44 protein-coding genes and 1 pseudogene (1 of these 45 only partly in view) are annotated in these 57,671 nt (G+C 57.7%); 17 read left to right on the top strand and 28 right to left on the bottom strand.

Annotated elements, in window-relative coordinates:
• Nucleotides 1-276: 276 nt before the first annotated feature.
• From RGV06_RS00930 to RGV06_RS00945, 4 genes are all read right to left on the bottom strand, one after another.
• The gene (locus tag RGV06_RS00930; protein WP_322149099.1) at nucleotides 277-1,686 is read right to left on the bottom strand and encodes a TolC family protein; all 1,410 of its coding nucleotides are present in this window, start codon (nucleotides 1,684-1,686) and stop codon (nucleotides 277-279) included.
• On the bottom strand, nucleotides 1,683-4,862 hold the full coding sequence (locus RGV06_RS00935; protein ID WP_019827266.1) for an efflux RND transporter permease subunit: 3,180 nt from the start codon (nucleotides 4,860-4,862) through the stop codon (nucleotides 1,683-1,685). Before RGV06_RS00935 ends, RGV06_RS00930 begins: the two co-directional genes overlap by 4 nt.
• Before the next feature lie 15 nt (nucleotides 4,863-4,877).
• Entirely contained in the window at nucleotides 4,878-6,122 is a 1,245-nt protein-coding gene (gene mexE, locus RGV06_RS00940) for a multidrug efflux RND transporter periplasmic adaptor subunit MexE (RefSeq protein WP_322149100.1), read from the bottom strand.
• 366 nt (nucleotides 6,123-6,488) lie between these two features.
• Entirely contained in the window at nucleotides 6,489-8,678 is a 2,190-nt protein-coding gene (locus RGV06_RS00945) for a TonB-dependent siderophore receptor (protein ID WP_322149101.1), read from the bottom strand.
• Between the two features lie 398 nt (nucleotides 8,679-9,076).
• On the opposite strand from RGV06_RS00945, the gene RGV06_RS00950 reads away from it, so the two are divergent.
• The 3 genes from RGV06_RS00950 (at nucleotide 9,077) to RGV06_RS00960 (ending at nucleotide 14,172) form a co-directional block, all read left to right on the top strand.
• A complete protein-coding gene (locus RGV06_RS00950) occupies nucleotides 9,077-10,351 on the top strand; it encodes a hypothetical protein (protein WP_322149102.1) in 1,275 nt (424 codons plus the stop codon).
• A 625-nt stretch (nucleotides 10,352-10,976) separates the two neighbouring features.
• Nucleotides 10,977-13,103: a bifunctional mannitol-1-phosphate dehydrogenase/phosphatase gene (mtlD, locus tag RGV06_RS00955; RefSeq protein ID WP_322149103.1), complete on the top strand. Its 2,127-nt coding sequence runs from the start codon at nucleotides 10,977-10,979 to the stop codon at nucleotides 13,101-13,103.
• 61 nt (nucleotides 13,104-13,164) lie between these two features.
• Complete coding sequence (locus tag RGV06_RS00960) at nucleotides 13,165-14,172, top strand: Ldh family oxidoreductase (RefSeq protein ID WP_046809020.1); 1,008 nt, start codon at nucleotides 13,165-13,167, stop codon at nucleotides 14,170-14,172.
• Between the two features lie 195 nt (nucleotides 14,173-14,367).
• Here RGV06_RS00960 and RGV06_RS00965 read toward each other — a convergent pair whose 3' ends face one another.
• The 9 genes from RGV06_RS00965 to RGV06_RS01005 form a co-directional block, all read right to left on the bottom strand.
• Complete coding sequence (locus tag RGV06_RS00965; RefSeq protein WP_019827259.1) at nucleotides 14,368-15,285, bottom strand: dihydrodipicolinate synthase family protein; 918 nt, start codon at nucleotides 15,283-15,285, stop codon at nucleotides 14,368-14,370.
• 106 nt (nucleotides 15,286-15,391) lie between these two features.
• On the bottom strand, nucleotides 15,392-16,420 hold the full coding sequence (locus tag RGV06_RS00970) for a trans-3-hydroxy-L-proline dehydratase (RefSeq protein ID WP_019827258.1): 1,029 nt from the start codon (nucleotides 16,418-16,420) through the stop codon (nucleotides 15,392-15,394).
• 65 nt (nucleotides 16,421-16,485) lie between these two features.
• Nucleotides 16,486-17,208, bottom strand: coding sequence for an amino acid ABC transporter ATP-binding protein (locus RGV06_RS00975; RefSeq protein ID WP_019827257.1), 723 nt, complete (start codon nucleotides 17,206-17,208; stop codon nucleotides 16,486-16,488).
• Complete coding sequence (locus RGV06_RS00980; protein ID WP_019827256.1) at nucleotides 17,201-17,851, bottom strand: amino acid ABC transporter permease; 651 nt, start codon at nucleotides 17,849-17,851, stop codon at nucleotides 17,201-17,203. The genes RGV06_RS00975 and RGV06_RS00980 overlap by 8 nt, the downstream gene beginning before the upstream one ends.
• Nucleotides 17,852-17,861: 10 nt before the next feature.
• A complete protein-coding gene (locus RGV06_RS00985; protein ID WP_019827255.1) occupies nucleotides 17,862-18,527 on the bottom strand; it encodes an amino acid ABC transporter permease in 666 nt (221 codons plus the stop codon).
• Nucleotides 18,520-20,292, bottom strand: coding sequence for an aconitase family protein (locus RGV06_RS00990; RefSeq protein WP_322149104.1), 1,773 nt, complete (start codon nucleotides 20,290-20,292; stop codon nucleotides 18,520-18,522). Before RGV06_RS00990 ends, RGV06_RS00985 begins: the two co-directional genes overlap by 8 nt.
• 10 nt (nucleotides 20,293-20,302) lie before the next feature.
• Entirely contained in the window at nucleotides 20,303-21,121 is an 819-nt protein-coding gene (locus tag RGV06_RS00995; RefSeq protein WP_019827253.1) for a transporter substrate-binding domain-containing protein, read from the bottom strand.
• A gap of 491 nt (nucleotides 21,122-21,612) precedes the next feature.
• Complete coding sequence (locus tag RGV06_RS01000) at nucleotides 21,613-22,257, bottom strand: T3SS effector cysteine hydrolase SpvD family protein (protein ID WP_322149105.1); 645 nt, start codon at nucleotides 22,255-22,257, stop codon at nucleotides 21,613-21,615.
• A gap of 148 nt (nucleotides 22,258-22,405) precedes the next feature.
• Nucleotides 22,406-23,338 carry a helix-turn-helix transcriptional regulator gene (locus RGV06_RS01005; protein ID WP_037032591.1) on the bottom strand — a complete coding sequence of 311 codons (933 nt, stop codon included), beginning with the start codon at nucleotides 23,336-23,338 and terminating at the stop codon, nucleotides 22,406-22,408.
• 146 nt (nucleotides 23,339-23,484) lie between these two features.
• Between RGV06_RS01005 and RGV06_RS01010 the strand changes: the two genes are divergently transcribed.
• Nucleotides 23,485-24,810, top strand: coding sequence for an alpha-glucosidase/alpha-galactosidase (locus RGV06_RS01010; protein ID WP_322149106.1), 1,326 nt, complete (start codon nucleotides 23,485-23,487; stop codon nucleotides 24,808-24,810).
• Nucleotides 24,811-24,986: 176 nt separating this feature from the next.
• A complete protein-coding gene (locus tag RGV06_RS01015; protein ID WP_322149108.1) occupies nucleotides 24,987-26,297 on the top strand; it encodes an oligosaccharide MFS transporter in 1,311 nt (436 codons plus the stop codon).
• Nucleotides 26,298-26,360: 63 nt separating this feature from the next.
• On the opposite strand, the gene RGV06_RS01020 is transcribed toward RGV06_RS01015, so the two are convergent.
• A complete protein-coding gene (locus tag RGV06_RS01020; protein WP_019827248.1) occupies nucleotides 26,361-27,032 on the bottom strand; it encodes a GntR family transcriptional regulator in 672 nt (223 codons plus the stop codon).
• A gap of 469 nt (nucleotides 27,033-27,501) precedes the next feature.
• Here RGV06_RS01020 and RGV06_RS01025 point away from each other — a divergent pair, with 469 nt between their 5' ends.
• The 5 genes from RGV06_RS01025 to RGV06_RS01045 all read left to right on the top strand — a co-directional run bounded on the left by RGV06_RS01025 (nucleotide 27,502) and on the right by RGV06_RS01045 (nucleotide 33,597).
• Nucleotides 27,502-28,512: a zinc-binding alcohol dehydrogenase family protein gene (locus tag RGV06_RS01025; protein ID WP_019827247.1), complete on the top strand. Its 1,011-nt coding sequence runs from the start codon at nucleotides 27,502-27,504 to the stop codon at nucleotides 28,510-28,512.
• 10 nt (nucleotides 28,513-28,522) lie between these two features.
• Nucleotides 28,523-29,662: a mannitol dehydrogenase family protein gene (locus RGV06_RS01030; RefSeq protein WP_322149109.1), complete on the top strand. Its 1,140-nt coding sequence runs from the start codon at nucleotides 28,523-28,525 to the stop codon at nucleotides 29,660-29,662.
• A gap of 30 nt (nucleotides 29,663-29,692) precedes the next feature.
• Nucleotides 29,693-31,222, top strand: a complete 1,530-nt coding sequence (locus RGV06_RS01035; protein ID WP_198821949.1) for a UxaA family hydrolase — start codon at nucleotides 29,693-29,695, stop codon at nucleotides 31,220-31,222.
• 1 nt (nucleotide 31,223) lies between these two features.
• Nucleotides 31,224-32,183 carry a sugar kinase gene (locus tag RGV06_RS01040; RefSeq protein ID WP_046809303.1) on the top strand — a complete coding sequence of 320 codons (960 nt, stop codon included), beginning with the start codon at nucleotides 31,224-31,226 and terminating at the stop codon, nucleotides 32,181-32,183.
• A 70-nt stretch (nucleotides 32,184-32,253) separates the two neighbouring features.
• Nucleotides 32,254-33,597, top strand: coding sequence for an MFS transporter (locus RGV06_RS01045; RefSeq protein WP_019827242.1), 1,344 nt, complete (start codon nucleotides 32,254-32,256; stop codon nucleotides 33,595-33,597).
• On the opposite strand, the gene RGV06_RS01050 is transcribed toward RGV06_RS01045, so the two are convergent.
• Nucleotides 33,584-34,540 carry a LysR family transcriptional regulator gene (locus RGV06_RS01050; RefSeq protein ID WP_046809304.1) on the bottom strand — a complete coding sequence of 319 codons (957 nt, stop codon included), beginning with the start codon at nucleotides 34,538-34,540 and terminating at the stop codon, nucleotides 33,584-33,586. The genes RGV06_RS01045 and RGV06_RS01050 overlap by 14 nt on opposite strands.
• A gap of 152 nt (nucleotides 34,541-34,692) precedes the next feature.
• Here RGV06_RS01050 and RGV06_RS01055 point away from each other — a divergent pair, with 152 nt between their 5' ends.
• From RGV06_RS01055 to RGV06_RS25715, 3 genes are all read left to right on the top strand, one after another.
• Nucleotides 34,693-36,006 (top strand): L-fuconate dehydratase, encoded by a 1,314-nt coding sequence (locus RGV06_RS01055; RefSeq protein ID WP_037032588.1) that lies wholly within the window; start codon nucleotides 34,693-34,695, stop codon nucleotides 36,004-36,006.
• A gap of 111 nt (nucleotides 36,007-36,117) precedes the next feature.
• Entirely contained in the window at nucleotides 36,118-36,819 is a 702-nt protein-coding gene (locus RGV06_RS01060; protein ID WP_019827238.1) for a FadR/GntR family transcriptional regulator, read from the top strand.
• A 1,704-nt stretch (nucleotides 36,820-38,523) separates the two neighbouring features.
• Complete coding sequence (locus RGV06_RS25715) at nucleotides 38,524-39,165, top strand: methyl-accepting chemotaxis protein (protein ID WP_404688847.1); 642 nt, start codon at nucleotides 38,524-38,526, stop codon at nucleotides 39,163-39,165.
• A 277-nt stretch (nucleotides 39,166-39,442) separates the two neighbouring features.
• On the opposite strand, the gene RGV06_RS01070 is transcribed toward RGV06_RS25715, so the two are convergent.
• The 13 genes from RGV06_RS01070 to RGV06_RS01130 form a co-directional block, all read right to left on the bottom strand.
• Complete coding sequence (locus tag RGV06_RS01070) at nucleotides 39,443-40,414, bottom strand: ABC transporter ATP-binding protein (protein WP_322149111.1); 972 nt, start codon at nucleotides 40,412-40,414, stop codon at nucleotides 39,443-39,445.
• Nucleotides 40,414-41,409: an ABC transporter ATP-binding protein gene (locus RGV06_RS01075; RefSeq protein ID WP_173667395.1), complete on the bottom strand. Its 996-nt coding sequence runs from the start codon at nucleotides 41,407-41,409 to the stop codon at nucleotides 40,414-40,416. Before RGV06_RS01075 ends, RGV06_RS01070 begins: the two co-directional genes overlap by 1 nt.
• Nucleotides 41,406-42,287, bottom strand: coding sequence for a D,D-dipeptide ABC transporter permease (ddpC, locus tag RGV06_RS01080; protein WP_019827234.1), 882 nt, complete (start codon nucleotides 42,285-42,287; stop codon nucleotides 41,406-41,408). The genes RGV06_RS01075 and ddpC overlap by 4 nt, the downstream gene beginning before the upstream one ends.
• 1 nt (nucleotide 42,288) lies before the next feature.
• Entirely contained in the window at nucleotides 42,289-43,305 is a 1,017-nt protein-coding gene (locus RGV06_RS01085) for an ABC transporter permease (RefSeq protein ID WP_019827233.1), read from the bottom strand.
• 75 nt (nucleotides 43,306-43,380) lie between these two features.
• On the bottom strand, nucleotides 43,381-44,961 hold the full coding sequence (locus tag RGV06_RS01090; RefSeq protein ID WP_019827232.1) for an ABC transporter substrate-binding protein: 1,581 nt from the start codon (nucleotides 44,959-44,961) through the stop codon (nucleotides 43,381-43,383).
• A 150-nt stretch (nucleotides 44,962-45,111) separates the two neighbouring features.
• Nucleotides 45,112-45,663 carry a D-alanyl-D-alanine dipeptidase gene (gene ddpX, locus RGV06_RS01095; RefSeq protein WP_019827231.1) on the bottom strand — a complete coding sequence of 184 codons (552 nt, stop codon included), beginning with the start codon at nucleotides 45,661-45,663 and terminating at the stop codon, nucleotides 45,112-45,114.
• Between the two features lie 38 nt (nucleotides 45,664-45,701).
• Nucleotides 45,702-46,562: a MurR/RpiR family transcriptional regulator gene (locus RGV06_RS01100; protein WP_019827230.1), complete on the bottom strand. Its 861-nt coding sequence runs from the start codon at nucleotides 46,560-46,562 to the stop codon at nucleotides 45,702-45,704.
• Nucleotides 46,563-46,724: 162 nt separating this feature from the next.
• A complete protein-coding gene (locus RGV06_RS01105) occupies nucleotides 46,725-47,222 on the bottom strand; it encodes a GNAT family N-acetyltransferase (RefSeq protein ID WP_046810118.1) in 498 nt (165 codons plus the stop codon).
• Nucleotides 47,223-47,292: 70 nt separating this feature from the next.
• Complete coding sequence (locus RGV06_RS01110) at nucleotides 47,293-48,117, bottom strand: fimbrial protein (protein ID WP_322149113.1); 825 nt, start codon at nucleotides 48,115-48,117, stop codon at nucleotides 47,293-47,295.
• A gap of 297 nt (nucleotides 48,118-48,414) precedes the next feature.
• Entirely contained in the window at nucleotides 48,415-49,389 is a 975-nt protein-coding gene (locus RGV06_RS01115) for a fimbrial protein (protein WP_322149115.1), read from the bottom strand.
• A gap of 64 nt (nucleotides 49,390-49,453) precedes the next feature.
• Nucleotides 49,454-52,033, bottom strand: coding sequence for a fimbria/pilus outer membrane usher protein (locus tag RGV06_RS01120; protein WP_082113445.1), 2,580 nt, complete (start codon nucleotides 52,031-52,033; stop codon nucleotides 49,454-49,456).
• A 93-nt stretch (nucleotides 52,034-52,126) separates the two neighbouring features.
• Nucleotides 52,127-52,867: a molecular chaperone gene (locus tag RGV06_RS01125; protein WP_322149116.1), complete on the bottom strand. Its 741-nt coding sequence runs from the start codon at nucleotides 52,865-52,867 to the stop codon at nucleotides 52,127-52,129.
• A gap of 66 nt (nucleotides 52,868-52,933) precedes the next feature.
• Nucleotides 52,934-53,545 (bottom strand): fimbrial protein, encoded by a 612-nt coding sequence (locus tag RGV06_RS01130; protein ID WP_322149117.1) that lies wholly within the window; start codon nucleotides 53,543-53,545, stop codon nucleotides 52,934-52,936.
• 340 nt (nucleotides 53,546-53,885) lie between these two features.
• On the opposite strand from RGV06_RS01130, the gene RGV06_RS01135 reads away from it, so the two are divergent.
• From RGV06_RS01135 to RGV06_RS01150, 4 genes and pseudogenes are all read left to right on the top strand, one after another.
• Nucleotides 53,886-54,551: a response regulator transcription factor gene (locus RGV06_RS01135; protein WP_322149118.1), complete on the top strand. Its 666-nt coding sequence runs from the start codon at nucleotides 53,886-53,888 to the stop codon at nucleotides 54,549-54,551.
• Between the two features lie 8 nt (nucleotides 54,552-54,559).
• Entirely contained in the window at nucleotides 54,560-55,798 is a 1,239-nt protein-coding gene (locus RGV06_RS01140) for an EAL domain-containing response regulator (RefSeq protein ID WP_322149119.1), read from the top strand.
• Nucleotides 55,799-55,920: 122 nt separating this feature from the next.
• A pseudogene (locus RGV06_RS01145) lies at nucleotides 55,921-56,617 on the top strand (response regulator transcription factor).
• Nucleotides 56,618-56,790: 173 nt separating this feature from the next.
• Nucleotides 56,791-57,671: the 5' portion of a transporter substrate-binding domain-containing protein gene (locus RGV06_RS01150; RefSeq protein ID WP_322149121.1), read on the top strand. It continues 2,641 nt past the right edge of the window; only the first 881 of its 3,522 coding nucleotides appear in the window; it begins with the start codon at nucleotides 56,791-56,793; the stop codon falls past the right edge of the window.

Raw genomic sequence — 57,671 nt, forward strand, 5'->3', positions numbered from 1 at the left:
TGCGTGCGTATGGAGTGCAAGATTGGGTGAGTCGGGGGCTTGAGTCAAACGCAGACCCTTGTAGATACTCTATTGTAGGTCAAGCCCTGTTGTGGGAGCGAGCCTGCTCGCGAACAACCTTCGCGAGCAGGCTCGCTCCCACAGTTGCCGTTTTCCAAGCAGCTGCCGAAGGCTGCTACAGGATGCAGGCGAATCCGCGGCAAAAAAAAGCCCCGCGACCGAATGAACGCGGGGCTAAAAAATGGTTGGTTGCGGCCAACCAAAGGAGCTCTTGAATCAGCGTGCGCTTGCGACGGTCTCGGCTTGCCAGCCACCACCCAGCGCTTTGTAAATGGCGACTACGCCGCGATACAGCTCAACCTCGGCCTGAGCCTGGCTGTCTTCTGCAGCCAGACGCTCGCGTTGGGCGTCGAGCAGAACCAGAAAGTCCACCGTGCCTTCGCGATAGCGAATAGCAGCCAGATCCGCTGCGGTTCGGCTGGATTCGCTTTGACGAATCAACGAGACCAGGCGCTGCTGACGTTTACCGTAATCGCTAAAGGCGTTTTCGGACTCTTCCAGCGCTAACAGCACTTGCTGCTCGTAGCTGGCCAGTGCCCCATCGGCCTCTGCACCGGCACCGCGCAGTCGTGCGCGCACGCTGCCCAGATCAAACGCTGGCCAGGTAATGCGCGGACCCAGCGCCCAGGCATTGGCTGCTGCCGAGCCTATCTGCGAACCGCGTCCGGCGGTAAAGCCGAGAAACCCGCTCAGGCTGACCCGGGGGAACAAATCGGCCTTGGCCACGCCGATCCGGGCGGTGGCCGCTGCCAGCTTGCGCTCGGCGCTCATGATGTCGGGCCGGCGCTGCAGCAAGTCGCCGGGGTTGCCGATGTTCAGTGCCTTGGCAATGGCCGGCAACTGCGCCGGGCTCAAGTCAACGCTGAGCTGCTCAGGACGCTGGCCCAGCAGAGTGGCGATGCGATTGCGCTCACGCACCTGCTCGGCCTGCAGTTGCGGCACGCTGGCCTCAACCGCGGCCAAGCGGGCGTCGGCACGCATGACGTCCAGTTGATCGCCAACACCTGCGTCACGCAAGCTTTCGGTAATGGCCTTGGAGTCCTGCTGGTTCTTCAAGTTGGCCAGGGCAATCCGCTCACGCAGTTGGGCGCCGCGCAATTCACCGTAGGCATCCACCAGTTCGGCAATCATGGTCACTTGCAGCTGGTACAGATCCGCTGCAGCCACTTGCTCGTCGGCGTCGCTGGCCTCCAGTTCTCGCTGGATACGGCCAAACAGATCGACTTCCCAGGCCATGTCCAGGCCCAGGTCGTAGCGTTCACTGTTGACACGCTTCTCGGTCGTACCCGGGATCTGTCCCTTGCCGACATCGCTGCTGGCACGGCTGGTGATCGTCGGCATGATGTCGTTGCTGACGTCATCGCGAATCGCCCGGGCTGCACGCAGTCGGGCAAAGGCCACGCGCAGCTCGCGGTTGCCGGCCAGTGACTGAGTCACCAGCTGGTTGAGGGTCGGGTCATCAAACTGCTGCCACCAGATCCCTTCAAAATGCGCCCGGTCAAAGCCCTTCAGGTTATCTGCACTGATATGGGCCGGTTCTGTGGCTGGGGTCTTGTAGTCCGGGCCTACGGCGCAAGCGCTCAAGGCCAGCACCAACAGGCTCGGCAGAAAAACTTTCACGCTCATTGTTGCGACTCCAACTTGAGGTGCTTGGCCGCTTTACGCGCTTCACTGCGCTCTACATAACGGCGAATCAAGACATAGAACACTGGCGTCAGCAGCAGGCCGAAGAAGGTCACCCCCAGCATCCCGGAGAACACCGCTACACCCATGGCGTGACGCATTTCTGCACCGGCGCCGCTGGAGAGCACCAGAGGCACCACACCCATGATGAAGGCGAACGAAGTCATCAGGATCGGGCGCAGACGCAGGCGGCAGGCTTCCAGTACCGCATCCAGCGGGCTCATGCCTTCTTCTTGCTTGTCCTTGGCAAACTCCACAATCAAAATCGCGTTCTTGCAGGCTAACCCCACCAGTACGATCAATCCGATCTGAGTGAAGATGTTGTTATCGCCTCCCGACAGAATTACCCCGGTAATTGCTGAGAGCAGCGTCATCGGTACGATCAGGATCACCGCCAGAGGCAGGCTCCAGCTTTCGTATTGGGCCGCCAGTACCAGGAACGCCAACAGCACGCAGAGCGGGAACACGAACAGAGCGGTATTGCCCGAAAGGATTTGCTGATAAGTCAGCTCAGTCCATTCGAAGGTCATGCCGTTAGGCAATTCTTCCTTGAGCAGCTTCTCCATCGCCGCTTCAGCCTGGCCCGAGCTGTAGCCCGGTGCTGCTGCGCCGTTGATTTCAGCGGTGACAAAACCGTTGTAGTGCATGACGCGGTCAGGGCCTGCGGTGTCGCTGATCTTGATAAAGGTCGCCAGCGGAATCATTTCACCTTTGTTGTTGCGTACTTTCAGCTGGCCAATCTGCTCGGGCTCCAGGCGGAACTGCTGCTCGGCTTGCACGTTGACCTGATAAGTACGACCGAAGCGGTTGAAATCGTTGGCATACAGCGAGCCCAGATAGATCTGCAGGGTGTCGAAGATGTCGCTGATGGCTACGCCATGAGTCTTGGCTTTTTCGCGGTCAATGGCAGCATCGACTTGGGGTACGTTGACCTGATAGCTGGTGAACAACCCGGCCAGTTCCGGCACGTTATGGCTCTTGGCGATAACGTTCTGCACTTCTTTGTACAGTTCGTCATAGCCCAGGCCAGCGCGGTCCTCGACTTGCAGGCGGAAGCCGCCAATGGTGCCCAGCCCTTGTACCGGCGGTGGCGGGAAGATCGCGATATAGGCTTCCTGTATGTCCGCGAACTCAGCATTGAGCGTGGCGGCAATGGCTGCGGCTGACTGGCTTGGGTCCTTGCGTTGATCGAAGTCCTTGAGCGCGACAAACACGATGCCGCTGTTCGGGCTGTTGGTGAAACCATTGATCGACAGGCCGGGGAAGGCGATCGAGTTGGCAACGCCAGGCTGCTTGAGGGCCAGCTCCGACATACGCTTGATCACCTCTTCGCTGCGGTCCAGGCTCGCGGCGTCAGGCAGTTGAGCGAAGGCCACCAGGTATTGCTTGTCTTGCGGCGGTACAAAGCCGGTCGGGGTGTGGGCAAAACCGGCCCAAGTCAGCGCCATCAAACCTGCATACACCAGCATCGCGATTCCGCTGCCACGAATGATCCGGCGCACGGTGCCCACGTAGCCATTGCTGGCCTTGACGAAGAAGCGGTTGAACGGGCCGAACAGCCAGCCTCCAAACAGACGGTCGAGCAGGCGGGTGAAGCGGTCTTTTGGCGCGTTATGGCCTTTGAGCAATACAGCGGCCAGGGCAGGGGACAAGGTCAGCGAGTTGAAAGCCGAGATCACGGTGGAAATCGCGATGGTCAGGGCGAACTGCTTGTAGAACTGCCCGGTCAGACCCGAGATAAACGCGGCCGGGACAAACACCGCGCACAGTACCAGTGCGGTGGCGATGATCGGACCGGTCACCTCACGCATGGCACGCTTGGTAGCGTCCACGGGGTTGAGTCCCAGTTCGATATTTCGCTCGACGTTCTCCACTACCACAATGGCATCGTCGACCACGATACCGATGGCCAGCACCAGCCCGAACAGCGAAAGGGCGTTGAGCGAAAAGCCGAACATATGCATGACGGCAAACGTACCGATCAGCGATACGGGCACGGCCACCAGCGGAATAATCGAGGCGCGCCAAGTTTGCAGGAACAGGATTACAACCAGTACTACCAGAATCAGTGCTTCAAACAGGGTATGGACTACCGCCTCGATCGAACCACGAACGAAGATTGTCGGGTCATACACGATGTCGAAGTCCATGCCTTCGGGGAAGTTCTGTTTCAGTTCGGCCATTTTGGCGCGAACGTCATTGGAGATCTGGATCGCATTTGAGCCGGGGCGCTGGAAGATCGGTATCGCCACCGCCGGCTGGTTGTTCAGCAAGGAACGCAAAGCGTATTGGCTGGAACCCAGTTCCACCCGGGCGATGTCTTTGAGGCGAGTGATCTGACCATCTTCGCCGGAGCGGATAATGATGTTCTCGAACTCTTCTTCACTGACCAGACGGCCCTGGGTGTTAACCGACAGCTGGAAGCTGGTGGCATTCGGCGCAGGCGGAGCGCCCAGTGCACCGGCCGCAACCTGGCGGTTTTGCTCACGGATGGCGGTGACCACATCGGTCGCGGTCAGGTTACGTGAGGCGGTTTTGTTTGGATCGAGCCACACCCGCAACGAGTAGTCGCCCATGCCGAACAGCTGCACATCGCCGATGCCGTTCAGCCGTGCCAGTTCATCCTTAATGTTAAGGATGGCGTAGTTGGACAGGTACAGCATGTCGTAGCGCTGGTCCGGTGAGGTCAAGTGCACAACCATTGTCAGGTCGGGCGAAGCCTTGTCCACCGTGATACCGATGCGCGTCACTTCCTCGGGCAGCTTGGGCTGGGTCCGGGTGACACGGTTTTGCACCTGTACCTGGGCGTTGTCCAGGTCAGTACCCAGGGCAAAGGTGATGGTCAGGGTGATTTTGCCGTCAGCGGTGGACTGCGAAGACATGTACAACATGTTTTCGACGCCGGTAATGGCTTGTTCCAACGGCGCGGCGACAGTTTCGCCGATCACTTTGGGGTTGGCACCCGGGAAGCTGGCGCGCACTACGACGGTAGGCGGAACGACTTCTGGGTATTCACTGATAGGTAATTGGAACAGCGAAATGCCGCCCGCAATCAGGATCAACAGTGAGAGCACAGCGGCGAAAATCGGCCGCTGGATGAAGAACTGGGAAAAATTCATTGGAGTTTTCGTCCCTTAACCGCGAGGAGTCGCGACGCTGGCCAACTTCGGCGCGCCAGTGGCAGGCTTGGCAGGTGGCAGGTTGCTGGCTTCCAGGGCTTGTCGTTGTTGTGCCAGTGCGGCGAGGGTCTGTTCGTTGGCCATCGGGATCACTTCAGGCGTCACCGGTGAGCCGGGGCGGACTTTCTGCAAGCCTTTGACGATGATGGTGTCGTCCTTGTTCAGGCCGCTGCGAACGATGCGCAGGCCTTCGATTTTCGGACCAAGATCTACAGCGCGGTACGCCGATTTGTTGTCGGCATCCATCACCAGCACGAACTTTTTGCCCAGGTCGGTGCCCACCGCTTCGTCATTGATCAGCACGGCGGAGTAGGTGCCGCTGCCAACCAGTTTCAAGCGGGCATACAGGCCCGGTGTGAAGCTACCGTCGGTGTTGTCGAACACGGCGCGACCACGGATGGTGCCGGTCTTGGGATTGACCTGGTTGTCGACGAAGTTCATCTGGCCCAAGTGCGGGTTACCGTCTTCGTTGGACAGGCCGAGGTAAACCGGGGTGCTCTGGCCGCGCTGACCCTGACGGGCAAGCTGGGTGTATTTGAGGAACACGCGCTCGTCTGCGTCGAAGTAGGCGTACACCTTGTCGGTAGATACCACGCTGGTCAGCGCTGTGACATCAGCGGTGACGATGTTGCCCGCGGTGATTTCGGCACGGCTGACGCGGCCACTGATTGGGGAGGTGACGCGGGTAAAACTCAGGTTGAGTTTTGCCAGGTCCAGTTGTGCCTGGTTGGCGGCGACACCGGCGCGTGCGGCCTGGGCTGCGGTGCTGCGCGAGTCTGCCAGTTCAGCCGAGATCGCATTGCTCTGGCGCAAACGCTCACCGCGCTGGGCTTCGTTTTCGGTACGGGTGGCGTTGGCGCGGGCTTGTTGCACTTCGGCTTCAAGACGGCGGACTTCAGCCTGGAACGGACGAGGGTCGATCTGGAACAGCAGGTCGCCCTTTTTCACCAGGGCGCCCTCGGTAAAGGCGACCTGATCAATCTGGCCCGACACGCGTGGACGAATTTCAACTGTTTCCGGCGCTTCAAGGCGACCGGTGAACTCGTCCCATTCATTGACCGGCTGTTCAAGTACCTTGGCCACACTGACTTTTGCAGCGGGAGCAGGAGCAGTCGCTTCAGGGGTTTTGCCGCATGCGCTCATCACCACGATGGCCAAAGCCGCGAGTGGGAAGCGCAAATGTTTAAGTGACTGTTCCATGAGGGGGAGTCCGCCAATCTATTGAGATGGGCGGATAATGCTGGCGCGCGTGCCGGGGAACGAATCGAACCCAACGAAGATCAATATCATCCGGAATGATACAAAGCGTTACCAAGCCCTCTAGCCTGAGCTTTTTGTTAGGGGGCTATCAATTAAAATGTGCATGAATATTTCGTTTTCGTGGGATCGAGCCTGCTCGTGAAGACACCTGACAAGACCTTCGCGAGCAGGCTCGCTCCCACAATAATCAGCTGCAAGGCTCAAATGCTGTGGGCGCCGGGGCTCCTGTGGGAGCGAGCCTGCTCGCGAATGATCCACCGCGGCACACATCGCGAGCAGGCTCCCACGGTTGCGGGAGTGCAAACCTCAAAAATTGATCGAAGCACTCAGCCTTGCTGTCAGCGGAGCCCCCTGGAATACATAGTTGTCGCCCATGTACTCGCCCACATCGCGCCAGTAACGCTTGTCGAACAGGTTATCGACAGTCAGGCGAAAGACGGTGTCGTAACCGTCGATACGGGTGCTGTAGCGGCTGCCGATATTGAAAATGGCGTAAGCATCGGCCTGTGTCTGGCCCAATTGGCTGGCGTACTTCTTGCCGCTGTATTGCACGCCACCAAGCAGGGCCAGGCCCTCGACCCAGGGCAGGGCGTAATAGCCATAGAGGCTGGCGCGCAGGGTAGGGACGTTGATGGTCTGATGGCCTTCATATTCCGGAGTACCGCTGCCGGTGACCCTTGATTTTATCGCCGCTACGCTGGCGGCGACCTGCAGGCGCTCGGTGGCCCAGCCGTTGGCTGCAAGCTCCAGCCCGGTGTTTTTCTGCTGGCCTTGCTGGACGAAGGTGAATGAGCCGTCGTTCTGGGGCTGGGAGTACTGGTACGCCTGACGAATCTGGAACAGCGTGGCGCTCAAGCTGATGCGCTGCCAGTCGTACTTGATTCCGGCCTCTATTTGCCGCGATACGGTGGGCGTGAGAGTCTCAAAAGCATTGCTGGCAAACCACGGTGCTTCGCCACTCAGGGACAGGCCCTTGCTGTAGCGCGTGTACAGCGTCATGTTTTGCACCGGTTTGTAGATCAGCGCGGCCTGGGGCAGGAACTCATAGCGTTGGGTATGGCGGGTGGTGTCGCCATTGCTGTCGAAGGTTTTTTCGTCCAGGCGCACCTCACGTCCGCCGATCATGGTCTGCCACTGCTCGTTAAAGCTGATCAGGTCATTGAAAAATACCCCGTACTGGCGGCTGTCCAGGCGGCGGTAACTGTCTTTGACCGGTCCTTGGTAGCGCTCAAAATTCACGGGTTCGCTATCGATATTGCCGGTGCCGATCATCTCGTTGATCAACTCGCGCTGATCGACCACACGCCTGAAGGCGCTGGTGCCCACTGTCAGCTCATGGCCGATGCTGGCGGTGTCAAACATGCCGCTGAGTGCTGCCTGAACCTCATCGTTGCGCCGGGTATCGTCGGGGCTACGGAAGTCGTAGATGTCGTAATTACCTTCGGGACTGAAGTAGTTGGGCACCGCCGTACTGGCGCAACTGTCTGAGCCGTAGCAACCCCACGCAAACGAACTGTAATCGTCAATCACCACCTTGCTGCGCGAGGCACTGAGGCTGCCTTTCCAGTTGTCACTGAAACGGTACTCAAAGTTGCCGTTGATAGTGAGCGAATCGATGGTCACCGGTTTGGAGCCGCTCTGGTGCGCCAGCAGTTTTTTCGGGGAGGCGTGGCGGGGCAGTTCGGTGCCGCCGAGCAACTGATAGCCAGGGACCGAACGCTGCTCCTTGTTTTGGTACTCCACATCCAGTTGCAGCAGGGCAGCGGGGCTGATGTTCCAGTCGAACGCCAGGGACGCGAAATCACGCTGGCCATTGGCGTGATCGACCCAGGAATGAATGTCTTCATGGGCAACGTTGGCACGCAGGCCGAACTGTTGCTCGCTGCCGAACCAGCCACCTACATCGGCGGCCATGTAACCGCTGCCACGATCATCGGTCGAGACAGTGACCGAGCGCACATCTGCAGCGCGCTTGGTCACGTAATTGACCGCGCCGCCGGGTTCGGAAACTCCGCTTTGCAAGCCCGAAAGCCCTTTGAGCAACTCCACCTGCTGCTTGTTTTCCAGCGCTACATTCTGCTCGCCGGTGATGGTGCGACCGTTGATCTTGTAGCTGCTGGCCGAATTCAACGAGAAGCCGCGTACCACGAAATTTTCGTAATAGCCGACCGGGGCATAACTTTCTCCCACGGAGGCGTCATTTTTCAGCACGTCGCTGAGCAGTCGGGCGTGTTGATCTTCAATCAATGCATCGGTAAACACCGCGATCGCTGCGGGGGTATCGAGCAATGGCGCCGCCTCAAAACCACCCACCCAAGCGTTATCGGCCTGGTAAGCGCCGTTATCCTGGGCGGTGACCGCAGTCGCAGGCAGTTCGGTTTTTGCTGCGTGTGCTACCGGCAGAGTGCTGGCCAGCAGGATGCCAACGCTGAGCAAGCTGCGCGTGAACCGCGGTGCGGACTCTGCCTGGGTGAAAGTCCGGTAAAGCATCTTCATGCACAGCTCCAGAAGGGTGGGACAGGCTCGAATCCAAGGCCTGTTTATCAAGCGCGCCATCATACCGAACCGCCCGGGCATTACACCCTCTGACACTTACGCAGGGAGCGATAGCGGCCATCATTCATCCCTTTCGGTATTGAGTCCTGACATCACAGAATTTTAATTTTGATAGTTATTGACATGATTTGATACGCGTGACTCGGCCGATTAATTGACAATTAAAACCGGCTTTATCATTGTTCATGCCCGCTGCGTCCACCGAGCTTTCTGCCGTCCCCGCGCGCCAGCAGCACCCCACTCACACAGTGGTTTATTGTCCACATTCCCCCCTCAGCGCCCTGAATACGTTTGAGCTGATCGAGGGCTGCAAGAGCATCAATTTGAGGGTTCAATTCATGAAGGTTTTTGAGAGCACGCGTTCAAGAGGGCGTGTACTTGCAAGGTGTTTTCTGAGCCGTGGTCTGGCTGTTCTGGCAGGGCTTTTCGCGCTCCAGGCTCAGGCGATAACAGTGGAGATTTCTGCCACTTTTTCTCCTGATTCGGCCAATCCGCAGATTAACCAGTTTAAAAACACAACGCCTAATTCCGGTATTTGCAAGACCTACCCTCTGGTTTGTAGTTCAAGGGGGTATTTCAGCATTGGTTTGAGCGGGCTCGAAGCGACAACGCAGTCCCCGATTCTGGCCAAACATTCCAATATTCGAGACGGTGCAATGTTCAGGGTTCCGGCCGATCCGAGACCCGTGCAAGTGACCAGCGCGAGCGGGCAGGTGGCGGAGGTGTTTTTTGCTATTTCGGCACTGAGCGCAAGCAACCGTACCCGTGACGTCAGGTTGCTTGTAGGTATGCCAACAGCGGAACACAATTACGCTCACAGCGTACTTTGGGACGGGAACCCGTGGGGGTGGAGTTCGCCAGCAGCATGTCCAAGGGGGGCGGGGATGTATGCGGGAACCGCATTCGCGAATTTCTTCTGGTTTACCCCGCAGTCTGTGCCTTGTGGCTTTTCTCCAGCCTACGAGATCGACTCATTAACAATGTACAACATCAGCGTTTCGTACCTGATGATCAGCCCTGATCCTCTGAGAATGGAGAGCGGCATTTACCGAGGTTCGATCACCTACACAGTGGGGCCGGGCGGGGATTTCGACTTTGGCGATAATCTGGCCGCTACTGACAACTTAGTCACCATGAATTTCACCTTGAATGTTGAACATACCCTCAAGTTTCAGTTTCCGGCGGGGTACGGTTCCGTGGTCCTCAACCCGGCCGGCGGTTGGCAGCAATGGTTGAACAACGGGCGCCGTCCGCAAAAGCTGACGGCCGCCCAGGATTTCAAAATGTGGGCCTCCACGGCGTTCAGCATTGAACTGCAATGCGAGTTCGCGCTAAGCGATCAGTGCGCGATCAAAAACCCCGCCGGGCATGAAGTTCCTGTTGAGACGCGAGTGACACTGCCCAATGGCCTACGCGATGCCTCAAACCAACCGGTCAACCGACTTCTGTTGAGCACCAGCCCTCAGGTTTTTTCACCCAGCCACTACGTGGACAACCGACCCGCCGCACTGCACTTTGAAGTCGCTCGCGATCAGGTCGCGAGCATGATTGATGAGCACTCGGGCAGCACGTACAAGGGCAATATCACGGTTGTCTGGAACAGCGAAGTCTAAGGCTGTTTGCGTTCAGCCCCCCCCGTGGGAGCGAGCCTGCTCGCGATGCAGGCAACTCGGTTTATCCGAATGATCGCGGTGATGCCTTCGCGAGCAGGCTCGCTCCCACGGTTGAAGTGTTTCTGAAAGCGCTGTTCATCCCGGCCTGGAGCAGCGGTTTCAGCCTTGCCGCCTGCAGGCCAATAGTGGCGCGAACCTTGATTTATAGGCTCTGGATGAGGTATAGCTAAAAAGTCGACTCACAGTAATGTAGGAATTTTCAACGTCATATGGATGGAATCACACGTATCAATCGCCCGTTCGGCTCACACTTCGCATCCCTGATTGCGAGTTGTGGGCCTCACGTCAAACGCTGCATCAATGCAGTCACAGGGTTTGTTTCCCGCCTTCTTGCAAACACCGCTTTACCGCTCCTGAGACCCTGCTTCTCGGGCAGCTGCGCCAACTGGCGCCATTGCTACTTCCCTCCGCCTGATTATTGCTGACCACTCGCCATTCCGGTGCGCTAACGCCCCGCTTTTAACGGCGCGTCCTGCTGCCCGGTATTTGTATTTGAAACCACTTTTCGATCCGAAGCGTTTCAGCGAGCGAACCAAAAAGCCTCGCATTACAAGGAGCTGTGCTCATGATCTATTTTCAGGATAAAAGAATTTTCAGTGCCATCTTCGACATGGACGGCACCATGTTTGACACCGAGCGCTTGCGCTTCAAAACCCTCAAGCAAGCCGCTCTCGAGATTTACGGCACACCGCTCAGTGAAGAAACACTGATGGGATCATTGGGCTTGAGCGCCAAAAAAGCCGAAGCCCTGGCCAAGGCAAATCACGGTGAAGACTTCCCGTATGCCCAAGTCAGGCAGCGCGCCGACGAGCTTGAACTGGCCCATGTACGTAATCATGGAGTGCCAATCAAGGACGGCTTGCTGGAAGTGCTGGAGCGCTTGCGCAAGTACGGTCTGACCATGGCCGTGGCTACGTCTAGCCGCCGGGCCATCGCCGAGGAGTACTTGATCAATGCCAATGTACTCAAGTACTTCGACGTCACCGTATGTGGCGATGAAGTCAGTCAGGGCAAGCCCCATCCCGAGATCTTCCTCAAAGCTGCAAGTGCCCTTAATTGCCTGCCACAGCATTGCTTGATGCTGGAAGATTCGGAAAACGGCATGTTGTCGGCGATCCGCGCCGAGGGTCAGCCAATCCTGATCGAAGACATCAAACCGCCGGCACCGGAGGTCAAGGCCGGTGCGCTCAAGGCTTACCTGACCATGCACGGTTTCTTGGGCGACCTGAATGAGTGCATGCCTGACCTCGGCACTCCGGCGCTGACCGAGAGCTTCCCGCCGACACTCAATCAATTCAGTGCCGGGATTCATGGTTTTGGCGCGATGGGTGGCGGCTATCTGACGCAAATTTTTTCCCATTGGGATGGCTACACACGTCCTTGCGAGATAATCGCCGCAACTCGCTCCCGGATGCTGCGCGAGACCATCCAGGCGTTTGGCCGCTTTAGCGTGCGCTACAGCGCCACGTCCTTCGACCAGACCATTGAAAACCTCAGCATGATCGACATGGACGACGCCGAAGCGGTGATCCGGATGTACGACGTGGCTGAAATTGTCGGCCTGAGCCTCCCGGAAACGGCGATCCGCAAGCAGGCGGGAGTGATTGCCAAGGGCCTGATCCGTCGTTACGAACGGCGGGGGCGCGAGCTGACGATACTTATCGTGCTGAACAAGGTTGGCGGTGCGGACTTCGTGCGTCGCCATGTGCAGGCGCAACTGGAACTGCTGGTTGCGCCCACGCTGTGCCAGAAGATTCTGGACAACACTCATTTTGTCGAGACAGTGGTCAGTCGAATCGTTTCCAAGTTGTCCAACGAAGCACTGGTGCGCCAGTTGCGGATCAAGTCGAAGATGTTCCAGAACAGCTTGAATGACGAGGTGGATACACCCAAGGCCCCCCCCAGGACACCGGCGCCCGAATACGAGCGCCTGATCAGTCGCTTTCGACCGTTTGCACAGTCCAGTAATGCGTTGAGCCAGTTGCACCTGATTCTGTTCAACAGCGAACCGGACATGCCTCTGTATGCGCAGCGTTGCAGCAATTTGCTTGAGCGGTTGCGCCAGGTGAAGACGGTGGACGACATCACCCAGACCCAGGTGATCAAGAATCTGCTGTGGAATGGCCCTCACGCGATCATTGCCTGGTACGCCAGCCTGCTCGGCTATTCCTGGTTGGGGCAGGGCATGGGTGACCCCCGTGTCAGTGCGCTGGCGCAGCGCCTGATAGGCCAGGCAGTAGGACCGGCACTGGTCGCCGAAAATCCGCACATGAGCGATGCCGTGGCCGGTTTTTCGTCCACCTTTCTTGAGCGCTGCAACACGTCTTTCAAGGACCCCTGTGCCCGTGTAGGGCGAGATCCGTTGCGCAAGCTGCAACGTAATGAGCGGATTTTTCGCAGTATCGATCTGGCCAAAAAGCACGGGATTGACAGCAGCGCCCTGGAGCTCGGCACCGCGCTGGCACTTCATTACGCATTGCGCACAACCGACAGCAAGGATCAGGAGTGCCAGCTCATGCGCACTCTGTATCAGGAAAGCGGCAGCATTGAGGCGGTGCTCACCTATGCGGGCAGCTACAACGGCCAGCCGTATCCGGGGCTGGACCCGATAAAGGATGCAGCGCTGATCGAGTCTGTCAGCGCTCATTTTCATGGCCCCGTTTGTGCTGAATTCGTCATGCCTATGGCTTGAATCGATCAAGCCGCAGGGCCTGCAATGAGCCAGTCTGTAAGGTCTGTTCAAGGAGCTGATCATGATCCGACTGACCCTGGCCCAGGCTTACGAGCTGGCCGAATCGATCTTGTTGCATAACGGTTTCAATCCGGCCCATGCCCGTGCGGTGAGTGAAACGGTGCTGGCCGGGGAGCGTGATGGTTGCGCGTCCCACGGCTTGTACCGTGTACTGGGTTGTGTCAATTCGCTGCGCGCGGGCAAGGTCTCGGCCGACGCCGTGCCGCGCGTGATCGATCAGGCGCCTTCAATTGTGCGAGTGGATGCGGGGGGCGGTTTTTCCCAACTGGCATTCCAGGCGGGCCTGGCGTTATTGCAGGAGAAAACCCGGGCTAACGGTATTGCGGCGTTGGCGATCAATCGTTGTGTGCATTTTTCGGCACTGTGGGTTGAGATCGAACAATTGACAGCGGCCGGTCTGGTCGCATTGGCCTGTAACCCCAGTCATGCCTGGGTTGCGCCTGCCGGCGGGAGCCAGCCGGTATTTGGCACCAACCCGATTGCGTTTGGCTGGCCACGGGCGGGCAATACGCCATTTGTCTTTGACTTTGCCACTAGTGCAATTGCCCGTGGCGATATCGAGTTGCATCGCCGGGCAGGCAAGTCGATTCCTGAAGGCTGGGGCGTTGACGCTCAGGGGGTGCCGAGCACCGATCCCAATGTGGTACTGGATACGGGTGCGATGCTGACGTTCGGCGGGCACAAAGGCTCGGCGCTGGCCGCGATGGTGGAATTGATTGCGGGGCCTTTGATCGGGGATTTGACCAGTGCCGAATCCCTGGCCTACGACGCGGGCAGCAAGTCGTCGCCTTACCATGGCGAGCTGATTATCGCGTTTGATCCGCAGCGTTTTCTGGGGGCTGCAACCGAGCAACATCTGGCACGGGCAGAAGTGTTGTTTGAGAGTATCGAAGGGCAGGGCGCACGTTTGCCGTCACAACGCCGTTACGAGGCACGGGCGCGCAGCGAGGTGGAAGGCGTGCAGATCCCGCAGGCGTTGTACAACGATCTGCGGGCATTGTTGATTTGAGGACATCGTGCAGGCGGTGCAGGTGGTAAAACCTGTAGCAGCTGACGAGCCGTGCGAGGCTGCGTTCGGCGGCGTAGCCGTCGTAAAATCGGTTCCCACGGTTAGTCAGGCATACCCCGTGCGCCGGTTTACGACCGCTACGCGATCGAACGTAGCCTCGTTCTACTCGTCAACTGCTACGGATCGCCTCACCGGCTACAAACCGACGTCGGGTAACTGTGGGCGGTTGGCCAGGGCCTTGGCCATGATCCGTTCGACAAACTCACGGTCTTCCCGAGGCAGGGCCAGGCGCGGTGGGCGAGTCAGTGCGCTACCGCGACCGGCAATGGCCTCACATAACTTGATGCACTGCACCAGATCGGCACGGGCGTCCAGGTGCAGGATCGGCATCAGCCACTCATAGATCGGCATGGCTTCAGCAAAGCGCCCGGCCTTGGCCAGGCGGAAGATGGTTTCGCCTTCTTTGGGGAATACGTTGGACATGCCCGATACCCAACCTTCAGCACCCACGGCGATGCTTTCGAGCACCACGTCGTCCAGACCTGCAAACAGTACAAAACGGTCGCCGACTTCATTGCGAATGTCGATAAAGCGCCGGGTGTCGCCCGAGGAGTCCTTGAAGCACACCACGTTGTCGCAATCGGCCAGGGAAATCAGGATTTCTGGCGTGACATCATTTTTGTAAATCGGCGGGTTGTTGTAGACCATCAGCGGTACGTCGGCATTTTTCGCCACATAACGGTAATGCTCGGCGGTTTCAAACGGCTTAGAGCCATATACCAGGGCGGGCATCAGCATGACGCCGTCGACCCCGACTTTGCGCACGGCATTGGCCACCTTGGCGGCTTGCACGCTGGTGAACTCCGCCACGCCACAGATCACCGGCACACGACCGCGAGAGGCATCCACCGCGACTTCGGTCACGGCGATTTTTTCTTCAGCGGTCAGCGAGGTGTTTTCCCCCACCGATCCGCACACCACCAGGCCCGAGACGCCGTCGCGAATAACGTTGGAAATCACCTGGTGGGTCTTGTCCAGGTTGATGGTGAAGTCATCGTTGAATTGAGTGGTCACCGCAGGGAAGACGCCACTCCAGTTGATGCGCTTGCTCATTGTTTGTTGCCTCGGGTTGCGTTTATGGTATTTCGTATACGATTTAGGTTGCAAAAATAGGCTTCTGGCTTTCTTTGTGGGGGTAAACGGTGTGGGGTGAAGGGTATTACGCGCCCGGCCAGGTATCTGACAGGCGATAGCCTTGTGGCCACGGGTCGCTTGGGTCCAGCAGTAACTGATGGGTGCCGGTAATCCAGGCCCGGCCAGAGATGCACGGGTAAATTGCGGTGCGTCCGGCGACTTCGGTCATGGAGTCGATGCGGCAATGAAACTCGGAGCCGATGATCGAGCGCCCGACAAACCGATCGCCAACCTTGAGCACGCCCTTGGCCTGCAATACCGCCATACGCGCCGAGCACCCGGTGCCGCAGGGCGAACGATCGATCTTGCCCGGACGGATCACCACCGCGTTGGCACCACTGGCAATCCCGTTCTGGTACTCCACGGGGGCTGCAATCTGGCAAAAGGAGATATGCGACCAGTCAGGGTTCAGCGGGTGGACAAAACCCAGTTGCTCGTTGGCCGCACGGGTGATTTTCAGGCCGACCTCGACAATATCCTTGGCTTCATCCGGGGTGATCGAAAACCCCAGTTCTTTGGCATCGGCGAGCACGAAACTGTCTCCGCCATAGGCGGTGTCGACCTTGAGCGAGCCAAGGCCCTCGACTTCTATCCAGGCATCCAGTCGGTCAGCGAAAGAGGGGACGTTCTTGATCTCGACCCGTTGCACCTTGCCGTCCCGGCAATCGGCCACGGCTTCGATCAGTCCGCCCGGGGCTTCGAGTACCAGTCGGGTTTGCGGTTCGGTCATCGGCAATATGCCGCTGTCGAGCAATACCGTGGACACGCAAATGGAGTTGGAACCCGACATCGGCGGCGTGTCGGCCGGTTCCATGATGATCCAGGCCATTTGTGCCCGTGGATCCTTGGCCGGAACCAGCAGGTTGACGTGACGGAACACGCCGCCGCGAGGTTCGTTGAGGACGAAGTTGCGCAGGGTTTCGTCCTGGGCAATCCACCGCGACTGTTCCCACACGGTGGCACCCGGCGGCGGGGCCACGCCACCTACAATCACGTCGCCGACCTCTCCCTCGGCGTGACAACTGACCACATGAACGATTTTCGATGACCGCATGGCTTGCTCCTGTTGTGTTGATGTGGGTCTTGTTGCGAGCAAGCCCGCTCCCACAGGGATTAACGTTATTTAACCGACTTGAGGAAGGCCGCCGTTTCCGCGTGCACCGGGTTGCCGATGACTTGATCGGGGGAGCCGATTTCGTGCACCAGGCCGTTGCGAAAGAACGCCACACGGTCCGACACATCCCGCGCAAAACGTATTTCATGGGTCACCAGGACCATGGTCATGCCGTCTTCGGCGAGCATGCGCATGGTGTCCAGCACTTCGCCGACCAGTTGCGGGTCGAGGGCCGAGGTGGCCTCGTCAAACAGCATGTAGTCCGGCGACATGGCCAGGGCACGGGCAATGGCCATGCGCTGTTGCTGACCGCCGGACAGTTTGCCCGGGAAGGCTTTGAGTTTGTCGCCAAGGCCCACATGGGTCAGTTGCTGCACTGCCAGCGCTTCGGCTTCGGCCTTGCTTTTGCCGAGCACCTTGCGTGGTGCAAGCATCACGTTTTCGAGCACGGTGAGGTGCGGAAAGGCGTTCCATTGCTGGAACACGATGCCGATTTTCTGCCGCAGGTGGTTGAGGTTGGTGGCACGGTCGTGGACTTCGATGCCGTCGACGCGGATATGACCCTTCTGGATCGGCTCCAGACCGTTGATGCACATCAGCAGGGTGGATTTACCGGAGCCGGAACCGCCGATAATCGATACCACTTCGCCCTTGTTCACGGTCAGGCTCACGCCCTTGACCACTTCAAGGTCGCCGAAGGATTTATGCACGTTGTCGATCTCAATCATTTTCTTGCCACCTTTTTTCCAGGCGAGCGCCAAGGCGGGCAACCACCAGGCTCATGACGTAATAGATAAGGCCCGCGATGCACAGCACCAGCATCGGTTCCTGAATGCGGGTGACGACGATTTGCGAGGCACGCAACAATTCAACGATGCCGATCCACATCACCAGGGCGGTGTCTTTCATCACACTGAGCACCAGGTTGAGCCAGCCGGGGAAGGCCACTCGCATGGCGATCGGCAACACGATATAGCGCAGGTCCTGCAAGTAGCTCAGGCCCAGGGAACGGCTGGCCCGGCGTGTGGTAAATGGCACGGCGAGCACGCCGCTGCGCACGATCTCGGTGAAGTACGCGGCAGCGTAGACCCCCAGCACGATGCAGCCCACGGTGAAGGCACTGATGTTCAGGCCGACAATGCTCTTGAGCGAGTTGAACAGCACAAACTGGATCAGCAGCGGGACGCTGCGAAACACATCCAGCACCCAGGCCAGCGGCAGACTGGCCCGCGGCAGCAAAGCGCGCATCAGGCCGAACAGCAGCCCGGCAACGGTGCCCAGCAAAATGGCCCAGGTTGTCAGTTGCAGGGTGACCCAAGCCCCTTCCAGCAAAAACAAAAAGTCGTTCCAGGTAAAACTGGTTGAAAACATGGGTTAGTCCTCAGTAACGAAACAGTCGCCAGGCCAGGAGCCGGGCTACTGCAACGATCGCTTTGGCAATCAGGTAATACAGCACCGCGGCCATGGCGAAGTATTCGAAGGTGCGGAACGTTTTGACGTTGTAGTCCTGGGTCACGCCGGTGAGGTCATTGTTCAGTCCCACGATCACGCCCAGCGAGGTCATCAGCACGGCCCAGACCATCTGGTTGGTCAGCGGATAGAACACAATGCGCAACAATTGCGGGACGACGATCATGCGGTAGGTCTGGAATGCACTCATGCCCAGCGAGCGGGCGGCCCGTACCTGGGTTTCGGGCACGGCCTTGAGGCCGCCACGAAAGTTTTCGGCCAGGTAACCGGCGTTGTTGAACGTGATCCCGGCCAGCAGGGCGATCCATGAACTGACATGCAGGCCGAGGGAGCCAAGGCCGAAGTACAACACATAGATCTGGAACAGCGACGGGGTGTTGCGGGCAATGGATACCCAGGTATTGCCGATGCCGCGCAACCACGGGTTCTTGGTTTCGCGCATCACGGTCAGCGCCAGGGCGATCACGACGCCGAAGATCATGGACAGTGCTGCGGTCTCAAAGGTGACCAGGGCACCTGCAAGCATGTCCGGCAAGGCGCGCATTGCAGATCGCCATTGGAAGGTGTAGTCAAACATGGGCGTAGTTCTCCAGTGAGACAGCAGTTTGCAGCCACAGCGGCAAGCGACCGCTGGCCGTGGCGCTGCACGCCGCATCCACACACTCGGCGAGGCTGGCGAAGTGGACCTTGCGCCCCACAAGGCCAGGTGCGTAGTGGGCGTATTTGCCCGAATTGGTCATCAGGTTTTGGGCGGACGGCGGGATCACCGGCTCACCCAGCATGCACCAGCAGGTATCAGTGACCAGCGTGGCGCCGAAGGCTTCGAGTTCGGCGATATGCCCGGCTTCGCGTGCCTGCTCCAGCACGGCACGGCCACAGGTGATCGCCAGTACCACATCAGGGTGGCGATGACGGCCCTGGCACAGGCCGGCCAAATGGGCGAACTCGCTCAGGGAAAAATGCGGGTTGCCCAGCGACACAACATCGACCCGTGGATCACAGGCACTGTTGAGTTCATGCCAACTGGTCAGCAAGTCCTTGAGGCTGACCTTGATCACAGTTACTGGGCCATCCAGTACAGAGGCCGGATCCAGCGCTTCGGGGGTAACGCCGGCGATATGAAACAGCGGGGCGGCGCTGGTGGTGGCAAAGGCCGCACCGAATGCTTTTAGATGGTCGAGATCAGGGTGGTGCTGTTCCAGCCCCGACACCAAGGGAATGCGACTGCCCGCCAGAGCACCGACGTGGTACCCCAGCAAGGGATAGAAAGCGTCATCGAGGTCAGCCAGAGGCGGCAGTTCGATGTGTAGGCGGGCCTTGCGCTGGCTTTCCAGGTGGCAGCCAATCAGCGGCGCGCGGCCGGTGAGGGCAATGCAAATATCCAGGTAGTCGGGGTACTTGAGTGTGCGCGCACCCAGCACGCTGTTGGCATAGACCACGGCATTGGATTCGGCCCAGACAATTTGCTCGCCCGCCTTGGGCGCACTGTCGAGCAGGTAGGGCGCACAGGTGAAGCTCAGTTGCGCACCCATGGCCATATAGGCATCGCCCAAGGCGCTGGCCGGGACGCCGAGTGCCGGGTCGATCCCCAGTTCACGCCAGCGGCGCTGGTCAACGGAAATCGAGTTAAGGGTCGTGGGCACCCGCACCTTCGCGCCCCATTCCACCAGTTGTTGAGCAAAGCGCAGGCTCGCAGGCCCGGTATAAATGCAGCCGTCGATATGCGCCTGGGTAATGTCGATCAGTTGCACGGCGCCTTGCAGCTGCGCCATGCGCAAAACGATTTGCATGGCAACTTGTGCGGCCTTGCCGTGGTGGCCATCCAGCAGTGCCCGATCGTCTTCGGTCAGCTCGATTCCGTTGCTTGAGTCTTCAACGTGCACTTCGCGATGTGAGGGTGCGTCCGTATCGGCGGGCAGCGCGTCGAACAGACCCAGGTGTGTGCCATTGACACTGGCGAATGCCTTGCCGCGCAAACCGGCAAAGGCTTCCTTGCCGATGCACAGCACCGGCAAGGAACGTTCGAACAGGGTCTGGGCTACCAGCACGCCAAGGGTCAGGATCTCGTCGGCCTCAGCCAGCACCAGCGCGGCGGGGGCATGACCGTTGCTGATCAGTTCCATTAGCACGCTGCTCCCGGTACAAGAGCCGCGCCCGCTTGGAATCGCCAGTATCCGGCCAGCCAGGCATTCGCCACTGAGCGGGTGGTGACGGTCAATCACCTCGCCGCTGAACGGGTCGACGCCGCCCCAGAAGCTCAGGCCGACATCGGCGTAGAGCAGTGGGCCAACAGCCGCACCCTCAACCAGGCTGCGACCGGAGAGAGAAGTAATCCCGGACATGCTGGATACCTTAGTAGTAGACGTGAGGTACGGTCAGATCAGCCGGTGGAATCTCGGTACCGACCCATTTGACCCACAGCTCTTTGTAGCGTCCGGTGCGTACTTGCTGGTTGACGAACAGGTTGAGGTAGTTGAGAAGGCCGTACTCGTTGCGCTTGGCGCCCAGGGAAACGTAATCAACCACGTAAGGTGCGTTACCGGCGACTTTCAGGTTTTTGTACTTGCCAGACTTAATGGTCGCCGCGGCCACGGTGTTGGTGACGACGGTGGCTTCGATATGGCCCTGGGCAACGGCGAGCAGGGTATCGTTTTGCGACTGATAGGCACGGAACGATCCGTTGCCCCAGCTCTTCACATCTTTTTCCAGGGCGATGGCTTCATAGGTGCCGCTGGTATTGCCCACGGCCTTGCCCTTGAGGTCTTCAAAGCTGTTGATGCCGGTGTTGTCGCGGGTCAGCACTACCATCTGGAAAGCGAAGTAAGGGATGCTCAGGCCCACCGTCTTGGCGCGCTCCAGGGTGTCGGAGGTGGATGCCACGATGACGTCGGCCCGGCCCGAGACCAACGCCGGGATACGGTCAGGGAAGGGGGTCTCGACGATTTCAGCATCGACTCCGAGCACCTTTGCCAGATCGTTGCAGTAGTCCACATCGAAGCCGACCGGCTTGTTGGACTCATCACGCGAGCCCATCGGCGGGAAGTCCAGGGTAACGGCGCAGCGCAGTTTGCCGGATCCAATGATGTCGTCGAGCTTGTCAGCCTGGGCCGTGGCGACAAATGAACTACTTAGAACAGCGCTGAGGGCTACGGCAAGTACGGGGTTTTTCATGGAAGCCTCGGAGTCGTTGAAGTGCTGTTGAAAATCGGATTGAGGATTTCGTATACGATATTTAATTAGCAAATCGTGTGCCGATTTTCCTGCAGGCCCGCAAATAGTGCGCAGGCGGTGATTTTCGGTTTCCAAGGTGGTGACGGCTTGCGAAATTGAGGTGCTGTGTAGCGGGGCGGTGTTACAGAAGGGAGCATTCGCACAGGAAATGCCCCACAAGGAAACATTTGAGAAAGGGTCATGCAGGTAGTGTGGGCGAGCGCCTGCAACATTATTGGCGCAATGCCCTGTCGAACTGGGTTTTGCACGCCCAGGCGATAGAGGCTCATCTTCAACGAAGTGCCCGGCAACCAAGGCGTCGTTCAGAAGCAGGGTGATCACTGGCGATGCGGAAGGCGAGTGGCCAAGGACCGGAACGTTGAATTCAAGGCGGTCCACGGTCGTCGTCATTCGTTGGGTAAACACGTTGGGTAAACGAATTCGTCGAGGGCTCAAACACTGCCGAATGAGCGCAGGGTAAAGCGCGCCGATGGCGGGAAACGGGCCTCCAGCGCCTTATTGTCGGGGGTTGTGTTGGAGGTTTTCCATGCATCGAGGTACTGCACGACGGGCTTGTTTTGCGAGTCCAGTACGACCACGGCATTGAAGTCATGAGCGGATTCGCCAATCAAGGGAATGATGTAATTGTAAGTACTGACAATACAGGATCGTTCACCGTTGACTTCATAGCGCCTGAGGACCTCGGCACTGACCTCGTCAATAGAGAAGAGCGGGTACGAACTGGGCAGTACTTTACCGAAGATCACTTCATCAACCACATCGCCCTCCAGGCCTATATGAGGCTGTGACGTGTTTTCAGTACGCAGGATGCTGGCGTTGTTCTCAATGTTGTAATGAACGCATGCCGATAACAGGCAGCAGTTACCTGAATAATGGAGATAGGTGAAATTGGTGAAGCTGGCGAGTTGACGAAGGCTTTCGATGTCGAGGTGTTCAGGCAGGGGGGAAGGGTCGGTGGCAATGTGCAGGGACTGTTTGATTCTGTTCAGGTCATGGGTTTCATTGTCTTCAATCTGGCGCTGGGTGAAGCGCAAGGCTTGAGCATGATCCTGTGCAGCGGGGCCAAATACTTTCATGGGCAATGTCCGTTCAAGTTCACGGGTTGGCGAGGTCAGGGATGACAGTCGCGTCAGCTGCCAGTCCCGAATCACGGCTGCGCTGCAGCCGGTTCAGGCATTAGTGAGCCAAACCGCAAATCTGTTCCATCAACGCGCAGCAGCCGGACTAGGGGGTGCCCAGGTTGTTGACGTAAAAACCGCTCAAGCGAAACTCACTGGGGGACAGGGAGAAGGCACGACGGAACAGCTTGGAAAAATAATTGGGGTCGCCAATCCCCACTGACAATGCCACCGCCTTGATCGACAGATCGGTCAATTCGAGCAGGTGCGCCGCACGTTTCATGCGTTCGTGCAAAACATACTCTGCCGGTGACATACCGGCGTTGCGAGTGAAAACCCGAGAAAAATGGGCACGGCTCAAGCCGGCGATGCGGGCAAGACTGGCCACATCCAGCTCATCCGTGACTGTGGGGTGAGTGTGTCTGTCCGGCCCCGTTTGCAGGCAGGCGTGCACATGATTCTGGATGGTCGCGACCACACCTGAACCTCGGGTGGGGAGCGTGCAATCCTGTACGCTCAAATCATCATGCAGCAGCATCAGTGCGTCATAAGCCAGCGCGGATGCCCGGCCTGCGGTCAGGTCCGGGGTGTGGATCAAGGTATCAATAGTAGTGGCAAGCGCGTCAATGGTCTGGTTGCTCAGCTGCAGCACCGGCCCGCGCTCTGCCAGCAATGCCCGTTGCAGCCGCAGTGCCTCCTTGCCGTACATGGCAATCCAGAAGAACTCCCAGCTTTTGCCTGCTTCCAGCCAGTAGCAATGGTCATGGGGAACCAGCAGCAACATGGTGTCCCCGGCGTGGAGACGGTAGTGGCGCCCCTCGAAACGCAAATTGCCTTCGCCGGCAAGGGTGTGCTGCAAGATCACAAAGGGAGTGTCCCCACGCCTGCGACCGTCCCAGCAATAGGAAGCATCCAGCGCCCGGTCGTAACCGGCATTGGTGGGCATGGTGTGCAGTTGGTGCCTGCCCCGGGGCAGGGAAATGACTTTCGTTGACGGCCCTCTAGCCATCATGTCACTGAGCACAAAACTACCCGTCATCGCATAAAACTCGTCTATTCAGGTGGTGGGTCGCCTCCTACCATAGGTATCAAGCGGTTCCCGGCTGGCCTCTACAGGCATGAACCGCGGTGATGCTCTGATATTTTTTTACCTGTGTCCACTGCGAATAGAACAAGGATAAGCAGATGACTTTCAAGACCACGAAGATCGCCCTGATAGGTGCCGGCTCCACGGTATTCATGAAAAACGTGCTGGGCGATCTGTTGCACATCGAACTGTTGCGCCATGCGCACATTGCGTTGATGGATATCGATCTGCATCGCCTGGAAACTTCGAAAATGGTGGCGGGCAAGATTGCCGAGTCCCTCGGTGTGTCACCTCGATTCGAAGTGACGACCGACCGCCGGCGTGCGCTGGAAGGGGCCGATTATGTGGTCACGATGATTCAGGTCGCAGGCTACAAACCGGGCACCGTGACCGACTTCGAGATCCCCAAGCGTTTTGGCCTGCGCCAGACCATCGGCGACACCTTGGGCATTGGCGGCATCATGCGTGGCTTGCGCACCGCTCCGGTGCTGGTGGACATCGCCAAGGACATGCGCGAACTCTGCCCCGGAGCTTTGATGCTGCAATACGTCAACCCGATGGCCATTAACTGCATGGCACTCAATCGCTTCGTTCCTGAGGTTCGTACAGTGGGGCTCTGCCATTCCGTGCAGGGCACGGCCAAAGAGCTGTCGCTGGATATCGGCGTGCCGATAGAAGAAATCCGATACCGCTGTGCCGGCATCAACCATATGTCCTTCTACACCTCGTTCGAGCGTTTGCTGGCCGATGGCAGTGTCGAGGATCTTTACCCGCGTATTCGCGCCGTTGTTGATGAAGGAAAGATCCCGGACTGGAATCGGGTGCGCTATGAAGTGTTCAAGCACTTCGGCCATTTCCCGACCGAATCGTCCGAACACCTCGCCGAGTACGTGCCCTGGTTCATCAAGCGCAATCGCCCGGAACTGATCGAACAGTTCAACATCCCGCTGGATGAATACCTGCGTCGTTGCGAAGAGCAGATCAGCGAGTGGGGCGTGCAAGAGCAGGCGCTGATCAACGGTGAGGGGCTCGAGGTGTGCCGCAGCCATGAATACGCCTCAAAAATCATCGAGGCCGAGCTCACAGGTATTCCGACCGTTATTAACGGCAACGTGATCAACGCTGGACTGATCGCTAATCTGCCAGATAATGCCTGCGTAGAGGTGCCCTGCGTTGTGGATCACAATGGTATTCAACCTACCCGAGTGGGCAATCTTCCGGTAGGTCTTGCCGCTCTGATGCAGACCAATATCAATGTTCAACTCCTGACCGTTGAAGCCCTGGCCAGCGGTCGTCGTGAACATGTCAAACAGGCCGCAATGCTTGATCCCCACGCGGCCGCAGAGCTGAGCCTCGACGAAATCGCGACCATGGTTGATGACCTGATCGAGGCCCACGAAGGCTGGTTGCCGCACTTGGGTTAAGCGCAGGAAACCTGCTGTCTTGGCCTGAAATTCTACCCGAAGTACCAGTCAAACTGTCTTGAACGGTGGCCAGCCCCTGCGCGATCTGCGGATCCGCCGGGCCTGGCGCTCAAGCTTGCGCGAGTGAGCACTCAAGGCACGTTTGTCCATAAAAACAATGAGTCCAGGGTGGACCTATGAACGTGACGCTCGGTACTGCAATTGGCGGGGTTCTGCCGTTTTTCAGATACGGCATGATCTTTTTATTCTACCATTTCATCACAGGCGGGACGGGACCTTTTCTCGCGGTTTGGCTGGGAGATGTCGGCCGACTGGATGCTGGCTCCATCGGTTTGATGTTCGGCACTCAGGCGGTGTTTGCAATGCTGTTTCAGCCGCTGTTTGGTGTGCTGAGTGATCGCCTGGATCACCGCAAGCATCTGTTGTGTGTGGTCATCGGTCTGCTGATCCTGCTGGCGCCTTTCATGAACTGGGTCTTTGCGCCGCTGCTACGCACCCACCTGATGCTGGCGGCACTGGTGGGGGGCGTGTACCTGGGGATTACCTTCGCCGCTGGAGGTGGCGCGCTGGAGGTGTACATCGAAAAAGCCTGCCGGGCCAACCATATACCTTATGGTCGGGTGCGGATGTTCGGTGCTATTGGTTTCGGCTTCTCGGCGGCGATTTCGGGGATGCTGATCAGCACCAGTCCCGAATCGATTTTCTGGATAGGCTCACTGTGTGCGGTGCTGATGGCCGTGCTTGTCTACCGGATCAAACCACGCCTGGGCGTCTTGTCCACGGGTGAGTCGGCGACGAAATCGGCACCGGTGTCCTATGCCGCCATCGGGAGCCTGTTGCTGGATAGGCGCTTCTGGTTTTTGGTGCTTTATGTGGTCGGTGTCGCCTGCCTGTACGACATTTTTGATCAGCAATTTGTGAATTACTTCCGCAGCTTCTTCAAGTCGCCACAGCAAGGCATGCAAGTGTTCGGGTTTGTCACCACGCTCACGGAGTGCATGGTTGCACTGGGCATGTTTCTGATGCCCGGCGTGCTGAGTCGAATCGGCGGCAAGAATGCCCTGATCATTGCGGGGCTGGTGATGTGGGTGCGGATCACCGGTTCAGGGTTCGCAACCACGCCTTACGAAATGGTGGCGTTGAAGATGCTGCATGCCCTGGAAGTGCCTCTGGTGTTTATCGGCATGTTCAAGTACATCGGGGATGTCTTCGGTACACGCCTGTCGGCAACGATTTACATGGTGGGGTTTGTCTTTGCCAAGGGGGTAGGGGCAACGCTGCTGTCACCCTTGGCTGGGCACATGTACGAAGTCTTCGGCTTTCGCCACACCTACATAGTGCTGGGGAGCTCGGCCTTGTTGTTCACCATCATCTCCATGTTCAGCCTCGACAGTGGCAAGCACAGGAAGCCTGCTCGGCTGGACTTGCGCAAGCCGCTAAACGTGGTGGTTGATGAGCAGGCGCTGCGGCCAGTAGGTGCCAAGTAACATTCCCGTCTGTACCCCGGCGCGTGGCCTGTTCGTCGGGCTGCGCGCCTTTTGGTTTCGGGGTCAGTGACTTTGGGGAAGGTGCTCGAACAGGGTTTTGCAGACCCCGGCGATATGCTCGTCCAGCAGCCCGACAGCCCGTTCCACATCGCCGGCGCGGCAAGCGTCGAGTATTTCCCGGTGTTCGTGATCAGCGCGGTGTTTGCCTGCCGACAAACTCATTTGCATGCGCAGATAACGCTCAAGCTTGTCGTTGACCGAGCGAATAAGGCTGATCATGAAGGGCCGCTGTGCCGGCTCGTAGAGGCAGGCGTGAAGCTCCCAGTTGAGTTCGGCCCAGCGACCCACGTCATCCTCGCCCACAAACTCCTGACAGATGCGTTCGGCGCGAGCGAAGGTGTCCGCGGTCATGTTGGGGATGGCCAGACGCAACAACTTGTCTTCGAGCAGCATGCGCACTTCAAACATCTGGGCCAGTTCGGCCTCGGAAATCCGTGTGACCATGGCCCCGCGATTACGCTGGAACATGACCAGGCCCTCAGCTTCCAGGCGCTTGAGCGCTTCGCGCACAGGAATCTTGCTGACATTGAACTGGCGGGCGATTTCGTCCTGACGAATAGGCTCATCTTCAGCGAAGTGCCCCGCGACGATGGCGTCGCGCAGATGCAGGGTGATGATTTCCGACGTGGAAGGTGAATTGCCCAGGTCGGGAGCGTTGAATTTTGGGTGGGCCACGGTCGTCATCATTCGCAGGTAAAAAAGATATGGTATACGAAATTTGACTGGTATTCCTTGTGCCGATGGTCGGCCGGGCCTTTGTGTAGCGCTGTTGTTGATTATTCCCCGCACCGATGAAATGAATCCGCACGAGCTTCCGTCTTTGTTCGCAACCGTTCCCGCGCAGTAACGCACACCTCACAACGCAGGGTTTGCGGGCTTCGAATGCCCTTTCTCGGTATGCCTCGCTTCACTTCAATCTGGTAAGGCCAATTCAATTAAATTAATAATTGGTCTTGCCAATATTTTTGGCTGCGTGTAGTTTTCGAGCCGTGATCATCCAAGCGGCACTCAAGCCTGCAAACAATAAGAGGAGATCCAGATGCCCTGTCTCTTCGTCTGCGTTGCTGCAGCCCCCTCTGTTTGTCACCCCTCTTTGAACTCGCCTGTACCCCGTAGCCCTTGGGCTAACGACGGAGAATAAAAAATGCTGACTGTGATTTGTAACGAGCCGCGCTCGCTCACCGCTATCGAAAGTCCGATTCCCGACCGCCAGCCCGGCGAAACCCTGATCAGGGTCAAGCGCGTGGGTGTGTGTGGCACCGACCTGCACATTTACACCGGCAATCAGCCCTTCCTTGAGTACCCACGGGTCATGGGCCACGAGTTTTCCGGCATCGTCGAAGCCAGTGAAGAGGGCAGTGGTCTGGTCGCTGGCGACGTGGTCTACGTCATGCCTTACATCTCATGTGGCACCTGCATCGCCTGCCGCCAGGGCAAGACCAACTGCTGCACCCGTATCCAGGTGCTGGGTGTGCATTGCGACGGCGCCTTTACCCAATACCTGAGCGTCGCCCATCAGTTCATCCACAAGGCCGAGGGTGTCACGCTGGACCAGGCGGCAATGATCGAGTTCCTGTCCATCGGCGCCCACGCTGTGAGGCGCTCGAACATTCAGGCCGGGCAACGCACGCTCATCGTCGGTACTGGGCCGATTGGTATGGCAGCAGCGATTTTTGCAGGATTGCGCGGGGCCATTGTCACCGTGCTCGACACCCGTGACGACCGCCTGGATTTTTGCCGCAAGCACCTCAATATTCACGCGGCAGTGAAAATTGGCGAAGGGGATAAAGAGGCGCTCGCCGACCTCACTGAAGGCGATTTCTATGACGTCGTGTTCGACGCCACCGGCAACGCCCGTGCCATGGAACGCGGTTTTGAATTTATCGCCCACGGCGGCACCTACGTCATGATCTCGGTGGTGCGTGACTCGATCACCTTCTCTGACCCCGAGTTCCACAAGCGCGAAGCCACCCTGATGGGCAGCCGTAACGCCACCGTCGAAGACTTCCGCTACGTTGAGCAATGCCTGCGTGATGGCTTGATCCCGGACCAAGCGCTCAATACCCACCGCATCCCGCTCAGCGAAGTCGTTAACCAATTCACCACGCTGCTGGATCCGCAGCAAGGCGTGGTCAAAGCCATCATCGAGTGCTAGGAGCGTGGTGATGAGCGATAGCCAATTTCCGCCGATCCTGCAATTCGGTACCAGTCGATTTCTTCAGGCTCACGTTGACTTGTTCGTGTCTCAAGCACTTGAACGTGGCGAAGCCCTTGGCCGGATCGCCGTAGTCCAGAGCACCGACAGCCCGGCCAGTACTGCGCGGACCGCAGCGTTGGCCAGCGGCACGCCGTACCGGGTGTTGATCCAGGGCATCGACAAGGGCCAGGTGGTGGAGCAGAGCCACTGGGCTTCGGCAATCTGCCGCGCCGTGCATGCCACCGAGCAATGGCCGCTGCTGCGCCAGGGCTTTGTCGAGCACGTCAAGGTCGTGGTTTCCAATACCGGGGACCGGGGTTATCAACTGGATTCACGGGATACTCAGGCGTTGCTCGCTGCGCATGCCCCGGCCCCGATCAGCTTCCCGGCCAAACTGTTGGTGCTGCTGCATGACCGCTGGAAACACAGCCCGCAGTCCACCTTGTCGCTGTTCCCCTGTGAACTGGTAGCGCGTAACGGCGATGTACTGCGTGACCTGCTGGTAGCGCTGGCGCGCAGTTGGGCGCTGGACGATGCATTCCAGACCTACCTGATACAGAACTGCCGCTGGGCGAACTCCCTGGTCGACCGCATTGTTTCCCAGGCCCTGGAACCGGTGGGGGCGGTGGCTGAACCTTATGCCCTGTGGGCGATCGAGCGCCAGGAGGGGCTGACGCTGCCGTGTAGTCATGACGCCATCGTATTGACCGATAGCCTGGACGATTTCGAGCGCCTCAAGCTGTTCACCCTGAACCTGGGCCACAGCTATCTGGCCGAACGCTGGTTGAGTGATGGTCGGCCTGCCACCGAGACCGTCTACCAGGCGATGCAAAACCCTGCATTGCGCGCCGACCTGGAAGCCCTGTGGGCCAGCGAAGTGTTGCCGGTGTTCGATGCCCTCGGCCAGCTCGACGCAGCCCGACGCTATATCGACAGCGTGCGCGAGCGCTTTGGCAATCCGTTTCTGCAACACCGTCTCGCCGATATTGCCGTTAACCATAAAGACAAGAAAGAGCGCCGTTTGCTGCCCCTGGTCGAACTTGCTGCACAGCTTGCGCCGGGTCTTGAGCAGCCGATGTTGCGGGCCGTCCTGCTCAGCCAGCACTGAGTGGCGCGCCATAACCGTTGAGGATCCACCATGAACCTTGCAAGCTCATCCTTACTGGTACTGACAAGCGGCGATGACGTCGCAGTCGCACGCGGCGATATCGCCAAAGGTCAGGTCCTGCATGCCGACGGCCTGGCCATCATCGCCCTGGCCGACATTCCTTCGGGCCACAAGATTGCCCTGCGCGGTGTGGCTTGCGGGCAGCCGATTCGCAAATACGGTCAGATCATCGGCCAGGCCTCCACCGTCGTGAAGCCCGGTGACTACGTCCATGTGCACAACCTTGATATGCCCACGAGCAGTTCGACTCACACGCTGGCCAACGTCTACCAGCCCACTGTTTTCAAAGACGACGACGTTTTCTTCGACGGCTATGTCCGTGCCGATGGCCGAGTGGGCACGCGCAATTACATCGGGGTCATTTCCAGCGTCAATTGTTCGGCCACGGTGTGTAAGCAGATCGCTGCGGCGTTCGATGCCGGCTACCTGCGCGATTACCCCAATGTGGACGGTGTGGTTGCAATCACCCACGGCAGCGGCTGTGGCATGGGCGCCAAGGGCGATGGCATCGAGATCCTCAAGCGCACCCTTCGCGGCTATGCAGATCATGTGAATTTTGCCGGTGTGCTGGTGATTGGCCTGGGGTGTGAAGTCAACCAATTGGCCCCGTTGATGGAGCAACTGGCCGATCGTCCGGCAGTACTCAAGGCCAGCCTGGTGATCCAGGAAGCGGGCGGTACCCGTGAAACCGTGCAGCGGGGAATCGCGCTGGTGCAGGCAATGCTGGCGCCTGTGAACAGTCAGCAGCGCAGCAATGTGTCGGCCCGACACCTCACTGTGGGCTTGCAGTGCGGTGGTTCGGATGGCTATTCGGGGATCACCGCCAACCCGGCTTTGGGGGCAGCGGTGGATCTGGTGGTACGCCACGGCGGTACGGCGATTTTGTCGGAAACGCCGGAGATCTATGGCGCCGAGCACTTGCTGACCGCCCGTTGCGCTTCACCGCAAATCGCTGAAAAACTGATGAGCCGGATCCATTGGTGGGAAGACTACGTGCGCCATCATGACGGCGACATGAACAACAACCCGTCGCCGGGCAACAAGGCCGGCGGCATCACCACCATCCTTGAAAAGTCCCTTGGTGCCGTAGCCAAGGCGGGCGCTACCGGCCTGATGGGGGTTTACGAATACGGCGAGCCGATCGAGCAAAAAGGCCTGGTGTTCATGGACACCCCAGGCTATGACCCCGTGTCTGCTACCGGCCAGGTGGCGGGCGGTGCGAACCTGATTTGCTTCACCACCGGTCGCGGCTCGACCTACGGCTGCAAACCGACGCCGTCGCTGAAAATCGCCACCAATTCCCAGCTGTTCAAGCGCATGACGCTGGACATGGATTTCAATGCCGGTGCGATTGTCGAGGGTACAGAGTCGGTGGCCGAAGCCGGTGCGCGTCTCTTCCACTTGATGCTCGCAACCGCGTCGGGTCGCCCCACTTGCAGCGAAGAAAACGGCATGGGCGACAACGAGTTTCTGCCGTGGCAAATCGGTGCGGTGATGTGACATGAGCCATTCCACTGAAACGATCGATATTGTGACCTGCGGCGAAGCGATGGGCTTGTTCAGCGCCCAGACCGACGGCAGCCTGCGTGAGGCCGAGCACTATGTGCGCGCCGCGGCGGGCGCTGAGCTGAATGTGGCCACCGGCCTGGCACGTCTTGGTTTTCGTGTCGGCTACATCAGCCGCCTGGGGGATGACACCCTCGGCCACTGGCTGCGCGAGGTCATGGCCCGTGACGGCATTGATCACCGGCATACCGCGCAAGACAACGAACACGCCACCGGCTTGATGTTCAAGTCGCGCCGTTCCGACGGGGGCGACCCGGACATCGAGTACTACCGCAAAGGTTCGGCGGCGAGCCACTTGAACCTGAGCGACTACCCGGCCGAGTACTGCCGCGCTGCGAAGCACCTGCATATCACGGGCATCAGCCCGGCACTGAGCGACAGCGTGTGCGAACTCATTGTGCATATGGCTCGCGACATGCGTGCCGCGGGCTGCAGCGTGTCTTTCGACCCCAATTTGCGGCCACGGCTCTGGGGATCGCGGGACAGCATGGTGGCTTGCCTGAATGATCTGGCCGGGCTCGCTGACTGGGTGTTCCCCGGTCTCGCCGAAGGCCGTTTGCTAAGCGGCCTGGAACATCCGGCGGACATCGCCCGGTACTTCCTGGCCAAAGGCTGTTCGCTGGTGGTCATCAAGCTCGGGGCCGAAGGTGCCTATTACGCCAGCGCCAATGAAAGCGGCTACAGCCCTGGCTACCCAGTGAGCAACGTCGTGGACACCGTGGGCGCGGGGGACGGTTTTGCCGTGGGCGTCATCAGCGCCTTGCTCGAGGGTTCAAGTGTTGCCCAGGCGGTGGCCAGGGGCAACCTGATCGGTGCCCGGGTGCTGGGCTTCCCGGGGGACAGCGATGGTTTGCCGACTCACGCAGAGCTGGCGAGGTTTGCCGAACACACCTGAAACGCAGAGTGAAGATGCCTGACCGCATCCTGGATAACACCTACTCCAACAATAAGAAGAGGTACGTTCCATGAGTTATCAAGAGTTGTATGACTCGCCCGCGCTGGCGAGCGGCGTAAAGAAAGCAGCCATCCGGCTGTTGCCGTTTCTCGCCCTGATGTACGCGCTGGCGTTTATCGACCGCGCCAACGTCGGTTTTGCCAAGATCGCCTATCAAGCTGACACCGGTATCGGTGACGCTGCGTTTGCCTTGGGCGCAGGTATCTTCTTTATCGGTTATGCGCTGTTTGAGGTGCCAAGCAACCTGATCCTGCAGCGAGTGGGGGCACGGGTCTGGATGGCGCGGATCATGGTCACCTGGGGCCTGGTTTCGGCGTCGATGATGTTCGCCACCAGCGAGACATCCTTCTACGTCATCCGCTTTTTGCTGGGGGTGTCCGAGGCAGGCTTCATGCCCGGGATCATCCTGTACCTGACTTACTGGTTCCCGGCCAAGCAACGTTCCCGAGCCATTGGCCTGTTCTACTTTGGCGTACCGGTGGCGATGCTGATTGGCAGTCCGTTGTCTGGTTTCATCCTTGACACCCACAACCCGTTCGGGCTGACCAACTGGCAGTGGATGTTTGTGGTCGAAGGCCTGGCTGCCTCGGTGGTCGGGGTCATTGCGTTTTTCTATCTGGCGAGCCGCCCAAGCGAAGCCAAATGGCTGACCGCTGAAGAAAAACACGCGATGAACACGGTCATTGAAGGCGAAGAAAAAGCCAAGGGCTACGCCAGCCACGGTTCGATCTTTGGTGTGCTCAAAGACAAGCGCGTGCTGATGTTTATTGCCATCTACTTCTGCGTACAGATCGGTAATGCGCCGCTGGCGTTCTACTTGCCGGCCAAACTGGCTTCGACCCTGGGCGGTCAGGTCAACACCTCGGTCGGCCTGCTGCTGATGATCCCCTGGCTGTGCACCATCGTCGCCATGCGTATCGCCACGGTGTATGCCGACAAGCACAACAACCATCGCCTGGTAGCATCTTCAATGCTTGCGGTTGGCACGCTGGCCTTTGCCTCGCTGTCGGTGATTAACACGCCAGTGCTGACGCTGTTGGCATTCTGCATCGCCATTCCGGGGCTGGTGGCCAGTCAGCCGGTATTCTGGAGCTTGCCGACCCGTCATCTGGGCGGCACCAGTGCGGCCACCGGGATCGCCTTCATCATTTCTATCGGCAACCTGGGCGGCTTTGTGTCGCCGCAGATCAAGGCCTACGCCGATGCGGTGACAGGCAACAGCAGCACAGGCTTTCAGGTTGTGGCCGCGCTGTGTTTTGTCAGCGTGTTGCTGTTGATGATGCTCAAGCGCACCCCGTCGACGGCGACCAGCACATATGTGCCGCCCGCCGACCTGACGTCTAGTCGTTCGTAACCCCGGCTGTACCTTCAAGGCCGGCCTGCACTCGCAGCTCGGCCTTTACCACTTCCATCGCCGCCGTGGGCACCCGCCCTTTGCGGCTGATCAGACCGAAGGGCATCAAGCGCGCCGACACCTTGACCGGCAGCGGTGCCAGCACGCCCAGGTCGCTGTAGTACTCCACCAGTGACAGTGGCATCAAGGCGACCATGTCGGTTTGCTGAAGCAGCGAGACGGTGAGCATCGTCGAGGCGGTTTCAAGCTGGCTGGCGGGAGCCTGTACCTGGGATTCGCGAAAAATCTGCTGGTAGATTTCCCGCAGCGGCGCGGGTTGTGATTGCACGACCCACGGGTAGCGGGCCAGGGTTTCAAGGGTGACTTCGCTGTTGTGCTGCTGCGGGTGACCGGTGCGCGCGACGATCTGTATCACCTCTTCATCGAATGCCTCGAAGTTCAGCTCATCGGTTGGCCAGCCATCGGTGATACGGGCAACGACCAGATCCAGTTGGTCGAGGCTCAAGGCCTGCAGCAATACGTCACTGGTGTCGATGACCACGGTGATGTTCAGCTTGGGATGGCGTTGGGTCAGTTGCGCCAGCGTGCGTGGTAACAGTCCGCCCACCAGTGATCCCATTGAACCGATGCGCAAGGTGCCGAGATTGCCCGATTGCAGGGCCGTCATTTCTTCGTGCAGACCGCTCAGGTCAGCGAATACCAGCTGTGCATAACGAATGGCTGCTTCCCCCAGTTTGTTCGCGACCAGCCCCTTGTGCGTGCGGGTAAACAGCGCATCGCCCACCAGACTCTCGAGTTCGTGCAGTGCCTTGGTCACCGCAGGCTGGGTCAGCGCCATGATGTGCGCAGTCTTGCGCAGCGATCCTTCTTCAGACAGGACAAACAGCAACTGCAAGTGGCGCATGCGCAGGCGGCTGCGAAACTGTTCCAGCGGGTTGATCATGGGGCTATTACCTGGAGTGATCGGCGTAGTCGAAACATTCAATTTCGCAGAGGGGTCATGCAGGACAGACTGCGGGTGCGACACGAAAATAACATGAATAAGCCTGCATCCACCGCAGAGGGCGGGGCAAGCTTCAACTTCAGGATAACTCCATGTCTACCCTAATTACCCGGGTCGCCGTACGCGATATTCGCTTTCCAACCTCCCGAAGCATGGACGGCTCGGACGCGATGAACTCGACGTCGGACTACTCCGCCACCTATGTCACCTTGCACACCGATTCGGACGACGGCCTGCAGGGTCACGGCCTGACGTTCACCATCGGGCGCGGCAACGATTTGTGCGTTGCGGCAGTAAAGGAACTGGCCAAATTGTTTGTCACCGGCCGCACCCTCGAAAGCATCACCAGCAACTTCGGGGCCTACTGGCATGAGATCGTTGCCGGCGACTGCCAACTGCGCTGGGTGGGTCCGGAAAAGGGTGTGGTGCATCTGGCCACCGCGGCCATTATCAATGCGCTGTGGGACTTGTGGGCCAAGAAGGAGGGCAAGCCGGTCTGGAAACTGCTCGCCGACATGAGTCCCGAAGAGCTGGTGCGTTGTGTCGACTTCACGTTTATTACCGATGCCCTGACGCCACAGGAAGCCATCGCTATGTTGCGTCGGGCGGCGCCGGGCAAGGCCGAGCGCGAGCAGCAGATGCTGCGTGAAGGCTACCCCGGTTACACCACCGCCGCCGGCTGGCTGGGCTACTCCGAAGAAAAAATGCGCCGCCTGGCTCGTGAAGCAGTTGAAGCAGGCTGGACCCATCTCAAGCAGAAGGTGGGTGCAGACATCGAGCAAGACATGCGCCGCGCGCAAATCCTGCGTGAAGAGCTGGGCTGGGATCGCAAGCTGATGATGGACGCCAACCAGACCTGGGACGTGGACGAGGCGGTGAGCAATATGCGTCGCCTGGCTGAATTCGATCCATGGTGGATTGAAGAGCCCACGAGCCCTGACGACGTACTAGGTCACGCGGCAATTCGTCAACGTATTCACCCGATAGGCGTGGCCACCGGTGAGCACGCGCACAACCGGGTCATGTTCAAGCAGTTTTTCCAGGCCGGTGCCATGGACTTCTGCCAACTCGACCCGGCACGCCTGGGCGGTCTGAACGAGGTGCTGGCTGTGGTGTTGATGGCCGCCAAGTTCGGTGTACCCGTGTGTCCCCATGGCGGTGGTGTCGGCTTGTGCCAGTACTCGCAAAACATTGTTCTGTTCGATTACATCGCTGTTTCGGCTTCGCTGGAAAAACGTGTGCTGGAGTACGTAGACCACCTGCACGAAAACTTCCTGGAACCGATCGTGATCCGCCGCGGACGCTATATGCCGCCTCAACAGCCGGGGTACAGCGTGACGATGAAGCAATCCTCCCTGGAGCATTTTGAATACCCCAACGGTTCAGAGTGGCAAGACCAGCACTAGGGCATGAAGGCTGAGCCGACAGATGATTTATCCAGGGCCACCACCGAGGTTTCTCCAGTCCACCTCGGCCTCTGTGGTAGCCTTTGGCATCATTTCTCGGACTCTGCCTCGATGGTCTCCTCCTATCCTGCTCCAGAGCGCAAGCTCTACCAGAAAATCGCCGACAGGCTTCGTGAATACATTGTTCAGGGTGACTTCAAGGTCGGCTCGCGCCTGCCTCCTGAACGTGACTTGACGCAGTTGCTGGGGGTGTCACGACCATCGCTGCGAGAGGCGCTGATTGCCCTGGAAATCGAAGGCAGCATCGAAATCAAGATGGGGTCCGGGGTGTATGTGGCCGCGCGCGTGCACGAGGGCGGCGCACGCACGGTGACACTGGGTGAGAGCCCCTCCGAACTGATGCAGGCGCGGGCGCTGATCGAAGGCGAGGCCGTGGTGCTGGCCTGCATGCACGGTAAAAAAAGCGATCACCGCTACCTCAAGGACTGCATCGACGCCATGAGGGCGAGTATCAAGGCTAATCGACCGCCCCTTGAAGACGACCGAAAATTTCATCATCGTCTGGCGAAAATGACCGGTAATTCCGCGTTGGTGCGGATCATCACGTCGTTGTTTGACGAGCGCCACAGCCCGATTTCGTCGCACCTGAGCGAACACTCGGAAAACCCGGGCACCTGGGATGCCGCGGTGATCGAACACGAAGCGATCTTGCATGCTCTGGAATGCAAAGACGTGATCGCTGCGCAGACGGCCCTTCGCCAGCATCTGCTGCGTTCAGAAGCGCGCTGGCTCGGTGCGCTTGAGGCGGAGTGACCTGGACCACACTGAGTGCTTGAGGTATTGAACCCAGCCTCATAATGGAGCGCATTGCGCAGAACGCACCGGGTTGAGGCATGGCGTAGTGCATTTCAGCCTTGCCAATACCGTACGCCAGAGGCATTTCGAGTTGGCTTGGTAGTTGCTGTCACTTTGACATCATTTATGTCATTGAGAGTGTGTTGAATGCCGCTATCCAGCAGTTCCATGATGCTGTCCTCCCGTGAGAAACACTGGCTACCCTGGTTCGGCAAAACCGGAAAATTCATGATGGGCTGGTCGTGCTGGCTTAACCGTTCGGCTTACCCGGTGATAGAGCAGACCTTCGAAGCCATCGCTGAAACCCGCGTGCAGCTGCTGCAAAACTGGACGCGGGAGCAATGGGAACACCTGGCTGAACTGGCGGAAAACCTCGCTGGTGATTTCGCCCAACTCGACAGTACTTCACTGATGGACACCCTCGTTCAGGCAGAAGATTTCTCTGAATTGTTTGTGCTGGATACCAACGCCAAGGTCGTTGCCTCGACCTGGAACCGGCGCACCAACATCCTTGTCGAGCCTACGCGGGCATTGGCAGAAGGCTTGAAGGCGCCGTTTCTTCATGGTCCTTACTGCGACCCGCTGACCTTGCAAATCGGCCCGTCGTCTTCGCGCTTTCACGATGAAGTCACGCTGATGTTTTATCAGCCGATCAAGGTCGGCGATAAAGTGCTGGGCTGCCTCTGCGGTCGCGTACCCAATGATGTGCTGGGCGATCTGATCCAGCGCGAGGCCGGGCACATCTTTGCCGAGTCGGGTGATAACTATTTGTTTATGGCCCAATCGCGTTTTAACCCCGCCATTGCGCCAGGGACGGCCTTGTCCCGCTCGCGCTTCGAGGACGGTACCTTTACCCACGGAGAAAACCTGAAAAATGGTGTGAAAACACCCTGGAGAACCGTCCAGATACAGCGCCATACCGAGCTGGAGTTGCGCTTCACCGACCCTGCCACACAGCAATTGCACGCGGGTGTTCGCGAGACCATCCGTACGGGCTCCAACCTGTTCGTGACCTACCCCGGTTATTCGGACTACCGGCACATTCCGGTGGTGGGTAAAGGTGTGACGTTTCAGTTACCGGGTTCACCGGATCGCTGGGGCATGATGTGCGAGGCCGACCTGGAGGAAGTCTATCGTCGGCGCTCCCTCAGTTATGGCCTGATGAAGCCTTACCTTGCGACCATGGCAGGCCTGTTTGCCTGCAACTACGTGGTCCGGCATTACAGTGGCCTGGGCCAGGACATGATTGATGCCGCCGAAATTCTGAGCATGGTGTGTGCGGCGCTGCTGTTCAGCCTGTGGGGGCCAAAAAGACTGGCTGCCAGGCTGAACGTGATGACGGGCGTGATCATGACCATCGCCGAGGGTGAGGGCAACCTGCGCCAGCGACTCGACACCAGCAAAATGGCCAACGACGAAACCGGGGACATGGGGCGCTGGATCAACAGTTTTATCGACCATCTGGACTCGGTGGTAGGCCAGGTGGTGAAAGCCAGCAGCAATGTCGGCAGCACCAACCGGATGATGCTGGGGCGCAGCCAGCAAGCCAGTACCACCTCTGCAGAAGTGGGCGAAGCCGTTCACCGGATGATGATTATCGTCGAAGACCAACTGGGTGAAATTCAGCAAGCCTCTGCCAGTGCCGAACACATGAAGCAGGTCATGGATGAAGTCGTCACCCGTGCCCGCGAACAGTTTCTTTCCGTACAGAAAGGAACGCAGTCCATCAGGGATGTGGTTGAGCGCTCATCTTCCAGCGTGCAGTTACTCGACAGCAAGATGACTCAGATTGGCAATATCACCGGCCTGATCAGCGATATCACCAACCAGACCAATCTGCTGGCGTTGAATGCCGCCATTGAAGCTGCGCGTGCCGGTGAACATGGTCGGGGGTTTGCGGTGGTTGCCGATGAAGTGCGCAGCCTGGCCTCACGCACATCGCGCGCTGCCGAGGACATCAGGCACATGGTAGAAGGCTTGCAAAGCGAAACGCAAAAAGCCGTCAGCTTCATGGAGGAGGGCGTCAAGGACGTCGATAACAGCCTTCGTCTGGCCGAAGATGCCTCGTCGGAAAACGTCCATTTGCATCAAGCCGTAGAAAGCATGTTTGCGATCATCCAGCAACTCAACATGCGCAGTCTCGATTACGGGAGGACCATCAAGCAGGTCGACCATTCTTCAACAGAAATGCGCCAGACCGTAGTGATGCTGCAAAACAGTGCCGAAAGCGTACGACTCAATGCCAATAAACTGCAAAAGCTGGTGGGGCAGTTTGAAGTGAGCCGAGTGCTGGTGAAGGCTTGATAATTGGGGGGCTGGGGTCAATCAGGCACACCGTGTGTACCGGTTTTGCGACCGCTACGCGCTCGAACGTAGCCTCGTTCTACTCGTCAACTGCTACGCAGTGGTATGAGTTGCGAAATTCGTAGCAGCTGACGAGCCGTGCGAGGCTGCGTCCGAGCGCGCAGCGGTCGTAAAATCGGCTTCACGGTTAATCAGGCACACCGTGTGTACCGGTCTTTCGACCGCTGCCCGCACGAACGCAGCCTCGTTCCTTCGGCAGCGGCTACAAAGAGTGCAGTCAGTCCTGTACGTGGCACCTGACCTGTTGGTGTTGACCACCGCGCATCACCTGCGGCTGCCCGCAGCCTTGTCTGCTCAAGCTACAGCGCTCAAGGAAAAAGCACCCTTCGGGCAGGTTCCTGTTACCCGGCAGTTCGGTAGGTGCCGCCACTTGTTCGGCCAGCAGCGGCACGCCCAGCCGCGGCACCGCTTCGAACAGCAGGCGGGTGTAAGGGTGGCGCGGCTGCTCCAGTACCTGGGCGGCGCTGCCCAGTTCGACGATCTGACCCAGATACATCACCGCCACCCGATCGGCCATATGGCGCACAACCGAAACATTATGGGAAATCAGGATGTAGGTCAGGTTGCGCGCCTGTTGCAACTCGGCCAACAAGTTGAGGATCTGTGCCTGCACCGAAATATCCAGCGCAGAGGTCGGTTCGTCCAGGACGATGATGTCCGGGTCGGATGACAGGGCCCTGGCGATCGCAATCCGCTGGCGCTGGCCACCGGAAAACTGGTGTGCAAAACGGTCCAGGTATTCCGGGCGGATTCCCACCTGGGCTGCCACTTTGGCGGCAATGCTGCGCATCTGCTCGCTGGAACGCATGCCCCGGGCATACAACGGCTCGGTGATGATGCGCCAGATCGGCAGGCGCGGGTTCAGCGACGATTGGGGGTCCTGGAACACGATCTGGACGTTACTGCTGCCTTCGCCATTTTTCCCGTTGGCCCAGCTCACTGCGCCGCTAGTGGGCTTGAGCAGGCCCATGAGTAATTGTGCCAGTGTGCTTTTGCCGCAGCCCGACTCGCCGACGATGCCCAGAGTTTCTCCGGCCCGGACCTGCAAGTCGATGCCGTTTAGCGCGTGGGCGTAGCCCCGGGGCCGTCCCAGCCAGTCGTTGCTGACGGGGAAACGCACGCGAACGTCTGTCAGCTTGAGAATCTTTGGGGCCGTGTCGATTGCAGGGTAAATCAGCGCACTGTTCATCACGAAAGCTCCTCTTGCGGTAACCAGCACGCGCTTTTGCGTTGCTCATCATGGTGGATGGCGGTCAGCACCGGGCGTTTGGCGCACACCGGCATGGCATGTGTGCAGCGCTCGGCGAAGGTGCATCCGGTGGGCAATTGTGAAAGGTTCGGAACTTGCCCGGGAATGGTCATGAGTGGCTGGCCCGGTTCGACCATCTCAGGCAAGCCACTGAGCAAACCCTGGGTGTAGGGGTGCCGGGGATTGCTCATGACCTCGGCCGTCAGCCCCTGTTCAACCACTGCACCGGTGTACATCACATAGACCCGGTCGCAGAACTGCGACACCAGCGCCATGTCATGGGTGATGAGCAGGATGGCCGTGCCTTTTTGACGGGCTTTTTCGCGCAGCAACAACAGCACCTGGCGTTGAACTGTTACGTCGAGTGCAGTGGTGGGCTCGTCGGCTATCAGCAATTGCGGCTCGCACGAGAACGCCAGGGCAATCATGACCCGCTGACGCATGCCACCGGACAGCTCGAACGGGTAACTCTCCAGAACCTGTTCCGGGCTGGCAATGTGCATGTCGCGCAGCAGTGCGATGGCCTTTGCGTGGGCAGCGCTGGCGCTGATCTTTTGGTGGTGAATGATCACGTCGAGCATTTGCCGGCCAATACGCCGGGTCGGATTCAGTGCGGTCATCGGTTCCTGGAAAATCATTGCAGCATCACGGCCACGTATTTTCAGCAGGTCTTTTTCGGGTGCGCTGAGCATGTCGCGATTGAGCATACTCAGGCTGCCTGAAGTGATGCGATAACTGCGCTCGGGAAGCAGCCGCATACTCAGCATCGCGGTCACGGACTTGCCCGATCCGGATTCACCGACCACACCGACGATTTCGCCGGGATTGACGTGCAGTGACACGCCGTTCAGCGCCTTGACGCTGCTCTTGTAGGCAGGAAACTCAAGACTCAAGTTGTCGATGGCCAGCACAGGATTACACGTAGACATGGTCATTTCCCCTGTTGCCGTGGGTCGAGCAGGTCGCGTACGCCATCGCCCAGCAAATTGAAACCGGTGGCGGTGATCAATATCGCCAGCCCCGGGAAGGTGGAATACCACCAGTTATCCAGGATGTAGTTGCGCCCGGTCGCAACCATTGCGCCCCATTCGGCCGTTGGCTGCTGCGCGCCCAGGCCGATGAAGCCCAAGGCTGAAGCCATCAGGATGGCGCTGCCGATATCCAGGCTCAGTTGTACCAGCAAGGGCGGCATGGCGTTGCGGGCAACGTGCCAGTGGACCATGTGCCAGCGCTTGGCGCCGAACGTTTCGGCAGCTTTTACGTAGCCCATCTGGCGGATACCCAGGGCCTGGCCACGGGCCAGGCGGACATAGGACGGAATCCGTACCAGGGTGATTGCCAGCATGGCATTGAACAGGCTCGCACCCAGTGCGGCTGCCAGTGCCATGATCAGCACCAGTGAAGGCACCGACAGCATGATGTCCATCAAACGCATGGTCAGGGAGTCAAAGCGCCCGCCGATCACGCCGGAAAAACAGCCCAGCAGGCCACCGATAAAACATGAGGCAAAGGCCACGAACAGGCCAACGCCTACCGATTGCTGGCTGCCGTAGAGCACACGACTGAACAGGTCCCGGCCCACTTCATCGGTGCCAAACCAGTGTTCGGAGGACGGTGGTGCCAGACGCTCGGCCAGGTTGAGGGCGTTGGGGTCGTGGCTGGCCAGCCAGGGAGCGAAGATCATGGCCGCCACCACCATCAGGGTGATCAGCAGGCCCGCCATGGTCAACGGGCTGCGGCGGATCTGATAGGCCAGGTAGGTGAGTTTTTCACGCCATTGCGGGCCGTGTGTTGCGCTAAGGGGTACCGACATCTCAATTCACCTCGCCGATGCGTGGATCGATCACGCGGTACAGAAGATCGATGGCCATGTTCAGCAGTACATAGATAAACGACACCAGGATTGCGAAGCCCATCACCGCCGGGAAATCCAGGGACTGGATCGACTTTACGACGTAGGCGCCCATGCCCGGCCAGGCGAAAACGGTCTCGGTCAGGACTGCGCCGTACAGCAGATCGCCCAGGGTCAGGCCCAGCACGGTTACCGACGGAATCAGCGCATTGGGCAGCGCATGACGCAGGATCACGGTCCAGCGCGACAAACCGTAGGCACGGGCGGTGCGGATGTAGTCCTCACCCAATTGATCGAGCATGGCGGAACGGATCTGCCGCGAGATGACCCCAAGCGTCACGAACCCCAGGGTTGCTGCGGGCAGGATCAAGTGCTTGAGTGCATCGAAAAACAGAGTGAAGTTCCCGGCCAGCAATGAGTCGATCAGGTAGAAACCGGTGATCGTCGACGGTGGCGTGAGCCCTTCGGACAATCGACCACCACCAGGCAGCCAGCCGAGGTGACCATAAAACAGCACGATCGCGCCCAGACCTAGCCAGAATGCCGGTGTAGAGATGCCGGTGACGGCCAGGGTACGTGCGATCTGGTCGATGGCGCGGTTGTGGTAGACCGCCGACAGCACCCCCAGTGGCACGCCGACCAGAATGGCGAGGAACAATGCCACCAGGGCCAGTTCCAGAGTCGCCGGGAAGAACGCCTGCAAGTCCTCCAGTACCGGGCGGTTGGTACGAATCGATGTGCCGAGGTCGCCCTGCACAAGGTCCAGCACGTAGCGGCCGTATTGCTGGTACAGCGGCAAATCCAGCCCCAGTTGATGACGGATTCCGGCGACCAGCGCATCGCTGGCACGGTCACCGGCGATCAGCCGTGCGGGATCGCCGGGAATCAGATGGGAAATGGTAAAGGTAATCAGCGAAACACCGAACACGACCAGTAACAGGCCAAGCACGCGCTTGCGCAACAACGTCAGGAAGGCCATAGGGCACCTCAGTCACACTAACGACAGAAATCCAACGCCATGCGCGCCATTACTGGCGCGCACGCAGCAGCAGGTTTACTTGCTCATGCTGCCCAGGTTGAACACCTGTTCGAGCATGGGGTTGAACACGTAGCCCTTGACCGAATCACGCATCGGCAGGGTGTAGTTCTTCTGGTAGAGGTAAACGTAGGCACTGTCGTCGAGCACCATTTTCTGGGCCTTTTGATACAGCTCGGTGCGCTTTGCCGTGTCGCTGGTGGTCGCGGCTTCGCGGATCAGGGTGTCGACCTGCGGGTTGTTGTAGAACGAACGGTTGCCTTGCAGGCCCTGCATCTTGGAGTCGAACCAGAAGTTCATGAACATGTACGGGTCAGCGAAGTCCGGGCTCCAGGTGCCTACGGCGATGTCGTAGTCGGCTTGGCCAACACGCTCACGCAGGGTGGCGTTGGCGGTCTTCTCCAGCTTGAGGTTGATGCCCAGAGGGGCGAGGGCGGCTTGCAGGGTCAAGCCGATCGGCTCCCAGTTGGCGTCCTTGTCCGAGTACATGTAACTCAGGTTGGTGATTTTCTTGGGAACCTTGGCCAGGCTCTCCATGGCAGCAGGCATGTCCTGTTTCATGTTCGGCAACGAGCTGTCATAGGCCCACATGCCGTCCGGGATCGGCCCGTTCAGCAGCTCGGCCTTGCCCTTGAGAATGCCCTTGACGATGCCGTTGTAGTCCACCGCCTCGGTGATCGCACGGCGCGCATCCACGTTGGTCAGGGGGCCTTGCTTGTTGTTCAGGTACAGGTAGGTGACCCGCAGCGACGGGAACTCCTTGACCACGACGCCCGGTTTGCTGGCCAGAGAACCCAGCTGGTCTTCTGGCATGTCTTCGATGATGTCCAGATCACCGCGTTCCAGTTGCAGGCGGCGTACCGAGGGCTCGGCGATGATCTTGAGCACGACGGTTTTGAGCGCAGGTTTGGCGCCGGCGTAATAGGGGTTCGGTTCCATGGTCAGCGACTGGCCTTTCTGCCAGTTGCTCAAGCGGTAAGGGCCAGAACCTGCGGTGTGGCTGGACAGCCAGGCATTGGCCTCTGCGCCTTTGTTGGCCACCAGCGGATTGACGATCGAGGCACCGTTGTGGGCCAGCGTGAACAGGAAGGGCGCGAACGGTGTCTTGAGGGTGAAGCGCACGGTCTGCGGGTCAATCACCTCAACCACCATGTCTTCAGGGAATGCACCGGATGGGCCCTGCTTGAGGGTCATCAGACGGTCGAACGAGAACTTGACTGCCGCAGCGTCTACGCCGGTGCCGTCATCGAACTTGTTGCCAGGCTTGAGCTTGAACTCCCAGACCAGGTTGTCCGGGGAAACAGTCCAGCTCTCGGCCAGGTCTCCCTGGACTTCGGTGCTGCTCTTGTCGCCATCGGTCTTGTAGCCCACCAGTCGCTGGTAAGACGGGTAGGTGATGGTCCAGTCGTTGTTATCAAAGGTCACGGCCGGATCGAGGGTTTGCGGGTCGGCAGGTTTGCCGATGATCAGGGTGTCCTGTGCGGTGGCTGCGGTTGCAGCTTGCCAGGTGCCAAGGCTCAAGGCTGCGCACAGCAAGCCAGGTAACAGTTTTCGGGCACGGGAAGCGGTAGTGCGGTTCACGGTCTTGATGAGGGTCATGCCGGTTTCCTTCAACATTCGATGTCTGGAAGTAGGTTTATTTTTGGAATCTATAACCGGGCAGTAGCAGATGAAGCTTGTTTGAAACGTTTTTGTTGTTGTCGTGAAGCGGTGTCACTGGCATCGAAACTCTTTGGTTTCGTGGCCGGATTACTCGTGGAGCAAGGGGTAATCGTCAGCGTTGGGCAGCTCGAAATGCCACCACTCCGTAGGGATCGCCTGGAAGCCCGCGCCCAACATAATGCCCAGCAACAGCAGGCGGTTGCGCTGCACGTTGACCGGCAGGTCGGGGTAGAACTGATGGGATTTGTCTTCCATGGCATCAAATGCGGTGCCCATGTCCAGCGGCTTGCCGTTTTCGTCCACAAGGGTCAGATCCACTGCAACACCGCGACTGTGGTGAGAACCCAGGTGCGGATCACGCACGTAGTCGCCGTTGGGCAACGCTTCCCAGAGCAAAAACTGCGCATAGGGTGGCCGATAGGCGTCATAAATGAGCAGGCTGTAGCCAGCAAGGTTCGCCAGCTGGCTGGCCTTGCGCAAACAGACGGCCGCATCACGGTGCAACTGGCAACGCGCTGTCGGGTAGATGATTTTGCCGGCCAGGTTATCGGCAGTGGCATAGATCATTTCGATCTGCACCTGATACTGCTCCACGTCGATTTCAACGAGCGGGCTTGGGGTTGCAACGCTTTGGTTCACACAAACACTCCATTTGTGACTTGTTTGAGGCGATCGGCTTAGCCTTCGAACTGGCCGAAGGCTTTTTGCAACTGACGATTTTTTGCCAGGCGTGCATCCAGATGCTCGCCGTATTTTTCTGCCACTGCCGAAACCATGAGGTTCAACAGGCAAGCCAAGGGAGCTGGGGAATCCCAGAACTGCCCGACGTCGGTCTTGATCTGCAGCAGGTCTAGCGGGTAATCCCGGGCCCATGGGCATTGCAGATCGGTGATCAGGGCCAGGGGTAATTGGTTGTCGATGGCCGCGTCACAGAAGGTTTGGGTCACGCTGGAGTACGCACGAAAGTCGGCAATGATCGCGTACGGGTTGGCGAAACCGGAATTCAGGGTTTCGGCGTAGATGCCCGACAGGCCGTCAACGTAGTAGACCTTGGGACGGATGTACTCCAGGTGGCTGTGAAACGCGGTGAGAATGCCGCGAGTGGACTGGATGCCGAGGATGAACACGGCATCGGCTTCGTGAATGCGTTGCACGATGTGGGCAAAGGTTTCGCTGCGGGCCAGTTCATAGACCTGCTGGATGGCCTCGATTTCGCGATGCAGGGAACGGTCCAGCGCATCATCGCAGCTGTTTTCGGCGCGGAAGGCGCCGATACGGTCGGTGATCAACCACGAGGTAGGTGCTTCACCGCGCAGGCTCTGCTTGACCTCATCCAGGTTCTGATAACCCAGGGAACGCAGGAAACGGCCCACGGAAATACCCGTGGTAGAGGTTTGCTGCGCAATGCTGTCAGCGGACTCGAAGGGCAACTGTTGCGGATTGCCCAACAAGTAACTGGCAATACGCTTGCCGGTGGGTGTCAGGTTGGAGAACTCTTGTTCCAGCAACTGAAGAAAGCTGTTTTTTTCCAGGGACATAAGAGCGCGCCGACACCGTGGTTGTTATTGGTATGTCATTTGTTTGCTTCGTGTTAGCAACATAACATTTGTTTTCACGGCAACACAACGCCTTTTCTGAAGCGTGTGCAGTGAAGTGTTTTTTGCGGGTATCACGAGCGCCTTGGGCGCTCGCACAGACACTCAGACAGCCATGACCATCTCATGCCAGGCCATGCCGCCATGTTCGGAGGGGGATGGCTGAACGTACTGATAGCCCAGCCGGGTGTAGAGCCCGACGTGCTGTTCTTTGCACATCAGGTGGATGGTTTTTTTCCCGAGGCTGCGCATCTGCTCGACAAACTCGTGCATCAGCAGCGTTGAAAAGCCCTTGCCCTGGTGTTCAGGGGACACCACCACGGACATGATCACCACATTGGGCGCCGCTGGGTCGTGCCCGATCAGTTCCTTGAAGGCCTCATCCGACATGACCACGTCGTGGGCACAGCCGCTATTGATGAAACCCACCACCTGGCTGGCCTGCTCAAGGATCAGAAAGCCCTGGGAATACTGGGCGATCCGAGTAGCAATCTTTTCCAGAGTGGCGGCTTCATCGCCTTCATAGGCTGAAATTTCGATCTGATAGCAGCGCTCCGCGTCCTGTGGGGTCGCGTGTCTGAATAGGGGGGTTGGTAGAACCATGGGCTGCTCTCTGTGTGGGGGGGATTGTTCAGCCCTTTGTTGTTCATGCTGAAGGCCTGTTCGCCCTTGATTATAAATAACTCATGGTAAAGGTCATGGACGTATTGGCTGTGCCAAACGACAGGTCTTGATCGCCGAGACGAATATAAGCAGCACTCAACGGAATTTTAAAGTTGCCGCCACGCTCCTCATAAGCGTCGAACACATGGGCCTTGTCCAGGGCCAGGGGTACACCATTGCCGTCCATGATGCGCAGGCCAACACCTTTGACACTGGAAGTCCCATCCAGCGAAACCAGGCCACTTTCCCTGTCTATGACTGGGGTGTTGGCTTGTAGTGAGTAGGTTACTCTGGAGATGCCTTCCTGGCACTCGTTGAGTGCGATGTCGAAGTGGACGGGGTTTGTCTGGCCTCGACTGCCCGTCAGTTCACTGGCTACATAATCGCCCATCTTGACCGACACGTCAGGGGTTTTGCAGGAGGCCGCGGAGATGATCAGGTTGCTGGTAAGCGTGAGGTTATGGGTGACTAATGTCCCGTAATTGATGGTCCCAATTTTTGCGGGGGTAATGATCGTGCCATGTTTAACTTTTCCAATTTTTATAAATCTGAAAATAAACTGCCCGCCGTAGGTTCCCCAAACGTTTCCCTGTTTGTAAGTCTTTTCGCCAAACACGTTGATCGTGTTATTTGGGGTCGCTGAACCGCTGTAAACCTGGACTGCAATGCCACTGTCTTTTATCGGGAATGTGTATCCGCTCACAGGTGCAGGACCGAGTGCTGGATTCGGGACCAGGCCGAGGGGTGTAATACCCCTGCACGTCATGTTGTTATGAACGCGCACAAGCTTACTGGCTTCATAAATCGTGCGGTCATTTTCCAGGTCTGCGGGCATGCTGATGACTCCCGGTCCTGGCAAGTCGACTTCAAGGCTGGTGGTTGGGTTGGGTCCCTCATTGAAAACACAATCCGCATATGAGCAGGCTGGACTGAATAATAATAGTGCCAATAAGGGTAAGTGATGTATGCAATTGCCTTTTACGTTATGCATGGCGTTATTTCTTCTCTAGCGATTGCCTTGTATGGGGTTCGAAATGTCAGTCGTGGTGTTGTTTTTAAATTCCTTATGGGTCTGAGCGTTTGCGTTGTACTGGCACTTTAAGGTTTGTTGGTTTGAAATCAATTGAAGAGGTTATAAGTAACTCTTGGTAAAAGTCAGGCTTGTATTGGCGGAATCAAACCCCAGAGTTTGAGTGCCAAGATGTACAAAGGCAGCACTCAGGGGGGTGTTAAAGTTGCCGCCTCGAGTGTCGTAATCGCTGAAAACATGTGCTTTGTCTAGGGCCAGTGGTGTTCCATTGCCATCCATAATGCGTAGCCCGACTCCTTTGGATGTGGAGGTGCCATCCAGCGAAACCAGGCCACTTTCCCTGTCTATGACTGGGGTGTTGGCTTGTAGTGAGTAGGTTACTCTGGAGATGCCTTCCTGGCACTCGTTGAGTGCGATGTCGAAGTGGACGGGGTTTGTCTGACCTCGACTGCCCGTGACTTCACTGGCTACGTAGTCGCCCATGTTGACCGACACGTTGGGGGTTTTGCAGGAGGCCGTGGCGATAATCAGCTTGCTTCTGATTGTTATGTTGTGCGTGGTCAATGTCCCGTATTTGACAGCCCCTATATTGATGGGGCCAATGACTGTGCCGTGTTTAATTTTTCCTATTTTTATAAATCTGAAAGTGTACGCTCCGCCTCCAGTCCCCCAAAGGAATTGTCCTCCGACTATTTGTTCTCCATGTGCACGAATTGCGTCTTTGGGGGTTGTTCCTAAGTTGAATATCTGGATTGCGATACCACTATCTTTTATCGGGAATGTGTAGCCGCCTGCAGGCGCAGGACCGAGTTCCGGGTTTGGAACAAAACCATAAGGCGTGTAGTAGCTACAGTTAAGGATGAAATAAATGCCAGGCGAATAGACGGCCTCATATACAGTACTGTTGTTTTCCATGTCAGCAGGTATGCTGATAGTTCCCATTACTGGCGGGTTTAATTCGACTGTGCGTTCTGGATGATTGAAGCGACATTCGCTCATTGCTTCAGTGTGATTGAAGAGTAATAGCAAGGTCAGTAAAAATAGGTACGTCATATGCATTTTATTCGCGTCAAACATAAAAGTTCCTTCGATAGGGTAATTGCCATACCCTGGTGTCGGGTATTTATACGTGACTCGATCATCAACGTGCCTTTGGTTCAGGCAAACACATAAGTTTGTAGCGTTCGTAATTGACCTTTTCTTGTTTTTGCGCAAGCGCATAGCTAGCCAGGCATTGTTTGCCTTGCCATTTGATGGTCAGGGTAGCGCTGTCATGCTCGACCATGGCGAGGGCTTTGCCGGTAGGGTCGGACATGGCCAGTTGCACACCCTTGGCATCCTCCACCGAGGCACCGAACGGAATAGGTCGGTTCTTGGCATCGACCAGATCAAATTGAACCCGGCGACCCTTGCTTGCTTCGAAGCGTGCAACCACCACCGCACCACGGCGCGGCACGATTTGCTGAGTCGCATTTTCGAGTTCCACGCCACCGCCCAGGTCACGGGTGTCCAGGCTCAACCAGTTCACTCGATACGGTTGAGTGTTGGGAATAATGGCAAAACCATTGTTGCCGGTCGTAACCCCGGAGTGGGTGCTGATCTCGACGCCGGGTACCCCGGGTACTTCAACCAGGGCGAACGTTTCACCGATGGTTTGCCCAAGGTTGATTCCGCCAGCATGGGCGACCATGGAGCCTGAAATATTCAGGTTCTGGGAGTTATAGCCCTGGCCCTGGCTGTAGCCGGCACCGATATCGGCTATTGCTGTGCGGGTATTCAAGGCCAGCGAGCCGGATTGACCACTGTGACTGCTGTCACCGGCCTGGATGGAGTAAAACGAATCCCGACTGTCCGCCAGATAACCACTGACCCCCATTTGTGTGCTGTTGCCACTGCGCTCACTACTGCTTGAGACATAGGCCCGGGGCGACCGGGGGCGAGAGCCCAGCGCAAAAGAGACTGAGAGGTTGACCTGAGTGTCGGTGTTCGCTAAGCCGCCCTTGACCAAATCCTGGCTCTTGCTGGCGCTCAGGTTGTAGTTCATTTGCCCCCAGTTGTTGGTGTAGCCCGCAGAAAAACTTCGCGAACCACCCCTGTTCCAGTAGCGTTGGTCACTGGCGTTGAGGTAGAGCGAGCCATACTGACGGGCGCCGCCGAGTGTCTGGTTGATGGTGAGGTTGGTGCGGGTTTTCGAACTGCCACTGCGCTGCCTGATACCTTGACTGATGTCTTCAACGTGATCACTGAACGTGCGATAACCTTCCGTGGAATAACGGTAGGCGGCCAGGGTGAAACTGGTATCAGTGCCGGTAAAGGTTTTCGCATAGAGCGCCCGCAAGCTGTTGCCCCGGGTGGTTTTGCCCTGGGCGCGGCTGGATGACTGGGTGAGGTCGAACGAGACCGCGCCCAGCGCAGTGTTTTTCGCCGCTCCCAGCGAGACCGCCTGAAAGTTTTCACTGGCTTGCAGACCGGCAATACCCGTCAGGTTGCTGTTCAAACCATAGGCGCCCGTGCTGCTGACAAAGGAAGGGGATGCCACGCCTTCGGCGTTGCTGGCGTATTGGCCAGCAGACACGCTGTATTTGAACTGACCTTCGCGAATCATCGTGGGCAGGGCGGAAAAAGCCTGCTTGCTCACTCTGCGGCGACCGTCGGCTTCGGTAATCACTACCTCTAGATCGCCGTTGGATCCCGTGGGGTAGATATCGCTGATTTCGAACGGGCCAGGCGGTACCGTGGTGGAGTACAGGGTGTAGTTGTCCTGGCGAATCTCGACCAAAGCGTTGGACTCGGCTACGCCGCGAATGATCGGTGCATAACCGCGTTCGCTGTCGGCGCGCATCCCGTCGTCCGAAGCCACTTTCACGCCCCGGTAGCGCACACTGTCAAACAACTCGGTATCGGAGAGGATCTCTCCAGCGCTGAACTGCCCCCTGATAGCGGTGACGTCGCGTTGCACGTAGCTGCGATTGCTCTTGAATATGCTTGCACGGCCGGTACGGGCGCTGAAGTTCGACTCGTTGCGCAGACGCCACGGGCCCAGGTTGATGCCATTGCGCAGTCCCAGGTTGCTGGATACCTGGGTGCTGAACTCAGTGGCGTTGCGGTTGCTGCTGAACTGATAGTTGGTAAACCCTGCAGGAACGCCTTGGTCCCATAGCTCAGGATCGACAAAACCGCGCATGCCTCGAGCCATTGCCAGTTGCGGTACGCTGAAATACAAGCGCAGGCGGCTGGAGTCGTAGCGCCAGGTAGCCTGCTCAATCATGGAGGTCAGGTCATGGCAGGCGTGGGGCAACTGGGGATCGAGCAGCCCTTGTTCCTGCAGTTTTTGTACATCGACGCCAAGTTGTTGAATCAAATCAAACGTCATGCACGGCTCAACCTTGCCGTTGTGTTCGTTGGGTCTGAACGCGATGTCCCTGCGACCTACCAGCACTTCATTACTGTACAGATCGACCCGGTAGTTACCCGGCAATACCCGGTTGGCGCTCAACAGCGTTTGTAAATCCACCGATGTTCCGCCCTGAAAGAATGAGGTGTTGAATTGTTCTTCAAGTTGAACTGCCTGTTCTTCGGCGAAGGCGGTGCTCGACAGAGTGATTGTTATGATCAGGCACAGTGGGTACAGAGGTAGAAGCAGGTATTTGTTATTGGAGCCCCTTGTTTGGACGCTATTGTCCGCACAACTATCATGCGTAGGGTTATTGTAGATAAACATATCAATAGTCTGTGCCGTCAGCATGACTGATGCAGTCATAACGTGTGCGAAAAATTAAGCGTGCAAGATGGCCGTGTGGGTGACCGTTATTGATTACTCTTTGACTTCTGTGGCCGTCGCCGAACTTGATTCTTGTGGGTTTAGCAATGCTTCGAATTTTTGCAGCGCGCCATAGTCGTTGATGCTTGAAAACCATAGTGTTGGCGACAATGCCTGAGGAGTTGTTTTAAATTTAAATGTTCTGTCTTCGCCAGGCGCGATCATGGTTGCACCGATCATCAGTTCAGATTTGTCGGTGTCGCCTACTTTCAGATCGGCTAATGATACATGGTAACTGCTGGGGTTGTTGACGTTTAACAGGGTTTGTCCAGCGTCCTTTTTCAGTGCCCACTTTAGTTGTGCAGGTGCTTGGGCTGCTTCCCCAGACAAGTTGGCCGGTCGAAAAAAAACCTTTACCCGTTGACGCACGGCCAGCTGTAATACGTTTATATCGGCGGCACTGGTTTGCGGGATTTCCTGAACGTTTAACCACACTACTGATTCCTTGTCGAGCGGCATGCCACTGCCTTCGTAAAGGATGCGCAGCAGTTGCTGTTGATTGGCAACCACTCGGGCAAGGGGAGGGGTAATGGCAAATGGCAGTTCTACATGTTCTGTCTGGTCACTGTCGATCCAGGACTGCACCAATACATTTTGCCCGCCATTACGTACGGTAATATTCGCTTCTTTTCGTGAGCCGTCAAAGATCACTCGGGTTGCACTTAGTGAAATACTGGCAAAGACTTCTGTGGCGACCAGCATACTTATAAAAACAGCAATTGAGCGTCGTATCATATGAATTATTCACTTACTATTGCGCAGGGTGAGTAGAGGCCCGAGAGCCTCTCCCTTGAGCCAGGTTTATTCGTACTGAAGTACAAATGGCAGTGTTGCGTTACCTGTACCGGCAACGGCTTTAGCCTGGCCTTCGGTGGTTACGTAGGCTGCGGCGAATGACAACGTGCCGTCACCACCCGCAGCTTGATCGCCGCTCAGACCGGTCGAAACCATAGCTGCGGTATCCGAGGTCAGGTCGATCAATTCGCCATCACCGTTAAGCAGAGCAATACCCACGCCCTTGGCCGCGTCGGTACCTTGCAGCTTCAGCACTTTCTTGCCACTGACCAGACCCAAACCACCGTTCAGACTTGGTTTGAAAACCATGGATACTTTGGTTCCGATATTACAGTTAACGGTCAAGCTAAAGTCATTTGCACCCATGCGTCCGGAAGTTGGAGCTACATCAGTGCCCATGTCCTTGATCGATACGTTGCCCATATCAATCGAGATCACTTTATCTTTACCGGTACTGCCATCAACTGAACACGCATCATTGTTGATAAAGCCAGAAAACTGGATTTGACCACTGCCGCCTTTAACCTTGGCAGATGGCGGAATTTCGTCCTCAGCGAAAACAGAGTTGGAAGCTGCGAGAATCGAGAGGCTGAGAATAGCAAGGTAAAGCTTTTTCATGTTTGTATCCTGAAAGGGTATAAGTGTGTTTCATCAAACTGCGGGGGCTATGTTAGGTCGCCTTTGGGGGCCGGTCTTTGAGAATTGTCCCAAAGCAATTTTCGTTGCGTATTGAATGGGCTTGTTGCCGGATCATGTGTGAGCAGTTCTGCTCCGGGTGGTGTGCTTTTCAGCGGTCGCAGGTGAATGTTTTGAGACAAGTCTTAAGGTTTATTGGAGAAGTATTCGTTACTGTGCCCAATACCGTGCCTGAAGCACCTCAAGATTTTATAAGTTCTACTGCTGCCCGCGTTGTTCGTTTTTAAAGGACGCGCGGTTAAACAGGAGATGGAGATAACAAATGTTAAACCCGGTCAGAGTCGGTGTGCTGGATACGCATGAAATTGCGCGTTATGGCTTGTGTTTACACCTGCTCGAACAACCCGGCATTGCTGTTGTCGGCTCTTATGGGAATTGCGCCAACGTGATGCGTAGTGCCCGTGATAACGCATTCGACATGTTGCTTTTTGGGCACTTGTCAGAAGGGGGCGACAGCGTGGCGCTCATCAGGACGCTCAGCATTGAGCAGCCATCACTGAGATTTCTGGTTTTGCTGGATCAACCTCATCTGGCGACAGCCGTATTGCTCCTGGCATCTGGTGCACACGGTATCGTTTGCAAGACACAACCCCTTGATGACTATGTTGACGCGATTCGCAGCCTGGCGGCTGGAGCGTTTTACTTTTGCACCCGGCTGATTCCGCAAGCAATCCCGGGTAAGCCGGTCGGTACCCATGCAAGCCATGTAGTTGTCACTCGGGATCGCCTGTTGAATAGCGCAATGTTGTCGCCACGAGAGCGCGAAATCCTGCATTTGTGTGCCGCCGGGTCGACGGTCACACAAATAGCTGCGGACTGTTCGCGAAGTATCAAAACCGTCAGTGCGCAAAAGCGTTCTGCCTACCGAAAGTTGGGCTTGAAAAGTGATCTTGATTTGTTCCGGCGTTTACCCCTGCAATCTTCTTGAGCGCTTATATGCCGAGTGCAAGAGATCTCTTTAAAAGATTGCGCGTGCTGGTGCTGGAACATCACGACGTTCAGCGCGCGCTTACCGTCAAAACATTGCTCGGGATCGGAAGCATTGATGTGTTGCAGGCGGCTGACGGGCAGGGCGCCCTGGCATTGCTGCAACGGCATGGAGGTGTTGATATCGCGTTATGTGACATACAGACATTGGTAGTGGATGGGTTGGCGTTTTTGAGCTGTGTCAGTGAGGCGAGACTGGTCAGCGGGGTGATTATCTGTAGTGAGATGCCCGGTGAGTTGGTTCATGCCGTGGAGCAGATCGTAAGGCTTCAGGGGTTGGAGTTGTTGGGTCATGCAGGCAAGCCGGCGCTGGCGCAGGTGCTTAATCCCTTGTTGCAGGCGTACCGAGCCAATAGTCGCCCCCGTATTGTACGGCCCAGTGTTGCGCCAGATCAGCCGGGCGCAGAGGAAATACACAGGGGGATTAACCGGCAAGAATTCTGTGCCTGGTTCCAGCCCAAGTTCCACCTGAGCAACGGATTGATCCAGGGTGCAGAAGTGTTGCTCAGATGGCAGCGGTCACCGGGTGAAGTGTGGTCGCCCGCTACATTTCTCCCCGCTGTAGAGCAGTACGGTCTGCTAGATACAATTTTCTTCAGCTTGTTTGAACAAGGACTGCGTTTGCAGCGACACATGTATTCTGCTGGCAATGGGTTCAAACTTGCGTTCAATCTGGAGGCATCTCAGTTGGCATGCCCGCACTTCGTTGATCGAATACGGGACATGCTGTCCGCGCACGGCGCATCGCCCGCAAGCGTGACGTTTGAGCTGACTGAAACCGGTCTGTTGCAAGCCCCCGGCATGTGCATTACCAACATGGTCCGGCTGCGCATGCTGGGTTGCGATTTGTCGATTGATGACTTCGGAGTGGGTTACTCCTCGCTTGAGCGTCTGTGCCAGTTGCCTTTCAACGAGGTCAAACTGGATGCCGGTTTTATCCGGGACTTTAAGCAGCCACGCTCTGGCGCGGTGATCAGCGCTGTTTTGGGATTGGCGCGTGGGTTGAACATGAGAGTAGTTGCCGAAGGCATTGAAACCATCGAGCAGCTACGCTCCCTGCAAAGCCTGGGCTGTCATCTTGGGCAAGGTTATTTGTATGCCCGGCCGATGAGCGAGGCCCACATGACAAACTGGGCTTTTACGGGCGATCCAGCGCTATGGCGAACTGCCGTGTCTCCCGCAGGGTGATGTGCCTGGACGGTCTTGCCTGTGTGGTTTTGAGACAACGACCTATATCCATTGTCTGGTAGATCATTCAGAATTTTCTCATTGATTTGATGATCTGAAACTGCTTTTGCCGGAGACAAAGAATGCAATGGTCTGTTGTCACACCCTTACGTGTTGCCGTGCTCGATGATCATTCTCTTATTCGGCTGGCCTTGAACTCGCGATTGAGCCGGGAGGCGGACTTTTCGGTGGTTGGGGTATTCAGCGCCAGCGCCGAGTTGATTTCGGCCCTGCGCGAGCTGACGATCGATCTGTTGGTCCTGGATTATCAATTGCACGAAGGCGAACTCGACGGCTTGAATCTGATCAGGATGCTGCGCAAGCAGTACCCGAAAATGCTTATTCTGATTTCTTCCTCTTCGGAAAAACCTGCCATCGTCAATCTCGCCATCGGCGCAGGCGCCAACGGGTTTCTGGGCAAGTCCCAGCCGGTTGAGGATCTGACCGTGGCCATTCGTACCGTTGCTTCGGGGCAGCTGTATCTCTCCTCGATGATGGCCTTTAAGCTGGATAAAAAGCCGGTGTCCGGCCAGGAGCGTACCAGCGCAAATGGCGATGATCCATCTGGCGATACCTTGTTAGTCAGCAACGTTGCGCTTTCCCCCAAAGAGCGCGAGGTCCTGCGTTGCTGCCTGGAAGGGTTGCAGGTCTCGCAGATTGCGCTGAAGTTCATGCGCAGCAGGAAAACCATCAGCGGGCAAAAACACTGCTTACAAAAAATTGGGTATACGCACCGATGTTGAGCTGTTCAGGTTGCAGCACAACCTTGATCAGCCGTGATCGCACCCTGGTTGATATTCAAAGGCGTTGTCATGGGGTTTGTTGCATCACCGGCCTGTGCAGTTCGACGTGTAGTGGTAATCGTCGTGTGGCTACTTCTTCCATTTGATTTGTTGCATGCAACAACCGTGGATAGTCCATTACGGCTATTGGTGCGTCCTCAGTGCACAAGCATGCAAGTAGCACTTTCCAATGACGACTGGCAGTGGCTCAGGAACAAGCGCTCCCTGGTCCTGGGTGTCGCCCAACCGGATTTCCCGCCCTTTGAAATGACGGCCAGTTCTCCGTATTTCGAAGGCATCACTGCTGACGTAGCGTGCTTTCTGGAGCAGACCCTTCACGTCAACCTCAAGCTTAAGCGCTTTGCTGATCGCGGCCATGCGCTAGCTGCACTTGAGCAAGGCGAGATAGATATGCTGGGCAGCGCCAACGGTTTTGAAGTCAGCGCCGCACATGCACTTCTCAGCAACCCTTATGTGCAGGATCAGTCCGCGTTGTTTGTCCGTAACGACGATCAGCAACCGTTGCCGACCAGCCTGGCTGGCAAGCGCATAGCAATAGCCGAGGACTACTTGCCGCTCGAGCAACTGGCAAGGTTGTATCCCGGCGCCCTGTTTGTGCCTTATGCATCACGGGATCTGGCCTTGGCTGCCCTGGCGTTCGGCGGTCTTGACGGTTACCTGGGAGACGGGTTGTCGAGTCACTATCTGATCAACTTGAGTTATTTCAACTATGTGCGACTTGAGCGTTTTGTCGATATGCCAAGTGCCGGCTTCGGGTTTGCCATCCGGCGTGGCAATCATCGACTGAAAGCTGTCCTGGACAGTGCGATCAACGCCATCGACAAAAATAGCCTGCTCCAGATCGTCAAGCGCTGGTCCGGTGGCGGGGCCATGCTGTCGCCCCGGAAAATTGACCTGTCTACCCATGAGCAACGCTGGATTGAGCAGCATCCGGTTGTGCGTTATGTGGTGAATGATGACTTGGCGCCTTATGCCTTCTTTGATGCCGAGGGGCGGTTCAGTGGCATGAGTTCAGAGCTGCTGGAGTTGAT

The sequence above is a fragment of the Pseudomonas sp. CCI3.1 genome, from assembly GCF_034313985.1.
Lineage (GTDB): Bacteria > Pseudomonadota > Gammaproteobacteria > Pseudomonadales > Pseudomonadaceae > Aquipseudomonas > Aquipseudomonas psychrophila.

Coding starts and splice junctions, on each gene's coding strand:
- RGV06_RS25715 (WP_404688847.1), top strand. CDS start 38,524: ATGGATGAAGTCGTCACCCGTGCCCGCGAACAGTTTCTTTCCGTACAG.
- RGV06_RS01045 (WP_019827242.1), top strand. CDS start 32,254: ATGAGTTATCAAGAGTTGTATGACTCGCCCGCGCTGGCGAGCGGCGTA.
- RGV06_RS01040 (WP_046809303.1), top strand. CDS start 31,224: ATGAGCCATTCCACTGAAACGATCGATATTGTGACCTGCGGCGAAGCG.
- RGV06_RS01135 (WP_322149118.1), top strand. CDS start 53,886: ATGTTAAACCCGGTCAGAGTCGGTGTGCTGGATACGCATGAAATTGCG.
- RGV06_RS01100 (WP_019827230.1), bottom strand. CDS start 46,562: ATGTCCCTGGAAAAAAACAGCTTTCTTCAGTTGCTGGAACAAGAGTTC.
- RGV06_RS00985 (WP_019827255.1), bottom strand. CDS start 18,527: ATGTTTGACTACACCTTCCAATGGCGATCTGCAATGCGCGCCTTGCCG.
- RGV06_RS01050 (WP_046809304.1), bottom strand. CDS start 34,540: ATGATCAACCCGCTGGAACAGTTTCGCAGCCGCCTGCGCATGCGCCAC.
- RGV06_RS00970 (WP_019827258.1), bottom strand. CDS start 16,420: ATGCGGTCATCGAAAATCGTTCATGTGGTCAGTTGTCACGCCGAGGGA.
- RGV06_RS00965 (WP_019827259.1), bottom strand. CDS start 15,285: ATGAGCAAGCGCATCAACTGGAGTGGCGTCTTCCCTGCGGTGACCACT.
- RGV06_RS00945 (WP_322149101.1), bottom strand. CDS start 8,678: ATGAAGATGCTTTACCGGACTTTCACCCAGGCAGAGTCCGCACCGCGG.
- mtlD (WP_322149103.1), top strand. CDS start 10,977: ATGATCTATTTTCAGGATAAAAGAATTTTCAGTGCCATCTTCGACATG.
- RGV06_RS00990 (WP_322149104.1), bottom strand. CDS start 20,292: ATGTCCGGGATTACTTCTCTCTCCGGTCGCAGCCTGGTTGAGGGTGCG.
- RGV06_RS01000 (WP_322149105.1), bottom strand. CDS start 22,257: ATGAAAGTATTTGGCCCCGCTGCACAGGATCATGCTCAAGCCTTGCGC.
- RGV06_RS01070 (WP_322149111.1), bottom strand. CDS start 40,414: ATGAACAGTGCGCTGATTTACCCTGCAATCGACACGGCCCCAAAGATT.
- RGV06_RS01030 (WP_322149109.1), top strand. CDS start 28,523: ATGAGCGATAGCCAATTTCCGCCGATCCTGCAATTCGGTACCAGTCGA.
- RGV06_RS01110 (WP_322149113.1), bottom strand. CDS start 48,117: ATGCCCGCAGACCTGGAAAATGACCGCACGATTTATGAAGCCAGTAAG.
- RGV06_RS00995 (WP_019827253.1), bottom strand. CDS start 21,121: ATGAAAAACCCCGTACTTGCCGTAGCCCTCAGCGCTGTTCTAAGTAGT.
- RGV06_RS00930 (WP_322149099.1), bottom strand. CDS start 1,686: ATGAGCGTGAAAGTTTTTCTGCCGAGCCTGTTGGTGCTGGCCTTGAGC.
- RGV06_RS01125 (WP_322149116.1), bottom strand. CDS start 52,867: ATGATACGACGCTCAATTGCTGTTTTTATAAGTATGCTGGTCGCCACA.
- RGV06_RS00960 (WP_046809020.1), top strand. CDS start 13,165: ATGATCCGACTGACCCTGGCCCAGGCTTACGAGCTGGCCGAATCGATC.
- RGV06_RS00975 (WP_019827257.1), bottom strand. CDS start 17,208: ATGATTGAGATCGACAACGTGCATAAATCCTTCGGCGACCTTGAAGTG.
- RGV06_RS01010 (WP_322149106.1), top strand. CDS start 23,485: ATGACTTTCAAGACCACGAAGATCGCCCTGATAGGTGCCGGCTCCACG.
- RGV06_RS00935 (WP_019827266.1), bottom strand. CDS start 4,862: ATGAATTTTTCCCAGTTCTTCATCCAGCGGCCGATTTTCGCCGCTGTG.
- RGV06_RS01075 (WP_173667395.1), bottom strand. CDS start 41,409: ATGACCATGTCTACGTGTAATCCTGTGCTGGCCATCGACAACTTGAGT.
- RGV06_RS01120 (WP_082113445.1), bottom strand. CDS start 52,033: ATGTTTATCTACAATAACCCTACGCATGATAGTTGTGCGGACAATAGC.
- RGV06_RS01025 (WP_019827247.1), top strand. CDS start 27,502: ATGCTGACTGTGATTTGTAACGAGCCGCGCTCGCTCACCGCTATCGAA.
- RGV06_RS01085 (WP_019827233.1), bottom strand. CDS start 43,305: ATGGCCTTCCTGACGTTGTTGCGCAAGCGCGTGCTTGGCCTGTTACTG.
- RGV06_RS00980 (WP_019827256.1), bottom strand. CDS start 17,851: ATGTTTTCAACCAGTTTTACCTGGAACGACTTTTTGTTTTTGCTGGAA.
- RGV06_RS01035 (WP_198821949.1), top strand. CDS start 29,693: ATGAACCTTGCAAGCTCATCCTTACTGGTACTGACAAGCGGCGATGAC.
- RGV06_RS01130 (WP_322149117.1), bottom strand. CDS start 53,545: ATGAAAAAGCTTTACCTTGCTATTCTCAGCCTCTCGATTCTCGCAGCT.
- RGV06_RS01055 (WP_037032588.1), top strand. CDS start 34,693: ATGTCTACCCTAATTACCCGGGTCGCCGTACGCGATATTCGCTTTCCA.
- RGV06_RS01140 (WP_322149119.1), top strand. CDS start 54,560: ATGCCGAGTGCAAGAGATCTCTTTAAAAGATTGCGCGTGCTGGTGCTG.
- RGV06_RS01015 (WP_322149108.1), top strand. CDS start 24,987: ATGAACGTGACGCTCGGTACTGCAATTGGCGGGGTTCTGCCGTTTTTC.
- RGV06_RS01090 (WP_019827232.1), bottom strand. CDS start 44,961: ATGACCCTCATCAAGACCGTGAACCGCACTACCGCTTCCCGTGCCCGA.
- RGV06_RS01060 (WP_019827238.1), top strand. CDS start 36,118: ATGGTCTCCTCCTATCCTGCTCCAGAGCGCAAGCTCTACCAGAAAATC.
- ddpC (WP_019827234.1), bottom strand. CDS start 42,287: ATGTCGGTACCCCTTAGCGCAACACACGGCCCGCAATGGCGTGAAAAA.
- RGV06_RS01115 (WP_322149115.1), bottom strand. CDS start 49,389: ATGTTTGACGCGAATAAAATGCATATGACGTACCTATTTTTACTGACC.
- mexE (WP_322149100.1), bottom strand. CDS start 6,122: ATGGAACAGTCACTTAAACATTTGCGCTTCCCACTCGCGGCTTTGGCC.
- RGV06_RS01105 (WP_046810118.1), bottom strand. CDS start 47,222: ATGGTTCTACCAACCCCCCTATTCAGACACGCGACCCCACAGGACGCG.
- RGV06_RS00950 (WP_322149102.1), top strand. CDS start 9,077: ATGAAGGTTTTTGAGAGCACGCGTTCAAGAGGGCGTGTACTTGCAAGG.
- RGV06_RS01005 (WP_037032591.1), bottom strand. CDS start 23,338: ATGACGGGTAGTTTTGTGCTCAGTGACATGATGGCTAGAGGGCCGTCA.